50 protein-coding genes, 1 tRNA gene and 1 pseudogene (1 of these 52 running past the window's edge) are annotated in these 57,671 nt (G+C 51.5%); 26 read left to right on the forward strand and 26 right to left on the reverse strand.

Translation table 11 applies throughout. From position 1 onward, the window contains the following. Positions 1 to 8: 8 nt before the first annotated feature. The 3 genes from V0288_RS13770 to gltB all read right to left on the reverse strand — a co-directional run bounded on the left by V0288_RS13770 (position 9) and on the right by gltB (position 7,491). Positions 9 to 2,363, reverse strand: a complete 2,355-nt coding sequence (locus V0288_RS13770) for a UvrD-helicase domain-containing protein (protein WP_332865688.1) — start codon at positions 2,361 to 2,363, stop codon at positions 9 to 11. A 185-nt stretch (positions 2,364 to 2,548) separates the two neighbouring features. Beyond that, positions 2,549 to 2,788 (reverse strand): BrnA antitoxin family protein, encoded by a 240-nt coding sequence (locus V0288_RS13775; protein ID WP_332865689.1) that lies wholly within the window; start codon positions 2,786 to 2,788, stop codon positions 2,549 to 2,551. A 71-nt stretch (positions 2,789 to 2,859) separates the two neighbouring features. Next, positions 2,860 to 7,491, reverse strand: coding sequence for a glutamate synthase large subunit (gene gltB / locus V0288_RS13780; protein ID WP_422661977.1), 4,632 nt, complete (start codon positions 7,489 to 7,491; stop codon positions 2,860 to 2,862). 416 nt (positions 7,492 to 7,907) lie between these two features. On the opposite strand from gltB, the gene V0288_RS13785 reads away from it, so the two are divergent. Further along, positions 7,908 to 9,395 (forward strand): esterase-like activity of phytase family protein, encoded by a 1,488-nt coding sequence (locus tag V0288_RS13785; RefSeq protein ID WP_332865691.1) that lies wholly within the window; start codon positions 7,908 to 7,910, stop codon positions 9,393 to 9,395. Positions 9,396 to 9,608: 213 nt separating this feature from the next. Here V0288_RS13785 and V0288_RS13790 read toward each other — a convergent pair whose 3' ends face one another. Further along, entirely contained in the window at positions 9,609 to 9,848 is a 240-nt protein-coding gene (locus V0288_RS13790) for a NifB/NifX family molybdenum-iron cluster-binding protein (protein WP_332865692.1), read from the reverse strand. 566 nt (positions 9,849 to 10,414) lie between these two features. On the opposite strand from V0288_RS13790, the gene V0288_RS13795 reads away from it, so the two are divergent. The 3 genes from V0288_RS13795 (at position 10,415) to V0288_RS13805 (ending at position 14,451) form a co-directional block, all read left to right on the forward strand. Continuing rightward, complete coding sequence (locus tag V0288_RS13795; RefSeq protein WP_332865693.1) at positions 10,415 to 11,260, forward strand: hypothetical protein; 846 nt, start codon at positions 10,415 to 10,417, stop codon at positions 11,258 to 11,260. A 111-nt stretch (positions 11,261 to 11,371) separates the two neighbouring features. Next, positions 11,372 to 13,711 (forward strand): HD family phosphohydrolase, encoded by a 2,340-nt coding sequence (locus V0288_RS13800; protein ID WP_332865694.1) that lies wholly within the window; start codon positions 11,372 to 11,374, stop codon positions 13,709 to 13,711. Positions 13,712 to 13,716: 5 nt separating this feature from the next. Then, positions 13,717 to 14,451 carry a carbonic anhydrase gene (locus V0288_RS13805; protein WP_332865695.1) on the forward strand — a complete coding sequence of 245 codons (735 nt, stop codon included), beginning with the start codon at positions 13,717 to 13,719 and terminating at the stop codon, positions 14,449 to 14,451. A gap of 238 nt (positions 14,452 to 14,689) precedes the next feature. On the opposite strand, the gene ruvA is transcribed toward V0288_RS13805, so the two are convergent. The 3 genes from ruvA to folD form a co-directional block, all read right to left on the reverse strand. Next, positions 14,690 to 15,322 (reverse strand): Holliday junction branch migration protein RuvA, encoded by a 633-nt coding sequence (ruvA, locus tag V0288_RS13810; protein ID WP_332865696.1) that lies wholly within the window; start codon positions 15,320 to 15,322, stop codon positions 14,690 to 14,692. After that, positions 15,319 to 16,329, reverse strand: coding sequence for a hypothetical protein (locus V0288_RS13815; protein WP_332865697.1), 1,011 nt, complete (start codon positions 16,327 to 16,329; stop codon positions 15,319 to 15,321). Before V0288_RS13815 ends, ruvA begins: the two co-directional genes overlap by 4 nt. A 580-nt stretch (positions 16,330 to 16,909) precedes the next feature. Then, positions 16,910 to 17,767, reverse strand: a complete 858-nt coding sequence (gene folD / locus V0288_RS13820) for a bifunctional methylenetetrahydrofolate dehydrogenase/methenyltetrahydrofolate cyclohydrolase FolD (protein WP_332865698.1) — start codon at positions 17,765 to 17,767, stop codon at positions 16,910 to 16,912. Between the two features lie 89 nt (positions 17,768 to 17,856). Between folD and V0288_RS13825 the strand changes: the two genes are divergently transcribed. From V0288_RS13825 to V0288_RS13840, 4 genes are all read left to right on the forward strand, one after another. Beyond that, complete coding sequence (locus V0288_RS13825) at positions 17,857 to 18,669, forward strand: hypothetical protein (protein WP_332865699.1); 813 nt, start codon at positions 17,857 to 17,859, stop codon at positions 18,667 to 18,669. Between the two features lie 293 nt (positions 18,670 to 18,962). Then, on the forward strand, positions 18,963 to 19,394 hold the full coding sequence (locus V0288_RS13830; protein ID WP_332865700.1) for an NUDIX hydrolase: 432 nt from the start codon (positions 18,963 to 18,965) through the stop codon (positions 19,392 to 19,394). Positions 19,395 to 19,532: 138 nt separating this feature from the next. Further along, a complete protein-coding gene (ctpB, locus tag V0288_RS13835) occupies positions 19,533 to 20,855 on the forward strand; it encodes a carboxyl-terminal processing protease CtpB (protein WP_332865701.1) in 1,323 nt (440 codons plus the stop codon). A 167-nt stretch (positions 20,856 to 21,022) separates the two neighbouring features. Then, on the forward strand, positions 21,023 to 21,736 hold the full coding sequence (locus V0288_RS13840; protein ID WP_332865702.1) for a hypothetical protein: 714 nt from the start codon (positions 21,023 to 21,025) through the stop codon (positions 21,734 to 21,736). A 94-nt stretch (positions 21,737 to 21,830) separates the two neighbouring features. Here V0288_RS13840 and V0288_RS13845 read toward each other — a convergent pair whose 3' ends face one another. Together V0288_RS13845 and V0288_RS13850 are read right to left on the reverse strand one after the other, a co-directional pair. Then, positions 21,831 to 22,280, reverse strand: coding sequence for a VOC family protein (locus V0288_RS13845; protein WP_332865703.1), 450 nt, complete (start codon positions 22,278 to 22,280; stop codon positions 21,831 to 21,833). A gap of 6 nt (positions 22,281 to 22,286) precedes the next feature. Next, entirely contained in the window at positions 22,287 to 22,799 is a 513-nt protein-coding gene (locus V0288_RS13850; protein ID WP_332865704.1) for a TIGR02652 family protein, read from the reverse strand. A 109-nt stretch (positions 22,800 to 22,908) separates the two neighbouring features. On the opposite strand from V0288_RS13850, the gene V0288_RS13855 reads away from it, so the two are divergent. From V0288_RS13855 to V0288_RS13875, 5 genes and pseudogenes are all read left to right on the forward strand, one after another. Continuing rightward, positions 22,909 to 23,457, forward strand: a complete 549-nt coding sequence (locus V0288_RS13855; RefSeq protein ID WP_332865705.1) for a gamma carbonic anhydrase family protein — start codon at positions 22,909 to 22,911, stop codon at positions 23,455 to 23,457. Between the two features lie 257 nt (positions 23,458 to 23,714). Beyond that, positions 23,715 to 23,834: a photosystem II protein Y gene (locus V0288_RS13860; protein WP_332865706.1), complete on the forward strand. Its 120-nt coding sequence runs from the start codon at positions 23,715 to 23,717 to the stop codon at positions 23,832 to 23,834. 91 nt (positions 23,835 to 23,925) lie between these two features. Continuing rightward, entirely contained in the window at positions 23,926 to 25,263 is a 1,338-nt protein-coding gene (locus tag V0288_RS13865; protein WP_332865707.1) for an FAD-binding oxidoreductase, read from the forward strand. Further along, positions 25,263 to 25,922 (forward strand): TVP38/TMEM64 family protein, encoded by a 660-nt coding sequence (locus tag V0288_RS13870; RefSeq protein WP_332865708.1) that lies wholly within the window; start codon positions 25,263 to 25,265, stop codon positions 25,920 to 25,922. Before V0288_RS13865 ends, V0288_RS13870 begins: the two co-directional genes overlap by 1 nt. Before the next feature lie 188 nt (positions 25,923 to 26,110). Then, a pseudogene (locus V0288_RS13875) lies at positions 26,111 to 26,365 on the forward strand (Rpn family recombination-promoting nuclease/putative transposase); the annotation flags it as partial. Positions 26,366 to 26,497: 132 nt separating this feature from the next. Here V0288_RS13875 and V0288_RS13880 read toward each other — a convergent pair. After that, positions 26,498 to 27,274 (reverse strand): PEP-CTERM sorting domain-containing protein, encoded by a 777-nt coding sequence (locus V0288_RS13880; protein WP_332865710.1) that lies wholly within the window; start codon positions 27,272 to 27,274, stop codon positions 26,498 to 26,500. Between the two features lie 542 nt (positions 27,275 to 27,816). On the opposite strand from V0288_RS13880, the gene alaS reads away from it, so the two are divergent. The 5 genes from alaS to V0288_RS13905 all read left to right on the forward strand — a co-directional run bounded on the left by alaS (position 27,817) and on the right by V0288_RS13905 (position 33,445). Continuing rightward, entirely contained in the window at positions 27,817 to 30,450 is a 2,634-nt protein-coding gene (gene alaS / locus V0288_RS13885) for an alanine--tRNA ligase (protein WP_332865711.1), read from the forward strand. 115 nt (positions 30,451 to 30,565) lie between these two features. After that, on the forward strand, positions 30,566 to 32,041 hold the full coding sequence (locus V0288_RS13890; RefSeq protein WP_332865712.1) for an AAA family ATPase: 1,476 nt from the start codon (positions 30,566 to 30,568) through the stop codon (positions 32,039 to 32,041). Next, positions 32,038 to 32,808 carry a hypothetical protein gene (locus V0288_RS13895; RefSeq protein ID WP_332865713.1) on the forward strand — a complete coding sequence of 257 codons (771 nt, stop codon included), beginning with the start codon at positions 32,038 to 32,040 and terminating at the stop codon, positions 32,806 to 32,808. Before V0288_RS13890 ends, V0288_RS13895 begins: the two co-directional genes overlap by 4 nt. 3 nt (positions 32,809 to 32,811) lie before the next feature. Beyond that, positions 32,812 to 33,021 (forward strand): hypothetical protein, encoded by a 210-nt coding sequence (locus tag V0288_RS13900; protein WP_332865714.1) that lies wholly within the window; start codon positions 32,812 to 32,814, stop codon positions 33,019 to 33,021. After that, the gene (locus V0288_RS13905; protein ID WP_332865748.1) at positions 33,014 to 33,445 is read left to right on the forward strand and encodes a Uma2 family endonuclease; all 432 of its coding nucleotides are present in this window, start codon (positions 33,014 to 33,016) and stop codon (positions 33,443 to 33,445) included. The genes V0288_RS13900 and V0288_RS13905 overlap by 8 nt, the downstream gene beginning before the upstream one ends. Before the next feature lie 75 nt (positions 33,446 to 33,520). Here V0288_RS13905 and V0288_RS13910 read toward each other — a convergent pair whose 3' ends face one another. Then, complete coding sequence (locus V0288_RS13910; protein WP_332865715.1) at positions 33,521 to 33,685, reverse strand: hypothetical protein; 165 nt, start codon at positions 33,683 to 33,685, stop codon at positions 33,521 to 33,523. Positions 33,686 to 33,724: 39 nt separating this feature from the next. Continuing rightward, positions 33,725 to 35,458 (reverse strand): Rqc2 family fibronectin-binding protein, encoded by a 1,734-nt coding sequence (locus V0288_RS13915; RefSeq protein WP_332865716.1) that lies wholly within the window; start codon positions 35,456 to 35,458, stop codon positions 33,725 to 33,727. A 524-nt stretch (positions 35,459 to 35,982) separates the two neighbouring features. On the opposite strand from V0288_RS13915, the gene V0288_RS13920 reads away from it, so the two are divergent. The 3 genes from V0288_RS13920 to V0288_RS13930 all read left to right on the forward strand — a co-directional run bounded on the left by V0288_RS13920 (position 35,983) and on the right by V0288_RS13930 (position 37,588). After that, positions 35,983 to 36,201, forward strand: a complete 219-nt coding sequence (locus tag V0288_RS13920) for a hypothetical protein (protein WP_332865717.1) — start codon at positions 35,983 to 35,985, stop codon at positions 36,199 to 36,201. A gap of 89 nt (positions 36,202 to 36,290) precedes the next feature. Then, the gene (locus V0288_RS13925) at positions 36,291 to 36,953 is read left to right on the forward strand and encodes a hypothetical protein (RefSeq protein ID WP_332865718.1); all 663 of its coding nucleotides are present in this window, start codon (positions 36,291 to 36,293) and stop codon (positions 36,951 to 36,953) included. Between the two features lie 281 nt (positions 36,954 to 37,234). Further along, positions 37,235 to 37,588 carry a hypothetical protein gene (locus V0288_RS13930; RefSeq protein ID WP_332865719.1) on the forward strand — a complete coding sequence of 118 codons (354 nt, stop codon included), beginning with the start codon at positions 37,235 to 37,237 and terminating at the stop codon, positions 37,586 to 37,588. Between the two features lie 55 nt (positions 37,589 to 37,643). On the opposite strand, the gene V0288_RS13935 is transcribed toward V0288_RS13930, so the two are convergent. From V0288_RS13935 to ilvD, 8 genes are all read right to left on the reverse strand, one after another. After that, positions 37,644 to 38,015 carry an acyl carrier protein gene (locus tag V0288_RS13935; RefSeq protein ID WP_332865720.1) on the reverse strand — a complete coding sequence of 124 codons (372 nt, stop codon included), beginning with the start codon at positions 38,013 to 38,015 and terminating at the stop codon, positions 37,644 to 37,646. After that, positions 37,984 to 39,792, reverse strand: coding sequence for an acyl-CoA dehydrogenase family protein (locus V0288_RS13940; protein WP_332865721.1), 1,809 nt, complete (start codon positions 39,790 to 39,792; stop codon positions 37,984 to 37,986). Before V0288_RS13940 ends, V0288_RS13935 begins: the two co-directional genes overlap by 32 nt. A 167-nt stretch (positions 39,793 to 39,959) precedes the next feature. Beyond that, entirely contained in the window at positions 39,960 to 40,940 is a 981-nt protein-coding gene (locus V0288_RS13945; RefSeq protein ID WP_332865722.1) for a pentapeptide repeat-containing protein, read from the reverse strand. 530 nt (positions 40,941 to 41,470) lie between these two features. Further along, positions 41,471 to 41,989 (reverse strand): Tol biopolymer transporter periplasmic protein, encoded by a 519-nt coding sequence (locus V0288_RS13950; RefSeq protein ID WP_332865723.1) that lies wholly within the window; start codon positions 41,987 to 41,989, stop codon positions 41,471 to 41,473. Further along, positions 41,986 to 42,549: a TolB family protein gene (locus V0288_RS13955; RefSeq protein WP_332865724.1), complete on the reverse strand. Its 564-nt coding sequence runs from the start codon at positions 42,547 to 42,549 to the stop codon at positions 41,986 to 41,988. Before V0288_RS13955 ends, V0288_RS13950 begins: the two co-directional genes overlap by 4 nt. Continuing rightward, complete coding sequence (locus V0288_RS13960; protein WP_332865725.1) at positions 42,521 to 43,309, reverse strand: Ycf66 family protein; 789 nt, start codon at positions 43,307 to 43,309, stop codon at positions 42,521 to 42,523. The genes V0288_RS13955 and V0288_RS13960 overlap by 29 nt, the downstream gene beginning before the upstream one ends. Positions 43,310 to 43,470: 161 nt before the next feature. Beyond that, the gene (psbX, locus tag V0288_RS13965) at positions 43,471 to 43,590 is read right to left on the reverse strand and encodes a photosystem II reaction center X protein (RefSeq protein ID WP_332865726.1); all 120 of its coding nucleotides are present in this window, start codon (positions 43,588 to 43,590) and stop codon (positions 43,471 to 43,473) included. Between the two features lie 100 nt (positions 43,591 to 43,690). Further along, a complete protein-coding gene (ilvD, locus tag V0288_RS13970) occupies positions 43,691 to 45,376 on the reverse strand; it encodes a dihydroxy-acid dehydratase (RefSeq protein WP_332865727.1) in 1,686 nt (561 codons plus the stop codon). 533 nt (positions 45,377 to 45,909) lie between these two features. Between ilvD and V0288_RS13975 the strand changes: the two genes are divergently transcribed. Beyond that, positions 45,910 to 46,212, forward strand: coding sequence for a hypothetical protein (locus V0288_RS13975; RefSeq protein WP_332865728.1), 303 nt, complete (start codon positions 45,910 to 45,912; stop codon positions 46,210 to 46,212). Positions 46,213 to 46,252: 40 nt separating this feature from the next. After that, positions 46,253 to 50,083 carry a CHAT domain-containing protein gene (locus V0288_RS13980; RefSeq protein ID WP_332865729.1) on the forward strand — a complete coding sequence of 1,277 codons (3,831 nt, stop codon included), beginning with the start codon at positions 46,253 to 46,255 and terminating at the stop codon, positions 50,081 to 50,083. On the opposite strand, the gene V0288_RS13985 is transcribed toward V0288_RS13980, so the two are convergent. Next, the gene (locus tag V0288_RS13985) at positions 50,080 to 50,499 is read right to left on the reverse strand and encodes a hypothetical protein (protein ID WP_332865730.1); all 420 of its coding nucleotides are present in this window, start codon (positions 50,497 to 50,499) and stop codon (positions 50,080 to 50,082) included. The two genes, V0288_RS13980 and V0288_RS13985, sit on opposite strands and share 4 nt — an antisense overlap. A gap of 350 nt (positions 50,500 to 50,849) precedes the next feature. Between V0288_RS13985 and V0288_RS13990 the strand changes: the two genes are divergently transcribed. Further along, entirely contained in the window at positions 50,850 to 51,719 is an 870-nt protein-coding gene (locus V0288_RS13990) for an aldose epimerase family protein (protein ID WP_332865731.1), read from the forward strand. Positions 51,720 to 51,782: 63 nt separating this feature from the next. Further along, positions 51,783 to 51,854 (forward strand) — tRNA-Lys (locus V0288_RS13995). 190 nt (positions 51,855 to 52,044) lie between these two features. Here V0288_RS13995 and V0288_RS14000 read toward each other — a convergent pair. From V0288_RS14000 to glyA, 4 genes are all read right to left on the reverse strand, one after another. After that, positions 52,045 to 52,179 (reverse strand): hypothetical protein, encoded by a 135-nt coding sequence (locus V0288_RS14000; protein ID WP_332865732.1) that lies wholly within the window; start codon positions 52,177 to 52,179, stop codon positions 52,045 to 52,047. A gap of 210 nt (positions 52,180 to 52,389) precedes the next feature. After that, entirely contained in the window at positions 52,390 to 53,643 is a 1,254-nt protein-coding gene (locus V0288_RS14005; protein ID WP_332865733.1) for a competence/damage-inducible protein A, read from the reverse strand. Positions 53,644 to 53,835: 192 nt separating this feature from the next. Further along, the gene (locus V0288_RS14010) at positions 53,836 to 54,903 is read right to left on the reverse strand and encodes a glycosyltransferase family 4 protein (protein ID WP_332865734.1); all 1,068 of its coding nucleotides are present in this window, start codon (positions 54,901 to 54,903) and stop codon (positions 53,836 to 53,838) included. Positions 54,904 to 54,995: 92 nt separating this feature from the next. Further along, positions 54,996 to 56,279 (reverse strand): serine hydroxymethyltransferase, encoded by a 1,284-nt coding sequence (gene glyA, locus V0288_RS14015; RefSeq protein ID WP_332865735.1) that lies wholly within the window; start codon positions 56,277 to 56,279, stop codon positions 54,996 to 54,998. Positions 56,280 to 56,431: 152 nt separating this feature from the next. On the opposite strand from glyA, the gene V0288_RS14020 reads away from it, so the two are divergent. Next, positions 56,432 to 57,175 (forward strand): Uma2 family endonuclease, encoded by a 744-nt coding sequence (locus V0288_RS14020; RefSeq protein ID WP_332865736.1) that lies wholly within the window; start codon positions 56,432 to 56,434, stop codon positions 57,173 to 57,175. A gap of 32 nt (positions 57,176 to 57,207) precedes the next feature. Here V0288_RS14020 and V0288_RS14025 read toward each other — a convergent pair whose 3' ends face one another. Beyond that, positions 57,208 to 57,671: the 3' portion of a hypothetical protein gene (locus V0288_RS14025; RefSeq protein WP_332865737.1), read on the reverse strand. 973 nt of this gene lie beyond the right edge of the window; the window shows 464 of its 1,437 coding nt (coding positions 974-1,437); its start codon lies beyond the right edge, outside the window; it ends in the stop codon at positions 57,208 to 57,210.

Below are 57,671 nucleotides of genomic sequence, written 5' to 3' on the forward strand. Positions count from 1 at the left end.
CACTCAATTTAGCTATCCGCAGTATTATACCTCATCTTTACGAGAAAGGCTGTAATAACAATTTTATTGAGCAAGCGTAATATAACGGGCGTAATACAATCGCCATTATGGTCTTCTATTTCTCTTTGAATTGGCTCGAAGCTTTGTAAATCAACTAATTTAACGATACCCGATTGCCATTGATAAGGTCTCGCAGGTTTTCCTAAGCCTTGCATTAAGATATTACCGTTCGTAACTATGGAAGATGCAGAACGATAATTAGTAGATATGTTTAATCGTAGAGAGTTAGGAAAATATTGTTGAAAGTTTTGATAATATTGTAGATCTGAACCCGCAAAACCGTTGATCGATTGCCAATCATCACCGACACAGAAAAATAACGCTTTTTGATTATGTCTTCTAATAGCTTCTATTAAACGGTAGAAAAGTTCGGAAAAATCTTGATACTCATCGATTAAAATATATTTCAATCTATTCAGATCTCCCGATCCTGATTTCCGAGAAAAAATCGTGTTTCCTGACTCAACTAAACCTATAGCGGTTTGCATTAAACCATCAAAGTCTTCTTCTCCCATGACTTCTAATTTTGCTAAATAAGATTCGTAGAAGACTTTTCCTAATTCCAGAAATTCCGTTTCAAACTCATCTATAGATTCGTGATCCTGTATTTTAATCTGTAGTTCTTCAGGGGTTAGAAACCGCTTTCGGCAGAGTTGCACGAACTGTTTCATCGCTTTAGTAAAATTGTCGATCGCGCGTCTTTTAGCTTTTTCCCATATCTCATCTTCAGAAAGTTTATTACATTCTATTGCTAAATTTTCGAGTGAAGTTTTTATTAAATCCGAAAACTCTTGTTCACCAGAACTGATTTGTTGAGGATTAAACTCTAAAAACTTCCACTGTTTGCGTTTATCATCTCTTTGCCAAAATTGGCGCTTTCTCTCCGACATCTCATCATAATCGGGATCGCCCTCTAATCCAAAATATTCTAGAATAATTCCTTGTTTCCGATCATTGCCAGTAAAAATTGTAAAATCGGGTCGATAATTAATGCCATCCCAATTATAGTTACGTTCGTATTTATAGTCGAGATCGTGTTCAAATAGAAAATTTGCAATAACTTTTTCTCCGAAAGATTTATAATATCGACCGTCTAATCCCTCTCTAGGTAACGAGCGACGATACGCTAACATTTCTTCTTGACTTAAAAGATAGCCTTTTCTCTCCAGTCTTTCCCAGTCTCTCCGAAACTTTGCCATCATCAGATCGCGAATTCTGGGGTAATACGCTGAATCATCGTTTAAATAATCATTGATGACGGACTGTAAAGCTTTACTTTGGCTCTGCTCGCCCCCAGATTGATCGAAAACAATTTCTTGATCGGGATGAACTAAAGCATACGCTAAAGCATGAAAAGTCATGACATGGGGAAGACTATTTCGTAAGCTACGTGCGAGTCTCTCTTGTATTTCATTTGCGGCTTTTTTATTGAAAGCTAGGATCAATATCTCGCTCGGATCAATACGGCAGTGTTTTTGTAAAAATAACACCCGGTTTACTAAAGTGCTTGTTTTTCCACTTCCAGCCCTTGCGATTACTTGTATATCCTTGGTAACGCTACTGATCGCTATTAACTGTTCTCTATCTGGCTTTTGTAATAAATTTTCTGTTGACCAAGATGTAACGAAAAGTAGCTTCGCTCGCTCGTATTCTTCAAATGATACAAACGAATTGCATTCGGACTTGTAAAAATCCTCTGAATCCACGAAGCTTTTATTAAAATAATCTTGTAAGCGGTGAATAAGTTTTTCTTTGGTTTCTTTATGAAAAAACTTTTCCTCTCTTTTTTTTCTTATTCTTTCTTCTCTTTCTTTTCGTTCTAGCTCTTGATGGAGTCTATGTTCTCGTACCGCTTGTAGTCGCCTCTCTTCTTGCGCTTGTTGCTCCGCTTGAATTTTTTGTTTTCTTTCTTCTAATATCGAATTTTCTTTAATCAAGAATTCCTGTAGTTGCTGTCTGTCAATTTCTGGGATAATAGCAATAAAATTTTTGGAAAATTTTTCTAAGCTAAACCTTTCTCTTCTACTATCCTCAATAATTCCTGAAGGCGTGAAAATCCTATATGGAAGAGATATGACAAAGTTGGATTTTAAGTCGAAACCTATAACTTTTCCTCTCACTCCATCGTAACGTTCTACTTCTCTATCTACAAGAATTTTTAAGAGAGAACTTCCATCTATAGCAATATTTTGAGAATATTGCACAAGCTGTTCGACACTAGCGATCGAAAAATTATCATCGATTGTGAAATTATACATTGATAGCTTATCTTTTTTGAAACGATTGAGATGTATATCGACCATTTACCCTAGTGTTCCCGGCAATACTCCGAAACTAACACCAGTCATCACAATCTATCAGACTACTCAAAATCCCTCTTTCACCAATCTCTACCTTATATGGTGTGCCTCGATTAGCTTTTTTAACAGCGCTTCTCCCGCGGGGGTTTGTACCTGTTGCAGTTTGACGATTGACCACGATCGATCGCTTATCCTACAGTATCTCTTGTCTCTTCCCGCTCTTTCGCCTGTCGTAAAACTTCATTAATCAAAGATTGATACCCCTCTTCCCCCGCTTTCGATTTAAAATATTCAATCAGGCTTTCATCTAGCGAGATCGTGACGTTTTGCTTATTGGGTGCGGGATTCAAGCCTACTCGAAATTTAGCCCGATCGAAATCCGCTTGTGTCACTTCAGGATACTCATCATTAGAAAAAAAGTCACTCATCTCTATTCATCTCTCGCCCGAAAAAAAAACTAGGCTCTATCCTAATGATAGAGCCTAGAAAAGTTATCGAATTAAACCGAGGTTAGGGTTTTTTCCGATTCCGTTTTCGCTTCCGGGCTGTCGGCTTCCGAGGGCGGTACTACTTGCCAGAACTTGCCGAGATAGGTATCCCAATCCGCGAGGATCGCTTTTCCTTTCGGGCTGTCGGTCTTGCTGACGTGGGCTTCGATTAGCTCTTTCAACTGCGCTTCTCCCGCGGGGGTTTGTACCCGTTGTAGTTTGACGATTTCCGGGTTGACTTTTTCCGGGAAATTGCCCGCTTCATCGAGGAAATAGGCCAATCCCCCCGTCATCCCCGCGCCGACGTTGCGACCGACGGAACCGAGAACGACGATTACCCCACCGGTCATGTACTCGCAGGTGTGATCCCCCGCGCCCTCGATGACGGCTTTCGCGGTGGAGTTGCGGACGGCGAACCGTTCCCCGGCGCGGCCGTTGGCGTAGAGGACACCGCCGGTCGCCCCGTAGAGACAGGTATTACCGATAATGGCGTTGTTTTCGGGGGCGTAGGTGACGGATTTCGGGGGAACGATGACGATCTCGCCGCCGTACATTCCCTTACCGACGTAATCGTTCGCTTCTCCCTCTAGATGGAGTTTCATGCCGGGGAGATTGAACGCGCCGAAACTCTGGCCCGCCGCGCCCTCGAAATTCAGGGTAATTTCGCCTTCAAAGCCGTCATTACCGTATTTTTTGGCGATCGAACCCGCGATCCGCGCCCCGGTCGATCGATCCGTGTTGACGATCTTCACCGTTTTCGTCACCGTTCCCTGATTGGCGATGGCGTTGGCGATTTCGGTATCGGCTAACAGTTCATCATCGAGAACCGGCCCGTTACTATGTACGGCCTCGTGATGCAACCAGTCGCGATTTTGCCGAACATCGGGCAATTTCAGCAGACAATCGAGGTTTAACGCTTCCGTCTTGGTTAAGCGTACATCCTCGCGTTGTTTCAGCAGATCCGATCGCCCGATCACCTCGTTCAAACTCCGATACCCTAACCGCGCCAGAATCGATCGAGTTTCCTCGGCGACAAAGTAGAAGAAATTGACGACGTGTTCCGGAATCCCGCTAAAACGTTGCCGTAAGCGTTCCTGTTGCGTCGCGACACCGACCGGACAGTTATTCGTGTGGCAAACCCGCGCCATGATACAGCCTTCCGCGATCATGGCGATCGAGCCGAAACCGTACTCTTCCGCACCCATCAGCGCCGCCATCACGATATCCCAGCCGGTTTTCAATCCCCCGTCGGCGCGGAGAATCACCCGATCGCGCAGTTGATTTTCCAGTAGCGTCCGGTGAACTTCCGTGATGCCCAACTCCCACGGACTGCCCGCGTGTTTGATCGAACTCAACGGAGACGCGCCGGTTCCGCCATCGTGACCGGAAATCTGGATAATATCGGCGTTCGCTTTAGCCACACCCGCCGCGATCGTGCCGATGCCGATTTCCGCCACCAATTTCACCGATACTTTAGCGGACGGGTTAATCTGGTGCAGGTCGAAAATTAATTGCGCCAGATCCTCGATCGAGTAAATATCGTGGTGGGGAGGGGGAGAGATTAACGTGACTCCGGCTTTCGATCGCCGTAACATGGCGATATAGGAACTCACCTTTTTGCCCGGTAATTGACCGCCCTCGCCCGGTTTCGCTCCCTGCGCCATCTTGATCTCGATCTGTTGACCGCTCATCAAGTATTCCGGGGTAACACCGAAGCGTCCGGAAGCCACCTGTTTAATCGCCGAGTTCGCCGTATCCCCGTTCCGGAGACCGTTCAAATGGGGCATGGTGGCCGAGTGACCGGTTTCATCCACGTCCGAAAGCGTAGTATAACGAACGGGATCTTCGCCTCCCTCCCCGGAGTTAGATTTGCCGCCGATCCGGTTCATGGCGATCGCTAGAGTTTCGTGCGCTTCCCGGCCCAGCGCGCCGAGGGACATTCCCCCGGTACAGAAGCGTTGGACGATTTCCTCGATCGATTCCACTTCCGAAACGGGAATCGGCGATCGATCGGGATTAAACTCCAGTAAATCCCGTAAAGCCGTCACCGGACGTTCTTGCAAGATCCGGCGATAACTCTCGTAATGGTCGTAAGCCTCGGAATTCGTGCCGTTCCCGCCGATTTTGTACGCTTCTACCGCTTTATGGAGCGCTTTCGCCATCTCCGGGGAGTTCATGTGATATTCCCCACCGGGACGGTAGTTCACGAAACCGTAGTTTTCTAATTTTTTCCCCGTCAACGTCGGGAACGCTTTTCCGTGGAAGGTGATCACCTCGTGGGCAACGTCCGCGACCGTTAATCCCCCGACGCGGCTAACCGTACCGTTAAAGGCTAATCGGACGAGATCCGCGGAAAGACCGATCGCCTCGAAGATCTGCGCGCCGTGGTAGGAAGAAAGGAGGGAAATTCCCATTTTCGAGAGAATTTTCAACAATCCCGCCTCGACGGATTTCCGGTAGTTATCGAGCGCTTTTTCGAGGCTAACCGTCTCGATCTTGCCGTTTTCCATTAATTTCTGGGTACGCGGGTCGCTCAACCACTGTTTGATGGTTTCCAGCGCCAGATAGGGACAGACCGCGGACGCACCGTACCCGATCAGACAGGCGAAATGATGGGTACTCCAACACTGCGCGGTATCGACGACGATCGAGGCTTTCAGACGCAGATGGGAGCGAATCAGGTGATGGTGAACGGCTCCCACGGCGAGAAGCGGCGGAATATAGCTAGTTTCCTCGGTAATCGGCGAGAGGCGATCGCTTAAAATAATAATTTCCGCGCCGGCGCTGACCTGTTTAGCCGCTTCCTCACATAAAGCGGCGATCGCCGTTTCCAGCCCTCCCGGCCCGGTGGTAATGTCGTAAACAGTGGAGAGTTCCGCGACCCGATAATGGGCGGATTTCACCGCGTTTAATTCAAGATCGTTGAGAACCGGGGTATCGAGTTTCAAAAGATGCGCGTCATCTACCCCTAGATCGAGAATATTGCCCCGTCGTCCTAAATACATGGTCAGGGACATGACGAGACTTTCCCGGAGGGGATCGATCGGCGGGTTGGTGACTTGGGCGAAGCGTTGTTTAAAGTAGTCGTAGAGTAGCCGCGGTTTTTCCGACAACACCGCGAGGGGAATATCATCACCCATGCAGAAGGTCGGTTCTTTACCGGTCTCGGCCATCGGAACGACGATCATATCCACGTCTTCCGCGGTATAACCGAAAGCCGTCTGAATTTGCAGGATATTCTCGACTTTCGGGGTCGGATCGCTATCGATGACGGGTTCGATCGCCGTCCGTTGGGATTTCACCCATTCCCCGTAAGCTTTCTCTTTGGCGATGCGTTCTTTAATCTCCCAATTTTTCAAGATTTCCCGTTTTTCCAAATCTACCGCGAGCATCTGTCCGGGGCCGAGACGACCTTTCTCGACGATCGAACTTTCCTCTAGATTAACGACCCCGGCTTCCGAGGAAACGACGATATAGCCTTCATTCGTGATACTGTAACGCGCCGGCCGTAAACCGTTGCGGTCCAGACACGCGCCGACAATTCCCCCGTCGCTGAATACCAGTAACGCCGGGCCGTCCCACGGTTCCTGTAAACCGCTGTAATACTCGTAAAAATCGGTAATTTCGGGGTGATCCTGTAAATCCGGTTGATTTTTGTACGCTTCGGGAACGAGGATCATCGCCGCTTCGAGAGGACTGCGGCCGGTTCGTACCAGCAGTTCCATCGTACTGTCGAGGTTGTAGGAATCGCTATTGGCGGGATTGACGATCGGGGTCAGCGATTGTAGTTCCTCTTTCGTCCAGCCCCGCGTCTCTAGCGCCTCTTCCCGCGCCGCCATCCAGTTAATATTGCCGAGGAGGGTGTTGATCTCGCCGTTGTGACCCAGCAGGCGCATCGGTTGCGCGAGGGGCCATTTCGGCATGGTGTTGGTACTGAAACGACGGTGATACACGGCGAATCGGCTGGAATAGGCGGGATTTTGGAGGTCTAGATAGAATTCCCGCAGAACTTCGGCTCTAACCATGCCTTTATAGACGATGGTGCGGCAGGAGAAGGAACAGATATAGAAATCGTCGGCGAGTTGTTTCCCGACCTCGGAACGCGCGATGTAGAGGATTCGATCGAGATCCGCGCCGGTGAGCGAATCGGACGTGACCATTACCTGTTCGATATGCGGTTGATTTTCCCGCGCCTGAACGCCGAGAATGTCGGGACGGACGGGAACCTCGCGCCAGCCTAGTAATTTAAGATTTCTTTTCTTGACAACTTCCTCTACATACGCTTTCGCGTCGGCGCGACGGGCGGGATCTTGGGGGAGAAAGACCATTCCCACCCCGAGGCGATCGCTCTCCGGCATGGGAAGATTATTTTCGGCGAACCACGGGGCGAACAGGTTGCGGGGGATGGCGGTCATAATCCCGGAACCGTCCCCGGAATCGCGATCGGCGCTACAACCGCCGCGGTGTTCGAGACAGCCGAGGGCGATGAGCGCGCGCTCGATCAGCTGATGGTCGCCGGAACCTTGAACGTCGGCGATAAAACCGACCCCGCAAGCGTCCCGCTCTTCTACTAGCCAGGGTTGTCCGCGATAGGGGTCGAATTGATGGCGATCGTCGATTTTCATGTTAAATTGCCGCTCCATAGGGGTTAATCTAAGTCGAAATAAAATTAGGCGTTACCGGCGAACGCGGGGCTTGTGGGGGTAAATGCACACGATCGATAAAAAGTCAATAGTTGTCCGACAATTTTTTTATCTTCCCGCTCCGATTTTCTATTCTCTTGCCCTTGTCCCGTCGGGGGATAGTCACGAGTATCTGTCCCGAATCGATCGGCGGGAAATGGCGAGGGATCTACTATGATAAATCATCCGGTCAAGAGCGATCGAGATCGATCGGGGGGATAGCGCGAATCCGTTTCGGAATCGTTGACGGACGATCGCGATCGATCGCCAATTTATGAATTTATTCCGCGTCCGACTCTCTTAAACAACGTTTAAACGCCGTTTAACGTGAACGCTCGATACTGATGGCGTGAATCTCGATCGAGTGTTTCCCTGTCATGTTGAAAAAACGATTTTACGTCGGCGTGGGAGGTAGTTTACTCCTAGGCTCGGTATTAAGCTCTATTTCTCCCGCTTTCGCCACGAGTTTAGCCGGTAGTCTCGTCCTACCGGGCGATTCGACCGATTTAACCACCACTCCCGGCGCGAACGGCAATCGTCTGGGCTTTTTCTCCGATCTGTACTACGATCGCTATCAAAACGTCTACTACGGACTGAGCGATCGGGGACCCGGCGGCGGCGTTTACAATTACAGTACCCGAGTGCAGAAATTCACCCTGACCGTAGACCCGAACACGGGCGCGATTAGCAATTTCAACATTATTCAAACCATTCTCTTCACCCAAAACGGGAATCCTTTTAACGGTTTGAATCCTCTGGCCTTGAATGGCAATAGCGGCGTTCTCGGCCGCAGTTTCGACCCGGAAGGATTCGTGGTCGCTCCGAACGGAAATTTCTACGTTTCCGACGAGTACGGCCCTTCCGTGTACGAATTTAACCCGAACGGCGAGTTTATTCGCGCTTTCACCATCCCCGATAATATTCTTCCCAGAGCGGGCGCTAACCTGGATTACGTGGCTACCCGGACGAGTACGCCGGCGTTAACCACCGGTCGTCAGGATAATCGCGGTTTCGAGGGATTGGCGATGACTCCGGACGGCTCGAAACTGTTGGCGATGCTACAAGATCCTCTCGTGAACGAAGGTTCTTCTAATGACGGACGACGGAGCCGGAATCTCAGAATCGTCGAGTTCGATACGGCGACCGGGACGAGTACGAAACAATACATCTATCCGTTGGAAGACATCGCCGCGATTAACGCTCGTATTCCGGGGACGGCCAATGATTTCGGGGCGACCGCGCAGGGACGGAATATCGGGATTAGCGCGATTATCGCCCTGAATAATAACGAATTTCTGGTTTTAGAGCGGGATAATCGCGGTTTAGGTGTGGATACTCCTACCACGAGTACGATTCTTCCCATAGGTAGCAAACGCGTCTACAAGATCGACATTAGCGGGGCGACCGACGCGAGCGGGATTAGTTTAGCGAACACGAACACTTTTACCGGTACCCCTGTCAGTAAAACCCTGTTCCTCGATATTCAAGCGGCCTTAACGGGTCAGATTATCCCCGAAAAATTCGAGGGATTAACCGTCGGGCCGCGTCTCAACGATGGAACCTACGCGATCCTCGCGGGAAACGATAACGATTACAGCGTCACGCAAAACGGTTCCAACGTACAATTCAATGTCTGCACGACTCCCGACTATACGAGTACCGTACAGGTAGCCATTGACGCTTCCTGTCCGACGGGTTTCCAGTTAATCCCCGGTTTCCTGTACTCGTTCAAAACCGCGCCGGGGGAACTGGCGAATTTCGTTCCCGCGTCTACCGTCCCCGAACCGAATACCGTCGCCGCTTTATTACTTACGGGATCGGGCCTGTTCTTGGCGAAGATAAAACGGGAGCGGAAAGCGGAATAGATAACGGTTGGGAAAGCGAAAAATCCCGTCTTTCCCCCGATTTCCGTACTTTATAAAAAGATCCCCGGTTTTCTATCCCGGAGATCGCTGTCAGAGAGAAGCACACAAAACTTTTTCAGATTACATAGCTAGAGGCAAAGAAAAAAAAGAGCGATCCTGTCGGTTTTGTTGATATTCTCCTTGTATAAGCGGCAGGATCGCGATCTTACCGATTTACTCTCGCTTTGCTATCCACTGGTCGTGAAAACTTAAGAGGGCGGTGTCGAAATCTCCAGCTTCACCATTGTTTCCGTGGCAGTACCGTGGGATCGAACGTCGCTCGATCGAATGAACCCTTTGTCCGTCCACCTCGTAAATAAGGAACTCTGTCATCCGGCCGAAATGTCGATCGACGCTCGCGTTCCCGGTCGTCGCCACCGTTACCGTTGACCCGATCGCTACCGTTACACTCATCGTTTGTTTCCTCGCTCGCGATTGCCGGATAGGTCGCGCGTCGATCGCTGTTCTTTCTTTATACCGGGCGCGTTACGGGCGATTCTCCCGCTCGCGTCGATTAAGCTAGTTAGATTAATTAAGGATGTACTCACCGGCTACCTTGTCTTGGCCGGGGGGACTCCGGGAATTTTTACCTAGCGATCGAGGAACGGGGGAAGGTAAATTTCGGTACGGGTGCGAGGGTAGTTAGGGCCGGGAACGAGAAAAAATGTACTCAAAGCGTCACTCGCGGGCGCGGCGAATTCTCCCGAGAGAGCGATCGCTTTCTCGGGAAAGAAAATAGACCTGTTCGGAAAATCGATTTTGAGCGCGGGTCTACTGAAAAAAACTGTAAGATGATTTCCATAAACCTCTTGCACCATTCATTTTCGAGGGTCTAAAAACCTCGAAAACCAGAATTATACAAGATCAATAGGTTTTTTTTGCAATTTTCTAGAGCGTTCTGGATTCTTCCTCCTGAATCCTGAATACTGGCTCCTGATTCCCTAACCAAACGACAATTTTTGAATTCCGCGAGAGGTCTCATGCCTCTATTTCCCCTCGATCGCTTTCAGGGAGCTTTACTCGGTATTTATATCGGGGAGAGCCTAGGGAATCTGCCGGGAGCTTTCCCTCGAACCCGCTTTCTCTGTCTCGCCCTGGAGAATCCCGATCCCGATCGACTCCTCGCAACGCTCCCCGACGGGATATCCCCGGAAGAAGGGAGTTTGTTCGCCCTCCTGCCAGAAATTTTAGCGTTTTATGAATCTCCCGAGTGCTGGCGGGAGCGATCGGAGAAAATCGCCAGAATTTGGTCTCTCCCGTCGGGAGCGAGCGCCGATCTCGCGCTCTGGGGCCACGCGCTCTCGCGGGTGGCGGCCGGGAAAAACCCGATCGATCGACCGTTCCCGCGAGAGATCCTTCCCCCGGTGGAAACGCCCTTGTTCGGTCAGTTAGAACGGGTGCGGGACGCGATCGAGAGCGATCGACCCTTTCCAAGTACCGCGCGGCAACTGGCGAGATCGGGAGAGCCGATCGGCACGGCGATCGCCCTTTCCCTACACGCTTTCGGGCGAACCCCGTCGGATTTCCGCCTCGGCACCCGGATCGCCCGTTCTAGCCCGTATCAAGGGGCGTTAACCACCGTCCTCGCCGGTCTTTGGTCGGGTTTATATAATGGAATTACCGGCATCCCGCTCGCCTGGCGTTGGCGAAATCGAACCGACCCCTTGTGGCGGGAGATAGAGATCCGGGCCGGCGAACTATACGCGCGCTGGTCGGGAGTCGATCCGCGAAGTGCCGTCCCCCTCTCCCCGTCGAGCGCCATCGCCACCGCGGGAACGATACAACCGCGAAAGAATTTCCGACCGATCTCGCGGGAGGATTTTTAAGATTTCCCCCGCGCTCGCCGTTCCCCCGAACCTTTATGATGGGAGACGGGAAAGGCCGAATTTCCCGAACCGGAATGTACGCGTGGTTCGTAGACTATCGATCGAGTCATTATGGGTCTTTTTCTTTCCACTCCCGCTACATCCCCGTATCGTGACCGAAAGCCTCTTTCTGTCCCCCTCGCCCGAACGCGCCGGCCGATCATTTTCCTGTTTACCGTCGGTTGTCTGACCAGCGTGGTGGGGTATCGTTTTTACAACCAACCGAAACTAGCGATGGGAACGTTCTCTCCGACCACGATTATCGCCCCGAAAACGGCGAGTTTCGAGGATAGAGACACTACCGAAGCGAGACGGCAAAAAATTCGCGCGGGGCTGATTCCCGTCCTCAAACGGGACGCGGAAATGACCGCCTCGATCGAGCGGGATCTTTCCCTGACCCTCGATCGGCTCGATCTCTCCCGACAGATCGGGAAAAATTTCCCGACCGACGGGGCGCGTTCCCTGTCCCCGGCTACCCTACAGTATTTAACCACCACCTCGGAAGCGATCTGGTCTTCACTTAGCTCCCCCTCGATCGAGAGCGAGTCCGACCCCGAGATCCCGACGGCGATAGCGAGCGAAGTCGATCGGTACCGTCAGCGGCTCGGCCCGCAACGATGGCAGAAGCTGGTCGTTTCCCTCGATCGGGTTCGCCGGGAATTCCCGTCGAGCGTCCGGGAAGCCGCCGATTCTCCCGAACTAGAGCCGAGCGCTCTCGCGGTGAACGCCGCCGGACGCGGGAGCGCTCGGGACTGGAACGAGAGTAAACGGCAAATTCTCGGCATCGCCCGCGTGATTCTCGCCCAGGGCATCCCGCCCGGACTGGCCGAGAGTCATCTTCGCGAGGCGATCGACCTACAGATCCGGGAGCGGGTGCCGCTCTCGGGCCGGTTGTTGGCGCGGGAATTGCTGGAAAGCGCCCTAATCGGCAAATCGAACCTGGTCGAAGACGAAACCGCCACCCGCCAGCAGGCCGCCAAGGCGATCGAGGCGGTAGAAACCGTCCTGGCCAGTGTCGAGGAAGGTCAGGTGATCGTCCGGGCCGGCGAAAAGATCGATCGCGCCGATTTCGTGGTTCTCGACGGTTTCGGTCTAAGCGAGCGGGGCATGGATTGGACGGGATTGGCGGGAACGGCACTGCTCGTCACCGGGGCGATCGGTACTTTCTGTCTGGTCGCCCGTCGTCTACACCGTCCCCTGCGCCATCGGGATTTTCTCTTACTCGGTTTATTGACCTTAACCCCGCCGATTCTAGCGATCGCCAATTTTCCCTTCACCAATCTGGCCGCCGTCGGTTTACTGACGGGGAGTTTCTACGGGCCGACCCTCGCGGTGACACAGGTTCTGTTAACGTCCGGTCTCTCGATGTTCGGGATTAACCGCGTTTCGATCGATCTGGTGGCGGGAACCGTCGGCGGCCTGGTGGCGGCACTGGTGGCCGGAAGACTGCGATCGAGGGATGAATTCTCCCTGCTGGGCATCGGCATCGGTATCACCCAAAGTGGCGTTTATCTTCTCGGTTATCTACTCGTCAGCGCCACTACCGGAACGGTTTTGCTGACCATCCTACCCCACGCCGTCGTCTACGGACTCTCCGGATTGGCCTGGACGGTGGTAGCCCTGGGTATCTCTCCCCTCTTGGAGCGCTTTTTCGATGTCGTCACGCCGATCCGTCTCGTCGAACTCGCCAACCCGAACCGCGATCTGCTCAAACGTCTGGCTACCGAAGCGCCGGGAACGTTCCAACACACGCTTTTTGTCGCCTGTCTCGCGGAAGCGGCCGCCCGCGAACTGCACTGTAATGTCGAACTGATCCGCGCGGGAACCCTCTACCACGATATCGGCAAAATGCACGATGCCCTCGGTTTTATCGAGAATCAGATGGGCGGCCCCAATAAACACGATCGCATCGACGATCCCTATATCAGCGCCGAGATTATTAAAAAACACGTTACCGAGGGGCTGGTCATGGCCCGCAAATACGGACTCCCCCGCGCGGTTCGCGATTTTATTCCCGAACATCAAGGCACCTTACTGATTTCCTATTTTTACCATCAGGCGAAACAGAGAGCGGAAAGCCAGGGGAAAGAACCGGTTTCCGAGGCGGATTTCCGCTACGACGGGCCGATTCCCCAGTCGCGGGAGACGGGAATCGTCATGCTGGCCGATAGTACCGAGGCAGCCCTGCGATCGATGAAGGACGCGACCCCGGAACAGGCGATGGACACGATTAAAAAGATTTTTCAGGCGAGATGGCGGGATAATCAACTGGCAGACAGCGGCCTGCGCTTGGAAGAATTACCGATTATCGCCGAAATTTTCGTGCGCGTGTGGCAACAGTTCCACCACCGGCGCATCGCCTACCCGAAAGCCGTCCTCGAAGCGCGACCGACGGATAAAACCTCGGTGTGATCGGCATGGAAAGACGGCCATTGTTACGGTTTCTCGGCTCGAACGCTCTCGTCGCGGCGATCGCCCCGGCCGTGAACTGGGACTATCCGAGCGCGGCCGCTCCCGAAAATTGGGGGGAAATCTCGCCGGATTTCCAACGATGCGCCACGGGAAGCCGACAGTCACCGATCGATCTCGATTTCCCGACGGCTACAGAATCGAACCTTTTAACGATCGATTACCGGAGTACCCCGTTAACCCTTACCAATACCGGCCGCACGATCCGCGTCCGTCCGGGGGTAGAAAACTCGATCGCCTTCCGGGGGGAAACTTTCCGGTTACAACAATTTCACTTCCATCACCCGAGCGAACACCGGATCGCGGGCCGGCGATTCGAGATGGAAATTCATTTCCTTCACGTCAGCGATCGGGGAAATATAGCCGTTATCGCGGTTTTAGCCCGATCGGGAACGTCTAACCCGCGCTTACAACCGATTTTCAACAATATACCCCGCGAATCGGGAGCGAACAGAAAAATCGCCGATCTTATCGACATCGAGCGAATCTTGCCAGAGAAACGGGATTTTTACGAGTATCGCGGTTCCCTAACCACCCCTCCCTGTTCCGAGGGCGTTCTCTGGTTCGTTCTGGAAAACCCGATCGAGGTTTCCCCGTCGGAAATCCGACAGTTTACCGACATTATCCCCTTTAACGCCCGATCGATCCGGCCGGCGGGAGATCGCCCGATCCTTCACTCGTAGGGGGAGACGGGAGGCAGGAGACAGGAGACAGGAGGCAGGAGACAGGAGACAGGAGACAGGAGACAGGAGACAGGAGACAGGAGACAGGAGGCAGGAGACAGGAGGCAGGAGATAAGAGACAGGAGACAGAATAACGGAAAGATTCTTTAAAATATCGATAAAAAGCCGATTTACAACTTTAAAGCCTGAATCTCCGAGATTTTCAACTTGCAAAAAAGCCGAACGCGAACCCTCCCCCTCAACTCAACCAGGTAATCGCGCTTTTAATCCAGTCCGAACCGTTAGAACTCTCCCGTAGTCGCGGATCTTGAGCGATCGCCGCCACCGCCCGATCGATCTCGTCCGCGGAATATCCCAACGCCAAAAGCGTCATCTCCACATCTTCGAGAATTTCTCTCGCCGGCAGTGCCGCGCCCGACGGGGAAGAAATTCCCGCCACCTGTCGCCACTTAGCGAGTTTCGTTTTCAACTCCAGGGCGATCCGTTCCGCGGTTTTCGTTCCCACGCCGGGAGTTTTCGCTAACGTTTTACTATCGCCGGTCACGATCGCCCCCACCAGATCCTCACTGCCCAACGTATCGATTAACGCGATGCCCAGCCGGGCCCCGACCCCGTTGACCGCGATCAACTGTCGGAAAAGATCGCGTTCCACGACGCTCTCGAACCCGTAGAGATAGGGTTGTTCCTCCCGGATCTGGAGATGGGTGAAGATCTGGAGACTTTCCGGGAGAGTCGTCGCGATCGAGCGGGCCGAGCGGCCGGGGATCTGGATCTCGTAGCCGATCCCGTTCACTTCCAGAATTAACAACGGTCGATCGACCGGGATCTCGATCACCTCGATCGCCTTTCCCCGTAAATAATGGATGGTCATCCCTTCTCCAGCGCGTTTTGTCCGAAGGTAGCGCCGTACTTCTCCACGAGCGTTACCGCCTCTCGATCGAGTTTACCATCGCCATCGAGTACCGGCCGTCCGCCGATCTCGGCCAACACCCGGACGATCCCCGCCACTTCCTGTAATTTCGCCGTATCCCGATCGGCATCGAAAGAAAGCGAACCGACAAACACATCGCCCGATCGAACCAGGGTCGCCCCGGAAGCGTACATTCTCGATTCCAGTTCGTTCAATCCCTCGATCGCCTGCCGGTTCAGAACGCGAACCAGTTCCAGCAATTCCGAGAGATGCCGGCTCACTAGCCCGCAAAAATCTTCAAAAGCGGCGACTTTAATCATCTCTTCCTCGATTCTCGCCTCGTACTGACGGGCTTCCCGTAAAGACCGCTCTCCCGCCCCCCGGAGAAAGAAACCCCCGAGCGTTACCATCGGAACCAGCACGATTCCCGCGAGCGTGGCCGGGTTGGCGAACCAGAGATCCGCCCGGGAGGCGCCGCTACTCAGCCAGCCCAGTAGGGTAGAGCGATCGAGCGCGCCGACCCCGAAAAATCCGATCAGCCCGAAGGCGAGGCGATCGAGCGAGTGATTCGCCCGGAGGGCCTTGAGACTTCCGACCGCGAAATCGTCCGGTTCGAGGAGTATTGTCCCGTATTCCCGCAGTCGATCGTTGGAAAATCCCTCCAAATTTTCTAACATCGCCCGATCTTCCGCGGGGATCTGCTGGCCGAGTCGATCGAGCAGGGCCAGAAAGCGCGCGATCGTGCGGTTTTTCACGCGAACCTGGAGTTGACCGTATTTTCCCGCGAGTTCTAGGGCCGATCGGAACGGTCTCTCGGCGATCGCTACCGATTTTTCGTACCGCTCTCGGGCGTTTTCCCGAATTTGCCCGGCCGCGCGACGGCGGAAAATACCGACGATCCCCGCGCGAACCCCGAGACAGGCGACGATCGAGGCGAGACAACTCAAAGCGAACGAGATATCGAACATGAAGACCTCCTAGATAGCCACTAGGGAAATGGTTAGAGAACTGAACCCGAATTTTTGGAGATGAAATGACAGAAACGCGCTCTTGCTTCTAGCGGGTATACCCGGCTAGAAAGTAGTACATCCGCTCGACAGTTTCGAGAAAAGAATTGTAGCTCTATCCCGTCGCGGGCGAAAACCGACTCGGTATTCACGCGACTGTCGGAGAACCAGTAATTTTACTTATTAAGATGGGTAACTTTTGTATTAAGTTTCCTTTAGTATTATTTTTTTTCGATCGGTTCCTGTCAACTCACTTTCGGTAGATGCGAGGACGACCGTAAGTATCGGAAGTAACGAATCCGCGACATCGGGAGATAGATTCGCGAGATACGACCAAAAACGCCAACGAATTCGTTGGCGGCGGTTCTCTATGCCTTTTGAATCCTTTCGGCGGGCGCTATCTCCTGTCGATCCCGAATAGTCCCGAATTGTTCCGAAACGTACAGACTTGTTCGTAATGGAGAAAGGGGGACGGATAAGTCCTTCCCCCTTTCTTCCCCGATACCCGCTAGAACTCCAGAAAATCCGTCTAAAATCTGCCTTAGCGTTTTCTCTCGAAACTTTCCACGGTATTCTGTAATAACATCGCCACCGTCATCGGCCCGATACCGCCGGGGACGGGAGTTAAATAACTAGCCACCTCGAACACCGACGGGTAATGCACGTCTCCCACCAGACGCTCGCCGACCCGGTTAATCCCCACATCGACCACGACCGCGCCGGGTTTGACCATCTCGCCGGTGATCAATTCCGCTTTCCCGACCGCCGCCAGGAGAATATCGGCATTTTTCGTGACCGAAGCTAGATCTTTCGTTTTCGAGTGGGCGATCGTCACGGTCGCGTTTTCTTCCAGCAACATCAACGCTAACGGTTTTCCCACCAGAATACTGCGTCCGACCACTACCGCCTGTTTTCCCGCTACGGAAATCTCGTATTCTTTCAGTAATTCCATCACGCCCGCGGGGGTACAACTACGCAGACCCGGTTCACCGCGCACCAAACGCCCTAAATTGACCGGGTGTAGCCCGTCCGCGTCCTTATCGGGATCGATGAGATGCAGGAGACGAACCGCGTCCAGATGGGGGGGAAGGGGGAGTTGGATCAAGATCCCGTCCACGCGTTCATCGCGGTTGAGTCGATCGATCTCCGCCGCGATCTCCGCCTCGCCGGTGTCGCCGGGAAAATGCCGTCCGAAGGAAGCCATGCCGATCTTCTCGCAGGCTTTTTCTTTATTGCGAACGTAGACGGCGCTGGCGGGATCGTCGCCGACCATCAGTACCGCCAGTCCGGGAGGCCGTCCGATCGCCGGTTGTAGCGCTTTAATTCGATCGCTCAGGGCGGACTGGATCTTTTTCGCCTTGGCTTTCCCGTCGAGAATTTGGCAAGTAGTAGCGAACATTCTATGATAAAACCGAGAACAAAAGTCTTCTCGATCCATTCTATGGGGTAAAAGATCGACCCGTGTCACTCGTTAAGGTTAATACAAGAATGTCTCTCCGGACTCGTCTCGCGCTCGTCGGCGGTTCTTTTTTACTGGCGGGGTTATTCGGTTGTAGTACCCTCGCGGATCTGGGTATCGCCGTCCCCGTTATCGGCGATCCTCCCATGACGACGATCGATCGACTCCCGGAAAAACCCAAGGGCGCGCTGGTTTACCTACGGGGAGTGGTGGGAGATCAAGCCCCTTTTCTCAACGGGGGTGCCTATCTCTTAAAAGATGGATCGGGCGCGATCTGGATTCGGACGAATACCTTAAAAATGCCGAAAAAAGGCGAAGAAATCGTCGTGAAAGGTCAGATCGAGTTTGAAAACGTGCCGAAAGGAGTTCAAGCCGGTAACGAAGTTTACGTTCGGGAACTGGAACAGCTAGACGCGCGGGCGATCGCTCCCTCTCCGACTCCCACCTCCGAGATACAGTCACAACCGCAACCTTCTCCCGTCGCCACTAGGGAACCGGAACCGAAGCCCTCCCCCGTCGCGGTTAGGGAACCGGAACCGAAGCCCTCCCCCGTCGCGGTTAGGGAACCGGAACCGAAGCCCTCCCCCGTCGCCACTAGGGAACCGGAACCGAAACCTTCTCCCGTCGCCACTAGGGAACCGGAACCGAAACCTTCTCCCGTCACCACTAGGGAACCGGAACCGAAGCCTTCCCCCGTCGCCACTAGGGAACTCGATGAACCGAACGCGAGAGTTATTCGCCCGATCGTCGAGGTGATGCCTCCTAAACCACCCGCCGCGGCGAAACCGGTTATCGATCCCCTGGATTCCTTCTTCCTCCCGCACAAACAGGGGAGAAAATAGGCGGGGCGAGAAAATTTTTATTCCCCGAGAGGTTTCATAGACTTCTGGAAAACTTCATTTTCGAGAATCTAAATTGAAGGGAAGTGTTAATTGAAAAAGATAAATCGGTTATAAGTAGTCCTACAAAATAAATTCCTAGTCGGGACAGGCAATAGGCAATAGGGTTGTCAAAATGTGTAATTAATTGTGTCGAGGTACTTAAGTGGAATTTTCGGGCTAATGATTCGGTATTTTCCCTCCCGGCTCCTGACTCCTGAACCATAGGACAAATTTTGAATTCTATAAGAGGTCTGATGAGTTCACCGACCCGAATCGTCGCCCTAGCGATCTTGGAACGAAACGGACGTTTTTTAATGCAGTTGCGCGATGATATCCCCTCGATCCACTATCCCGGTGTTTGGGGATTGTTCGGGGGACATTTAGAACCCGGAGAAAGTCCGGAAGAAGCGCTGAAACGGGAGTTATGGGAAGAAATTCACTACCGGCCCGCGACCGTCCGGAAATTCCGTTGTTATGACGGGGAAAATGTAAACCGGCATATTTTTCACGTTCCGCTGACGGTAGAGACGAGCGAACTAATCCAGAGCGAGGGACAGGATCTAGCCCTGCTCGGCCCGATCGATATCCGCGCCGGATTCTATTATTCGGAACGGATCGGGGAAACCCGCGTCCTGGGAAAAATTCACCGACAGGTTTTACTCGATTTTATGGAAGTGACGGTATAGTGGAGAATAAGGCCGGCGTGGAACTCCCGAACTCCGGTAAATGTCATAGAGGATATCTTTCTCGCGTCCTCCTCTCGCGAAAATTTAGTCTCTTCCCACTGGCTTCGCTCGAATATCTATGTTTTGTGGCTTTTCTCTATGAATCAGTCGCGTCCATCCTCGGTTTCCCGTCAGAAACTTTTCTTCGGAGGGGCGATCGTCACCCTCGCCGTTCACTCCGCCCTCGTTTTCACCCCCCGCGCCACGGCCGAAACCCCCCTGGCGAATAATCCGAAAGCGGTGATCGATGAAGTCTGGCAGATCGTCAATAACGAGTTCGTCGATCGAAGTTTTCACCAGATCGATTGGCAGAAAAAGCGTCAGGAATTATTAAGTCGCGAGTATAGTAACCCCGCGCAGGCGTACAACGCGATTCGAGAAGCGCTCGAAGAATTAGGAGATCCCTACACGCGTTTCCTCGCCCCCAATGACTTCGCGATTCTCACCAGTCAAACCTCGGGAGAATTATCGGGGGTCGGCCTGCGGTTGACGCTGGATAAACGAACCAGCGATATTATCGTTGTCGATACGGTGAAAAATTCCCCGGCGCGACAGGCGGGAGTGAAAGCGGGCGATCGACTGGTCCGGATCAACGGCAAACCGGCGGCGTTGATGACGATCGATCGGGTGATGGAAGAAATCAAGGGAGAGGTAGGAACCAACCTCAGCGTTCAATTATACCGTAGGGAAAAGGGCGTTTTTGAAGTCACCCTCACCCGCGCCCAGATCGAGATCCCCTCGGTTAGCTACGCGCTCAAGGAGGAAGATCGGGTAAAAATCGGCTATATCAAGCTCGATGAGTTCAGTTCCCACGCGGCGGAACAGATGAAACAGGCGATCGAGGAATTGAGCCAACAGCAGGTACAGGGTTACGTTCTCGATCTACGCGGCAATCCCGGCGGTCTTCTGTTCGCGAGTGTCGATATCGCCCGGATGTGGATGAAAAAGGGCAAGATCGTCAGCACGATCGATCGACGCGGCGGCGATCGATTGTTTACCGCCAATAACACCGCGATCACCGATCTACCGCTCGTGGTTTTGGTGAATAAACATTCCGCCAGCGCCAGCGAGATCCTCGCGGGGGCGCTCAAAGAAAACGGTCGCGCCACTCTAGTGGGTACCTCGACTTACGGGAAAAGTACGGTGCAATCGGTTCACTCGCTCTCGGACGGTTCGGGATTGGCGGTGACGATCGCCCGTTATTACCCCCCCAACGGCGAGAATATTTATAAGAAAGGGATCGCGCCGGACGTGTCGGTCGATCTCACCGCGGAACAACAGTTATTACTGCGGAACGATCCCTCGTTGATGGGAACGAAGGACGATCCCCAGTACCAACAGGCGATATCTTTACTGCGATCGCCGAGCGCGAAACGTCCCGCCGTGATCTCGAACCCGTTAAGTAGTCGGGCGGAACCCTAGATCCGATCGGGAAATCGATATCTACCCGATCGGCTCGCCGGACTCGATCGGGTTTCCCTTTCTCCCGCGTTTTCCCGAACCGGACAAATGTGCCAGTGACCCGCGAGCGAAACCCGCCAAATCCCGCCGTGTTACAATCGATACGCAGGAATTTCGAGGGTCGCGCCATGTCATCCGCCTATCGAGAGAGTCGAGTTATTCCCCTAGACAAGATTTTTTTCGTTCTCGCGTGCCTGTATCTCGGTTTCGTGGTCGCTTGGTTGGTGAATCGCCATCGATCGCCCGCGTCAGCGCCCGCCACCGCCGCGATCCCCTCGGCCGATCGACAATTTATCGCCTATCTACAATCCTCTCTCGATCTGATCGATCGACAGGCGAAAAATCCTCCCGCGCCCTCTCCCACCGTTACCGCAACGCCCTCTCCCACCGTTTCCCTCCCCCCACCCCCCATCACCCCCGCGAGTAATCCACAACCGAGGGTGATCGAGAGAGTGTACGTTCCCGTTTACTCCCAACCCTCCCCCGCTCCCGCCGCGTCCGTTCCCACCGCTCCCGTTCCCACCGCTCCCGTCAAAATCGCCACCGCTCCCCTTCCCCCGCCTCCCGCTCCCACGATCGCCGTCCCCACCCCTGCCACGGTAACGTCTCCCCCCGCTCTCGCCCCTCTAGTGCCTACCAACGACTCGGTGAAATATACCCTCGTGGGAGTCATGGAACTCGGCGATCGGGCCACCGTTCTTTTCGATAATCAAGGAATTACCACCCGAGTCTCTACCGGGGAATTTATCAACGGTTGGACGTTGGTAGAGGTGCGGGGTCAACAGATCATTCTCACCCGCGGCGGCACAACCAAGGTTTTAGATGTCGGGCAATCGTTTTAAAGTGTAGGGTGTAGGGGAAAGGGGAAGGGATGAAAAGTAATCTTTTTTTTACCGAAAAACTCCCCATCTCCCCACCCCTCTTACCTTCGACTTTCTAATCTCGATCGAATCGGGGAAGACGACGGAGGAATTCTAACGGTAATCCGTCCGTATCGGCTATAAAGGCTACCTCGTAGACATTTTCGCCGATCATCTGTTGCTGGGGTTCTAAAAGGACGGAGAGAGGACGATACAAATTCGGATCTCGATCGACCGCCTCGTTATATTTCTCCCGCAGTTCCGCCAACCAGGTCGAGAGATCGGCGTGAGTTTCCGTTATGTCGAAAGAGAGATGGTAATAGCCCACGTAATGTTCATCATGAAAGGCATCGGGCGCGGGTTTCGGTTCGGGGATCTCGATCAGTTCGATCCGTCCGGCCGCTCCCTCCATCCAACAGGCCAGCGTGTAGCCCGTGGTGAAGCGTTCCCGTACCGTGAAGCCGAGAATCTCGTAAAAAGCGATCGCCCGATGGATATTCGCGGTGCGGATAGACGCGTGGTGCATGGGTGTTTAATCGAAGAGACGGAAATAGGGATAACGCTTGGGAACCCCCGGTTCTTTTTCCAGATCGAAGTTAATCACTTCCCAACAGGGTTCTTCCGATGTGTCCGGGCTGAATTCTACCGGTAGACCGTAGAGACGGGGAACCAGTCCGTCATTCGCGCCGCGCCAGGGGGTATTACGCTCTAGATAGGAACTGACTAACTCTCGATAGCGGTTGGCGATAATCACCTTCGTCGCGCGAAAACCTTGGGTGTAGAGACGATCGAGCGCCTCGTGAATCTCGAACCGAATCCCGTCCGGGTGGGTGTGCTGTCGATACCATTCCCCGTTCCACAGTCGCCAATGTCTACCGGATTGCAGATGAACTAACTCTTCCGTTTTGGGATCGGCCTCGAAAGCACCATGACGGGGACAGAGATAGGTATCGGTCAGCGTCAGCGCGGGGATAGATTGCCGACAGTGGGGGCAGTGAATTTCCGGACCGAAAACAGGATATTGTAAACTTGTCGCGTTCATCATGGATTAATTACCCGATTTTAAAAGTGCTTTTTACGTGCCGGTCGTCCTAGCTATATTATATCGATTGGATTTTGACGGCTTTTTATCTAGACTGTAGTGCAGATCGCTCATGCAACCAGAGAATTTAAGATCTATTTCCTCTTTTTGGCCGACTCCTGACATCGATCGAGCGGCCTTCGTCGCCCCCAACGCCACCGTGATGGGTCACGTTTCCCTCGGCGAGGGGTCGAGTGTCTGGTATAACGCGGTCGTGCGCGCGGACGTGGAACGTATCGAGATCGGCGCTTTTACCAATATTCAGGACGGGGCGATCCTTCACGGCGATCCGGGCAAAGTTACGGTACTCGAAGATCACGTCACCATCGGCCATCGGGCCGTGATCCACGCCGCCCACATCGAACGCGGCTGTTTAATCGGCATCGGCGCGGTGATTCTCGACGGGGTACGCGTCGGCGCGGGCAGTATTGTCGGCGCGGGCAGTATCGTCACCAAGGACATCCCCCCGCGCTCTTTGGTGGTGGGGATTCCGGCCAAACGCGCGCGGGAGGTTAGCGAAACGGAAGCCGAGGATCTGATCGAACACGCCAAACGTTACACGAAACTCGCCCTCGTCCACGCCGGAAAGGGGACGGATACAGGATTCGGTCCGGGAGAGTAGGGAGATGAGGGGGGTGAGGGAGATGGGGGAGATGGGGGAGATGGGGGAGTTTTTGGGGAAAAGGGGAAGGGGAAAAGGGAAAAAATTACTTTTAGTCCCTTCACCTTTACTCTTTACCCTCTTCTCCTGACTCCTGCCTCCTGACTCCTGCCTCCTGACTCCCGAATTCCTCTCGAAATCTTGCCGGAAGTCTGTTATAAATATTTAATGAGAACCAAGTAAACATTTTTATCGATCGACGAGAGGATAGTAAAGCTATGGATTGGAGAGTTGTAGTCGTGCTGGCCCCCCTGCTCATCGCCGCCAGTTGGGCCGTGTTCAATATCGGAGCCGCCGCCCTCAGACAAGTTCAACAGTTCCTCGCCAGAGAAAGTTAAGAAAAATTCATATTTCTTGAGAGAACCGATCCGTCTAGCGATCGGTTTTTCATTTTTCGGACTCTATAATACAAGCTAAAAACCGACCATTATGGCCATTCCCGCCGCGCTCGAAAATCTTACCCGCGACCTCTCCGGTTTAGAAATCATTACCGATCCCGTTCAAGTTGCCAAACTCTCCCACGATTACTACCATTTCAGCCCCATTTTGGAGAGACAGTTAACAGAAAAACGCGGCGATCTAGTCATCCGTCCCGAATTCGAGGCGGAAATCATCGAGATCGCCCGCGCTTGCGTGAAATATCGCGTTCCCTTAACCGTTCGCGGCGCGGGGACGGGAAATTACGGGCAGTGTATCCCTCTAGAGGGGGGCGTGATTCTCGACGTTACCAAACTGAACCGAATTCACTGGATTCAGCCGGGAAGCGCGCGGGTCGATGCCGGGGTGAAAATGGCGGCTTTCGATAAACAGGCGCGGGAAATCGGGTGGGAATTGCGGATGGCTCCCTCTACCTACCGCACGGCGACGATCGGCGGTTTTATCGGGGGCGGTAGCGTGGGTATGGGTTCGATTACCTACGGACAGCTACGCGATCGCGGCAACGTGAAAGCGTTACGGGTGGTGACGCTCGAAGACGAACCCCGGATTATCGAGCTAAAGGGGGACGAGGTACAGAAAGTCAACCACGCTTACGGAACTAACGGTATTATCACCGAATTGGAAATCCCGCTCGCGCCGGCTTATCCTTGGGCGGAAATTATCGTCGTTTTCGAGGATTTTCTCACCGCGGCACGATTCGGTCAGGAGTTGAGCGATAGTCCGGGGATCGGGAAAAAAATGGTCAGCGTTCACGAGTGGCCGATCCCGTCCTATTTCATCCCGCTACAGGAGTATTTACCGACGGGAAAAAGCGCGGTGCTGGTACTGGTGTCGGAGTTCGATCGAATCGCGTTAGACGATTTGGTTCGAGAGTGGGGAGGCGAGATCGCCTACGCTAAAACCGCGGCGGAAGCCGGGAAAGGAACGAGTTTATTAGAATTTACCTGGAATCACACCACCCTGCACGCGCGCGCGGTGAACCCGAAAATCACCTACCTACAAACCTTTTATTTCACGCTCGATCGGGTCGAACAACTCTACCACCATTTCCGGGGGGAAATTTCCCTCCACTTGGAATTTTTGCGGGTCGGCGGTACAGTAATACCGGCGGGCTTACAGTTATTCGAGTTCACCACCGAGGAACGATTGAACGAGATTATCCGCTATCACGAGGAACGGGGCGCGGGTATCGCCAATCCCCACACCTATATTCTCGAAGACGGGGGGCGGAAAACGATCGATCCCGTGCAATTCGCCTTTAAAAAAGAGGTCGATCCCTACGGATTGATGAACCCCGGTAAAACACGCGCTTGGTGGGAGTTAGCTTAGTGTCGAGAACAAAAAGCGGTCTGATTATTTTAACCGTCGTCTGTATCGTCGCCACGGCGATCGGGATGTATTTTCTCGGGGGCATCGATCCCGAACAATTACAGGCGTGGTTACGACGGATGGGCATCTGGGCGCCCCTTCTCTATATTCTCCTCTACACGATCGGCACGATTTTAATCCTTCCCTCGACTCCCTTGAATCTCAGTGGGGGCGCGTTATTCGGCGTTTGGATGGGGACGGTGTGGACGACGATCGCCGCGCTGGTGGCCGCCGTGGTCGCGTTCGCCTTCACCCGAACGATCGGCCGGGAATACACCGCGCGCAAATTCCGGGGAAAATGGGAGGCGATCGACGCGGAGATGCAACAGGGCGGACTTTTCTATATGTTCGCGATCCGTCTCCTGCCGATTATTCCCTACGGACTGGTTAACTTCGCCGCGGGGCTAACCTCGGTGCGTTTTCGCGATTACCTCCTCGGTACTTTCTTGGGAACCGTACCGGGGGTCTTACCCTTCGTGCTGATGGGTTCCGGGTTAAAATCCCTCGGAAAGGGTGATATTTTTCCTTTAATGGTCGCTTTTACCCTGATCGCCGCGTTGGTCGGCGTGGGAACCTGGTACCGTCGCCGTCGCCAGTTCCCGAACCTGAAGGATAAATAATCCCGGAGCTTTTCGTATTGGTTGAAGAAGCGAGTACGGAGGGAGTCGAACCCCCGAGAGAACTAGACCTATGAAGCGATAAGCGATCAAGCCTCTCTCTTATCAACCATTTCAAGAGATCGAGAGAAAAATGAGAGACGACGAGATAGTGGGTTCTGGCAATTTTGACGGGTATAACGACGTACTTCTGGCGGATTCGTGTAGAGATCAAAAATATCCTAGAAGAAGAGGATAGAGAGGTGTTTATAACCTTATCGCGAACCTACCTGGAATGGAAAGAAGCCACGAAACGGGAAGGGCTAGAGCGAGGGCGGCAAGAAGGGAAATTAGAGGCGAAACTGGAATCGATTCCCCGTTTGCTGGCGTTAGGCTTAAACGTCGAACAGATCGCGGAGGCTTTGGCTCTTGACCTGGAACAAGTTCGACAGGTCGCCCGAGAGTAATTGAAAAGAACCGACCGACGAAAGTAAAACCCGCGAGTCATGTTCGCGAAAAAAAGCGATCGCTCTTGGAGTATCGTCCGGGCGATCGCCTTTTTCTAGAGTGTTGAAATTGGATTTTTAACGGCTCGATCGCTATTTTCTGAATCGTTTTACCGATGAAATCACACCCAGAGTCCCCAAGCCTAATAAGCCCAGTACAGACGAAGGTTCGGGAACGGTAGAAGTAGCGGGAGTAAAATTAATACTGACGTTATCGACCCCTTGATTGAAGAAACCTTGGTTATCCACTTCCGCGAATCGGAGGATAAAACTGCCTCCCCCTCCTACCAAGCTGGTAATATCGAAATTATAAGCCGTATAAGGGTTCGGATTAGAAGCTCGCGGATCGTTCCCCAAGTAGAAGTTCCCCAGCACATCCGCCGGCGCGGTCGAGAACGGGTTCGATCCCGCCCGAAGAATATCTACCCGCGCGTGTTGATTCGGGAAAGCATTAAAATCCAAACCCGCCGGATTCACGATCGGCCCGACACCACTCCAATCGTTGACAAACTGACGAAAGGAAAGCACGACCGATGACGCGGCCCCCGGAACCGTGAAAGTCTGGGTTAACGAGTAGGCTCCCGGCCCAGTCTGGTCGGATACCGCATAAAAAGAGCCACCGGCCGGCCCGACCGTAAGAAAGCCACTCAACGGGGTAGTATTACCACTGGCGGCGAAGAAACCCTGCGGAGAATTGCTACCGGGTTGTCTCGATACAGTCCATCCCGTGAAATTTCCGGTTTCAAAGCCGCCATTGGTAATTAATTCAACGGCTTGAGCGGCGGTCACCGTGCCGCAAGTACCCACGGCTACTAGGGTCAATCGGGTGGCGGTCAGAGATAACCTATTCATCGCGGTTAACGTTTTCATGGTTTTTATCCCTTGCAGGTAATATACATTCGATCCCCGAGCATCCGAATCGAAAAAAGCCGCACCTCAACGATATTGAAGACAAAATTTAGTAGCACTATCGTTTTTCGAGAAAATCAGGATAAACCGGGTAAGGTATCCTCGGTTAGGTAATCGTAAAAGCCTTATACACGAAAGCTCTCGGTCATCGAATCACAGTATTCAATTGAACAAAAAACGAAAAGACCGATTCAATTTCGTTCAACATTATCGAATTTAAAAAGATGCGATTATTTTCTTTTGCTTGGATGCAAATCCGAGGTGTTCAAACTCATCCTAATTCTCGCAGACCTAACGATCAAGTTCTCGAAAAAAAAAAGAATAGTAGATAATCTTTGTAAAAAAAACGTCAATTCTCGTTACAATCAATTAAGATTCTGTTAAGAATCCCTCGATCGATCCTCTATCTCTCGAATCCGGAATCGATCGCCGCTCGCTCTCGCCCGCAAAAATGTCACAATAGGTAAAACAGGCAGTGTTTGAAAAGAACCGACATTATTTTTATGAGTAACCTTGTCCCGTCCCTCGGCGGAAGCGAGATCCGCGACCGTTTTTTAAACTTTTTCGCCGAAAGAAACCATAAAATCCTCCCTAGTGCCTCTTTAGTCCCCGAAGATCCCACGGTATTGCTGACGATCGCCGGGATGCTCCCTTTCAAACCGATCTTCCTGGGACAGAAAAAAGCGGAAGTTCCCCGCGCCACCACCTCCCAGAAATGTATCCGCACCAACGACATCGAGAATGTCGGCCGGACGGCGCGACACCATACCTTTTTCGAGATGTTGGGGAATTTCAGTTTCGGTGATTATTTTAAAGAACAGGCGATCGCTTGGGCGTGGGAACTCTCTACCGAAGTCTTCCAATTACCGCCAAATCGCCTGATCGTCAGCGTTTTCGAGGAAGATGACGAGGCTTTCGCTATCTGGCGCGATAAAATCGGCATTCCCGCCCACCGTATCCAGCGCATGGGCGCGGACGATAATTTCTGGGTATCCGGCCCCACCGGACCCTGCGGCCCCTGTTCGGAAATTTACTACGATTTCCATCCCGAACTCGGCGACGCGAAAATCGATCTCGAAGACGATAGCCGGTTTATCGAGTTCTATAACCTCGTTTTCATGCAGTACAACCGCGACGCGGACGGCAATCTTACCCCGTTAGCCAACAAAAACATCGATACGGGCATGGGATTGGAGAGAATGGCGCAAATCCTGCAAAAAGTCCCCAATAATTACGAGACCGATCTGATTTTCCCGATCGTTACCAAAGCGGCGGAAATCGCGGGAATTACTTACAAAAAAGCCGACGAGAAAACAAAAGTTTCCTTAAAAGTGATCGGCGATCACGTTCGCTCCGTCGTTCACATGATCGCGGACGGTATCGCGGCCTCCAATACCGATCGGGGGTACGTTTTACGCCGTCTCATCCGTCGCGTGGTGCGTCACGGCCGCTTGGTGGGCATCGAGGGCGCGTTTATCGAGAAGGTCGCGGAAGTGGCGATCGAACTCTCGGAAAAAGTATATCCCAATGTGAGAGCGAGAGAAACGGTAATTAAAGGAGAATTGCAACGGGAAGAAGCCCGATTCCTCGAAACCCTCGAACGTGGCGAAAAACTCCTCGAATCGATCCTGCAAAAAGAGAAAAAACAGATTTCCGGGGTCGATGCCTTCACCCTCTACGATACCTACGGATTCCCCCTCGAACTCACTCAGGAAATCGCCGAGGAACAGGGTTTAAGCGTCGATACGGTCGGTTTCGAGGCGGAAATGAAAAAACAGCAGGAGCGATCGAAAGCCGCCCACGAGACCATAGATTTGACCGTACAGGGGAGCCTCGATACGCTCGCGGAACATATTCACCCGACGGAATTTCTCGGTTACAGCGAAACTCAAGCGCCCGCGACGGTGACGATCGTGTTAGTCAACGGGAAAACGGTAGACAGCGCGACCGCAGGGACGGAAGTACAGATCGCGCTCGATAAAACCCCGTTTTACGCGGAATCTGGCGGACAGATCGGCGATAAAGGCTATTTAACGGGGGAAGATCTGGTCATCCGCGTCGAGGACGTGAAGAAGGAATCCGGGATTTTTATCCATTTCGGACGGATCGAACGCGGGACGGTGACGGTAGGGGATACGGTGACGGCACAGATCGATCGAGCCTGTCGTCGTCGCGCGCAGGCTAATCATACCGCCACGCACCTACTTCAAGCCGCTTTGAAAAAAATCGTCGATGAGGGGATCGCGCAGGCCGGATCTCTGGTGGCGTTCGATCGCCTGCGGTTCGATTTTACCTGTCCCCGCGCCATCACGCCGGAGGAACTGCAACAGATCGAGGATACGATCAACACCTGGATCGCCGAAGCGCACGATACCTTTATTTCCGTGATGGCACTGGATGAGGCGAAAAATAAGGGAGCGATCGCCATGTTCGGCGAGAAATACGGCGCGGAAGTGCGGGTGATCGATATTCCGAGCGTTTCGATGGAATTGTGCGGCGGTACTCACGTTCGCAACACCGCGGAAATCGGGCTATTTAAAATCATTTCCGAGACGGGGATCGCGTCGGGTATCCGCCGTATTGAAGCGGTCGCCGGCCCTGCGGTGTTGGAATACCTCAACGAACGCGAGAAAGTGGTGCGGGATCTGTGCGATCGCTTTAAAGTGAAACCGGAGGAAATTCCCGATCGAGTCACCGCGCTACAGTCGGAATTAAAGGACACCCGCAAACAGTTAGACGCGGTAAAACAGGAACTAGCGATCGCTCTTTCCGACGGTTTGTTAACGAAAGCGGAGTCTGTAGGCGATTTCCAACTCCTAGTGACCGAAATGGGCAATGTTGACCCGAACGCTCTGATGAGTGCGGCGGAACGACTGCAACAGAAACTCGGCGAGGGCGCGGTGATTCTAGCCTCGGTTCCGGAGGAGAATAAAGTCAGTCTGGTAGCCGCTTTCAGTCCGAAGGTGGTGAAGGAAAAAGGGTTACAGGCCGGGAAATTTATCGGCTCGATCGCCAAACTCTGCGGCGGCGGCGGCGGTGGCCGTCCCAATCTCGCGCAAGCCGGCGGCCGCGACGCGAGTAAGTTGGCCGAAGCTTTAGCCAGCGCGAAAACCCAATTATCCGACCTGTTGAAGTAATTCCGTAGGGTGGGCGAAAGCTCACCCTCCGATACAGGAATCAGCTAGGATTAAGGTAAGATAATCAGTCTAGAATTGTTCGCGATTATTCTATCCGCGGGATGGGAGAGACGACATGGAATTACTCATCGAGAATTTAGGGCCGATTAAAAATAATACTCAAACAATAGATTTAACCAAAAAGTTTTATGTTTTTGTCGGCTATAACAATAGCGGCAAAACCTATGTTTCTCAGCTTCTATGGACGATATTTAATCAAGATAACATTAGAAAATTTTCTAGAAAAGCAAATATTAAAAACCTGAAAATTGATTCGTCAATAGAACTTACTCAAGAATTAATAAATGAAATACTTGATGAGTTTGCAAATTTTATTAAAGAAGAAACCGTAAATACATATAATCTTAACAAAACTCTTCAAGAAAAAATTTCAATCCAAGCAACCTTTAAAGCTAATGTAGAAGAACTTAGAAGCAAGACATTCAAAACCGTTTTTTCAATTGTTACCGAGCAAGACAACCACCTAGAAGTCCTGAATATTAACAAGCCTCGAAAAACTTTAACGATTCAAGTAAAAGAGCAAAGCTATTCAGATTCGGATAATTTATCCGATCGAACTTTGAAGATTCTTAAAAGAGAGAAGAGATCTAAGAAAGTTGGGATTATTACCTCCATAATTAAATTATTGTTACTACATTCACAGGATGCTTTTTTTCTACCTGCAAATCGAAGTTTTTTCCCTACTTTTTATCAATATATTTATGAAATAGAAAGAAACAAAAGAATCGAGGCAGATAAGCGCATTCGAGAATTTTTGGAAAATATGGATGATGATGGTATTGGGAAGGATCTAGAAAATCTATCTAATAAATTAAAGCGATTCCAAGAACAACTACCTAGAAGTTCTTATACAGAACCGATGAATAAAGTTTTTGAAGAACTTTTTTCTCTAAACACCGAGAGAAAAATTAATTCAAATTATAATTTAATTATCAATAAAATCTCTCAATTAATGGGAGGAGAAATAACAATTGAAAGCGTTGAATCGATAGCCCCTATTCAATTCTCATTTAAATTCGATCAATTAAATAGCTTGCCCATGTATCTATCGTCTTCTTCCGTGAATCAATTAACTCTTTTATACCTTTATTTAAAATATTGGGCGCAAGAAAAAGATAATTTTCTAATGATAGATGAACCTGAAGTAAATTTACATTCTGAAAATCAGATACGGTTGATGGAGATACTAATCCAATTTGTCACGGAACATGATAACCGAGTTTTGATTACAACCCATAGCCCGATTTTAACCGATATCTTAAATGATTACGTGTGTCTTCATACTTTAAAGGAAAATGGGAAAGATGTAAAAAGTATTATTGAAGAACATCAACTGAAAAATTTAAATCCCGAGATTTCGATTGCTCAGGAAGACTTAGGAGTTTACTTCTTCACGGGGGACAAGATTATCGATTATAGAACGAGTCAATACGGAGCCTATGTTCGCAACTTTCGAGAAGTCATCAACTCCCTACAAAAGTCGGGTGAAGTTTTAACCGATTACATCTATTCATTAGAGAATGAGGAATGAGCAAGGGTAATTTAAAAAAGAAAATCTCTTCCCTCCGACAGCAATTTCATCATGCTCTAGACGAGGAAGGTTTCGTGCAGGAAATCCCGATCACTGAAAGTTCTACTATTGAAATTATAGAGTCTAGCGATGACAGTAAACTCAAAAAAGTTACCCTCGAAGATTTGGCATTCTCTCCAGAAGTTGATAAAATTTGGACGATCGATCTAGAAAGTAAAAAGTATCCGGGTTTATCTACAGGAGATGCCACCCCCGAAAAAGCGATCCTTATCTTGCAGAAAAAAATGGATGGGGATATAATCCTCAATTACCATCTCGTGATCTGCCTTGTCGAGTTAAAAAGTTCCCTTCAATCGGGACAGTTAAGTAAAGATAAAACTTTAAAGCAAATTTACAAAAAATTTCAATGCGCTATGAATAGGATGTATATGCTTTTAACCCTAAACAATCACGCTAATCCTCAAAAAAACTATCAAGACAAAGAGATTCATATTAGATTTAGAGGCCTTATATTTTACAATAATAACGATATCAAAAAAAATGATATTACAGATTTAAATTCTAGAGCTTATCATGATAATGAAGAAGGGAGCCTGTATGAAATTCTAACCGATCCCGATCGCCGTAAAATTTTAAGCCTTAGCACACTAATTCTCGATCGAGACGGCATTGAAATAAAATTTATTCAAAATCCCGATCGAACTCAAGATCAGATGACTATTCCATTAAAAGATTTACTCGATCGCCAACCTTCTAGAAAACTCTAAACCATGTTCGCCCTCGTTTCCCCCGAAAAGATTCAATTACCTGCCGGCGCGGTCGTGCGTTTACCGGCAACGTGGCAGGAGTACGAAACACTCTGCCAACAGCGCGGTGATGGTTCGATTCCCCGGATCAAATATCGGGATGGAGAGGTGTTACTGATGTCTCCCTTGCCCCGTACATGGGAGAAATGCCCATTTAATCGCCGATATTGTTAAAGTCCTACTCGATCGAGACGGACGGGAATACGACGCGTTTACACCGGTAACGATGACTTTACCCGAAGAGAGCGGTATCGAGCCGGATTATTGCTTCTATATCGACAATTGGCCGGCGGTTTCCGGGAAAAAACGCATCGATTGGCAACAAGATCCACCACCCGATCTCGTGATCGAGATCGATGTGACTAGCTATTCCGATGTACGGGATTATCTGCCCTATCGCGTCCCGGAAGTGTGGCTGTTTAAAAATCAAAAATTGCTTCTATACGGATTACAGGAAACGGATTATCAATTACAAAGCCGTAGTCTCTATTTTCCCGATATCGATTTGGAAACCTCGATCGCCTGTTGCGTAGAGATCGCCTATAGTCGTAACACCGCGGCCGCTATCCGCGATCTCCGTCAACGGTTAAGCCTGTAATCGATCCCGACAAGTTCTCTTCGCTCCTACCGGTTTTTTCTAAAAAAATTCCCTATAATAAAACACCAGTGGTATTTATTCAACCGCGACGATAGCCATTTCGCTTTTTCCCAAGACCACGCGCGGGCAACCACTGGTTCCCTGTAGATTGTTGTTGTAATTCAGAGGAAATCTAGCCCGCGCGTTCCCATCCGCGTGAACTACATCTATCTGTATACTGATAATTGTAGCCGATAGCACAACACTTTTGTAAAAAAAAATTAATCTTTTTTGTACGACCTATTTTTTACGGTAATCCTCGACCCGCCCCGGCTTGCCCCAGATAACGGTTTCCTGCTTGTAAACGACCATTCCCGGCTTCGCGCCCCTCGGTTTGTAGACGTGTTTCGGACGGGTGTAGACGACGGGAACCTGTTCGCTACCGGCGGCGCGACTGTAGTAAGCGGCGTGATCGGCGGCGAACTGTAAATCGACCTCTTCGGCGGAACTCCCCGGCGGTAATCTCAACAAAACGTGACTCCCCGCGATTTCCTGACTGTGGAACCAGAGATCGTAATCGGTGGCGCTACGGAAGGTGAGGCGATCGTTCTGTCGGTTGTTGCGACCGATCCAGATCTCGAACCCGGAGGGGGTTATATAGCGAATCGGTTCGGATTCTTTTATTATAGCACGATTTTTAGCATTATTTTCTTCTAAATATTTTTCCTGAATTAATTCTTCCTGAATCTCTTCTAGGGTTTGTAAATCTTCGGGATCGGTGTAGGTGGGCAGGGACGCTAAACTCGATCGCACCTGTTCGAGATAGTCGATTTCCCCCGTCACCTCCGCGAGAAGGGGTTCCACGGCTAACCGCGCCCGTTTGCGTTTCTGGTGCTGTTTGTAGAAAAATTGGGCGTTCTGTACCGGCGTTCTCTCCGGATCGAGGTCGATCGCTACCGGTTTCCCCGTCTCGAAGTCCGGCAGATCGATCGATTTCATTCCCTGTCGGATCTCGTGCAGGTTCGCCATCAATAAATCAGCCCGATACCGGTAGATTTCCGCTTCTTCCGATTCCTGTAGCCGTTTTTCAAAACCCTCCGCTTTAACTTGTAGTTTAGCGAGCAGATTATGGATTTTCTGGCTTAATTTCTGGTGTAGTTGTTGGAACGTCTCCTTTCGCAGTCGATCGCTGTAATACCGATTCAACAATACCTGCGCGTTATCCGCCGGTTCCACCGCGCCCCAACCGAGAACCGTGTAACCCCCGTCCGCCGTCCATCCGGGCGAAAAAGAACCGGTTTCGAGGATCGTTAACCATTCCCGCCAAGTTTGAAATAAATTTTTCCAATCGGTTTCGGTTAGCTGTTCCGTGGTCGTTTCCGCGGGAATTCCGGCTTTTACGAGGATCGATCGGGCCAGTTGCGGACTCACTCCCCGATAGGTGCTAATCAAGGCTTTCTCGACATTTTTCGGGATCAGACTCACCCGTTCGCGCCAACGCTCGATCGATTCCGTTAGCGCGGGACTCGTCCCCGATAAAACGGGAGGCAGTTCGTACATTTGTCCGGTTTGGACGGTGCGAACGCTGGATTGAGCGGAATTCACCTGATGGGCGACGGTAACGATGCCTCGATCGCCGTTGGTTAAAATCACGTTACTATACTTGCCCATCACCTCGACGAAAAGATGCCACGTCGCGGGATCGTCGGGACGTTTGGCGAATTGGAGATCGATCACCCTCTCCCACGGCGCGACGAATTCCAAGCCGATCAGCGCGTAACCGTTGAGTTGATGGCGCAATTGATCGCTAAAGGTAAAAGTATCGGGAATTTTCGGCGGCGCGTCCCCGATGTGGAACCGGGCGGCGCGGGGATGCCAGGATAGATGTAACCAACCCTTGCGATCGAGCGTCCGTAGATAGAGGGCGACGGTATAGCGATCGAGTTGATACACCTGTTCGACGCGCGCGGGAAGCCAACTCGCTTTCAGTTCGGCACAAACCGCCGCTAGGGTGGTAAAGTCTACGGATTGCATGATCGATCGGCGGAAAACGGCGATCTCGATTCTACCGTTTTCCGGAATTCAAAATTTCCCGCGGGGAAAGGAGTCAGCGGGGTTAGGGGTTAAGGATTAGGGGGTAGGAGAAAAAAATCAACGATAAAATCATGAGTCCTCGCGAAAATAGTTTTCCTGAAAAATCTTTCTTTAGATAGAAGAATTTTCCAGATATTTATAAAAATTCTCGAGATTTAATTTGTATAAATAATTGTGAAACTATCGTTATTCGAGGAAGTGATTATTCGACAATAAAGATAGTTATAGATCGAACCAGAGAAAGATTCCCCCCTATATCGCCCGCGGCGGATCGAGCGACCCGAACGCGACATAAAGCGAACGAGATCGCGTTTTTCCCGAGGGTGCCTACCGTCGGAAGATCCCGCCACGCGGTTTTTCCGCGCGCTGAAACCGAGCTTTTTACGGGCGATAAACGAGCATTTTACCGGTTTTAAGCCGATCGATCGCTTTAATAACCGCTCCCCTTTCAATCCGGAGATAAAATGATGAATCCCACCACGGAAATGAAACGCTTCTGTATGTACGACTATTTTCTCGACGGTCACTTTATCAAAACCGAACAGGTCGATCATTGTTACTTACCGGCCACGGGAGAAAGTAGAGAGATCACCCTGAAAGATGGTCGGAAGATCGCCGCGACGGTCGCCGAAACCGAGCAGGTTAGCGAGTCCGAATATCGGGTTCTCCTCGTTTCCGCGTGAGGTCTCTATCTCTTCTGTTCTAGCTATCGGCAGAGTCGATCGAGCGCTTTTTTCGCTAGAGTAGGACTAAAAAACCGAGAAAAAAGCGCATGAGTGAAGAAAGACACCCCGAATCCGATTTTACCCGTACCCTCGAAGACATCCGGCAGAATCTCGATAATCTCACCCCGATGACGCGGGAGGCGATCGAGCGGGTGACGGAAACGATCGGCCGTTGGGTGACACCGATCGCCGAGAGTCCCCTCGTCGAACACGCCACCAAAGTCCCCGGACTGAAATGGGTGATGGCCGGGATCGGTCAGGTCAACGCGGACAAGGTAACGGAAGAGATCGAGACACTGCGCCGATCCCATCCGGGGGAAACGAACCGACAACTGGCCGATCGGGTGATTACCGATACCGCGTGGCAGGGCGGAAAAGTGGGGTTAATCGTCAATTTCATCCCCCCTCTCGCCCTTAGCCTACTCGCGCTCGACGTGGCCGCCGTGAGCGCCCTACAAGCGGAGATGATCTATCGCGTCGCCGCGATCTACGGCTACTCCCTCCACGAGCCGGCGCGACGGGGGGAGGTTTTCGCGATCTGGGGACTGTTCACCGGGGGATCGGGATTGATCAAAACCAGTTTAAGCGGGTTCGAGGCTATTCCCGGAATCGGCATGGTTTTGGGGGCGACCAGTAACGCGACTCTACTGTACGGGTTGGGCCGGATCGCCCGCGAGTTTTACGAGTCGAAGCCCCGATCGCTCCCGTAGGAACCGGTGATTCGGAATCGAACCCCTCGCGCGATCGGGGGAGATCGAGGTCTGTTCGAGTTCGGTTTTGATTCTTTCGAGAGAAATCGGTTCGGGGTCGAGCGGGCGGGAAAATATTCCGATCGTTAGATTTCGATTCTTTCGCGAGAGAGAGGTTCGGGGTCGAGCGGGCGGGGAAGATGCTCCGATGGTCAGATTTTTATTCCCACGAGAGAGAGAGGTTCGGGAGCGATCGAGCGCGCTAGATTATCCCTACATCTAGTCATCGTGACTCTCGAATTATGCTCGGAAAATTCTCGTGGAGCGCTCTATTCAGTTTAATTTTATTATTCAGTTTGTCGATCGGAAACGCCCTCGCATCGGCGGCCGCGACCGATTCCGGCACTCCGAACCTACCGCTCGATCGAGTTCGGGAAGCCGGCGATACAATCATTCGGAAGGAAGATAAAAATCGCGCGAACGAGATCTATTTTAAAGGAAGTAAGGAGGGCGCGCGAATCATCGACCGGGCGCGAGAAAATGCCAGAGCGAAACTAAAAATCCTAGCGGATAAAGCCGAAAAAAAACCGAACGCTTCACTATCGGACTCGGAAAAATCGTTCCTAACCAAGTTCGACACGGCCGACGATCGCTAAAAAAAATCGGGGGGATCGAAACCCACCCCGTACTCTTCGATAGAAAAAAACTCGTTTACCGACGACCGAATAAACTCCAGCCTTTGCCACCACTAGCGGCGGGTTCGGCTTTTTCGGCGACCGGCGCGGGTTCCGCGGGAGTCGTCTCCCCGGCGAGATGATCGAGATCGTAATTCTCTACGAGAAAAAGAGCCGCTTTCTCGATCGTCGCGTGATCCCAGAAGAGGGTGGAAGGTAACTCTTGACCGACCCAATCTTCGAGATCGCCCACCATCGTTACCGCGTCGATCGAGTCCAAACCGTACCGGGTTAACGGTTCGGTGACGTTAATCGTCTTCGCGTCGAGGGATAGTTGATCGGCCAACTGCTTGACCAACCAGTTTTCGACGACTTGGTTAAGCTTGGAGTTGGAGTTCTGAACCTGCATGAATATTATCCTCTGTTGTTTTGGAAGGAGCTAATTGAAAAGGAACGATCGAAAAATGTCGGTTTTCTCGATACAGTTTCAGGAGTTCGAGGGCTACCTTTTCGACGTATTCCTCGGAGATCGTGTACGGCATGGGTCGCAGGGTACGCAGGAGTCGGTGTAGAGCCAACACCAACCACTCGCCCCTCGCGAAAAAGTCTCCCAGGATGGAACGATTATAAAGCCAAGTGTGCAGACAAGCGGCCGCCGCGTGTAACGTGCAATATCTCTTGGCGATCTCGAACAGTTCGGGAGACTGGTCATGACCGTACTCGAATTTCGAGAGACCGATCTGTTCATCGTGAGCGTTTAGCTCTTCGAGAACCAGGTTCCCTAAATTCAGCAGGTGTTCGATCACCCCCGCGTCCACTTCCCCGCTCAGTTTCACACTCTCCAGCCCGTCCAGGGCGATTTCTAACCCCTGGAGGGTGTCGTCACAGCCGCGGCCGAACAGTTCCAACTTCGTCGGTTCAAAGGTGGGAACGGGTTTTTCGAGCGAGAAAATCGCCTCTAGACGGTTTTTCAGTTCCGACATCGTGCCGGAATTCCGTTTCGATCGATATTTCGTCAACTGGCGCATCTGTAAGATCAGAGCGTGGAGATTGACGATCGAACTGCCGTCGAACATACTGATAATCGAGTTATCCCGCAGAAGTTTCTGGAAAATGCCGAAATCGTGTTCCTCCCGCATATAGAAACGGGAACCCAGCACCACGTACACGTCATTCACCATCTTTTCCAGTCGGTCGGGGACGAAATACTTCACCACCGAGGCCCAGACGCTAAACTGTTCCGGGATCAGATGGAATCCCCGCGCCGCGGGAATCGTCTCGCAATCGCAGATCAGGATGTCGAGAAACGCGTCGGTCAGGGTACGACGCGGTTGGGGCAGATCGCTAACGGTTTTGTTATACAGAACGCGCGTGGTGGCGAAACTCAGGGTCGTCCGCAGGGCCGTGTCCGCCGCCCCGTGCGCGAAAGCGGCGCAGAGCATCCGGGTGATCTGGAAACCTTTCAGGGCGAGTTCCAAACCGTCCCCTTCCTCGCGTAAACGGTGGGAATCGGGAACGAAACAATCTTTAAAGCCGATACCGCTCATATCCGACGCGCGAACGCCGTGGGTGAGAATTTTCGGCAGATTGTAGTAGTTAGCCGGATCGATTTCCCGTTTATCGACCATGAACAGGGTCAGGCATTTCGGCCCGCCGTTCGGGTCGGTCTTTGCCAAAATATAGGAAACGTTGGAAATCGTCGCCCGGTTGATCGGCCATTTCTCCCCGTTGAGGAGATAACCGCCTTCCACTTTCGTCGCCGTCAGATCTCCATTGACCAGATCGCTACCGTGTTCCTTTTCCGAATAACCCAGACACATCGCGCCGTAATCGTCCATGATCAGGCGGGCGAGTTTCTGTTTCTGTTCGGGGGTTCCGGCCATCCAGGTGAGGAACGACCAGAAGAGGGTGGTGAAGGCGATGCCGATCGTCTGATCCCGGCGGGCCAGTACCCGCACGAAAGCGACGAACTCCTCGAAAGAGGTAAATTCACCGCCGCAAGCGGTGGGGATGTAGTAATGTTGGAGTTTCCAGTCGTAGAGCCAACGGATCTCGTCGTGGGGAAATTCTTCGCTCTCGTCGATCTCGATCACCCGTTTGTAGGATAGGGGATTTTCCGGGACGAGAGGATCGCCTAAATCTTTTTCGAGCGCTTCAGCAACCCAATATTGCTTGAGCTTGTGCATAACTCCTCTAGGGATAGGTAAATCGTTTTTTCGCCACGCCTTCCGCTATCCGGGACCGATCGCCGAAGGCTCGACGCTCACCAAAATTGATAGCTTATTGTAGCCGCTTTACTTTAGGTCGGCAAGAATTTCCGCGAGATCGGCCCCGATCGTTGCTTTCCCCGTTCTTACGGCGAGTGGGTGGGGGGTTCTTTCGTGCCGCTATCCGAACGGGACGGGGAAACGCCGGCGACCGGGAAAGCGAGACGTTGGGGATCGATCAGTTTCGGGAAGTTCCCGATGATCGATCGACAGGAGTGCAGAAAAGTTTCGATCCATTGCCTAGCCAGTCGCGTCTGTTCATCCGTGAGTCGGGCCGGAGAACTTCCCGTCCAGCTAAACTGTGCCGAACGGTTCAGGGCCAGATCCTGTAACGCTTCTCCCGCGGGACGGCTCGATTCCCAGTAGCGGAAAGTCATCGTCGCGCCCAGATAGCGGGCGCTAATCTGACCGAGGTGATTGAAAGTATCGAGAAGTTTCTCGACGGAAGGGTTCGGAAAAGTTTCGGGTTCCGCGGACGCGGTTCGGCTTACCTCCGGGACGGGAGCGGCCGGTGCCGCCGGGTTCGGGATCGCTCGGGCATTACCCGTTGTTTTCGATCGGGATTCGGTTTCTCCCGACGCGGACGCGTTTTGTAAACCCATTTTTCGCGGGTCGAAATGGGGATCGAAACGGGTGGCCCGATCGTAACAAGCTTCGGTTAAATCCGCTCCCGTTAACTGTATCCCGTTGAGGTAAGCGCCGCTTACATTCGCCCGGGCTAAATTACTTTTGGTTAAATAAGCTCCCGTTAAATAGGCTCCCGATAGATTGGCGGAACGTAAATTCGTTTTAATTAAATAGGCTTTGATCAGGGAAGCTCCTTGAAGGTTCGCCCCTTCCAAATTCGCCGAGGTGAGATCGGCTTCATTGAGAAAAGCGCCCGCTAGGTTCGCCCCGCTTAAATTCACTTCCCGTAAGTTCGCTTTGCTGAGATCTGCACCGCTCAGATCGGCGTTACCGAGATTCACCCCCCGCAGATCGGCCCCTCTTAATTGAACGCTCGAAAACTGTCTTTCCCCGCTTTGATATCTTTGTTGGAGATCGACAGCCACACTGCTAGAAACCATAAAATAAACCTCTCGCGGAATTGCAAATTTCTCGTGTAGATAAAGAGCTAAGAGCCACGGGCCGGGAGCCGGGAGAGAGAATCAAGCATACGTTAGAAAAAAAGCTATAAAAAATTGAAATATTTTCATAAATCGTAACTTTTACGGGTTGAGAAGGTCGAAAAATGAAGTCCACGAGAACTCTAATCTCTATAATCCCGCTTTTCGGGCCGCCGGACGATCGATCGCCCGATACGCTATCTATCTTTTCGGGTAACGTCAAACCGCCCGAAAAAAACGGAAATCCCTAAAAATCAGGATTTCGAGAGGGTTTGCCCGTTCGATCGACACGAGAAAAAAGTTATTCCCGTGGGGAGTCGAAAAGAAAGGCGAGGGATCGGCCAAGCTCCTCGCGGTATCGACGCGAACTTTCGAGAGCTTGGAGCGAGGGAATTTTGCGATAGATGGGCGATTTTTTCCAAAATAGCGAACCCGATCGGGCCGCTCGATCTCACTCTATGCGACCGACCCCGATCCGTCGGTGATCCGGATCACCGATCGACCCCGACTAATTCTTGTCCCGATCGATCGGTGACGACGATATCCCACCGACCGTTTTTCGCCACCTCGAAGGCGATCGTCGAACCGTCGGCGCTCAGGGTGGGATTGCGGACTTCCGCCTGTAAATCGTCCGCGATCGCCCGTTTCTGTTGCGTTTCCCGGTCGTAGAGATAGATTCCCGTTTTTCCCTGACGGCTCGCCGCGAAAACGATATACCGGCCATCCTCGCTAATCGACGGCCGCGAGGCGATGGTATCGAGGGAATTGAGGCCGGGTAGGGGCAGTAAGCGTCGATCGATCGGGTCGAAAAGATAGATATCCGGCGAACCGTCGCGATCGGAGACGAAAACCAGATAGCGATCGGCGATCCGCGGGGTTATGTCGGAATAGGGACTATTTAAACTTCTGCCCCCCCGATCGAACGGGAAGGACAACAAGCGCGGGTAGCCAACACAGCCACCCGACAGACCGCAAACGAGAAGGGTTCCGAGGAGAAAAAAACGTTTCACGGGTTGGGGGGACTTTCTATCGGGGTTCCATCGGCGATATCTAACTCGATACTCGCGCCTCGATCGAGGATCTCGATATTCCATTGTCCGTCACGGGCGGACTCGAAGACAATATAGCGACCGTCGGGACTGATACTCGGATTCCGTAAGGTTCCGCGATAATTATTGGTGATGAGTTCCGAACGACGGGCGAGCCGATCGTAAAGGGCGATCACCGGCCGACCGTCGATCGCGACCCGATAAACTAAATAGCGTCCGGTACGGCTTAAACCGGGGCTATCGGTCATCTCCCCCCCCGCGTACAGTCCGGGTAAGTCCACGTAATGCCGTTCCCGGAGATCGTAGAGAAGGATCTGATTCGGGCCGCGACGGTTAGAAACGAACGCGATCAAGCGCCCGTCACCGCTGAGGGAGGGTTGTTCGTCGCTGTAACGGCTATTGAGCGTTCCCGACAATCGATCGGGATTATTGAAAGTACAGCCCGTCAGGATTAACAGGAGCGCGGGCAGGAATCGCGCGACGGGCGATCGATTAATAATCGAACCTAGACGGGTTATCATTGTTCGGCTCGCGTTCGGGTCGATCGCGATCTTCGTACCCCTCGGATTCTCGCTCGTCGATCGGCTGATAATCCACGTATTCCCCTTTAAACGGCGGATCGTCCTCTAGCATCGGCCGGGGGCGGCGTTTCGGGGCCGGACGGTTCGCGCTCTCGTCACTCGGGGGACGACGACGGGGACGGGGGGTAGAAGGTTCGCTCCAATCGTCGTAACCGGCTCGATCGCTCGCGCCCGAAGCGGGACGGGGACGGCGTTGGGCCGGTTTGCGGGGGGTAGAATCGCGCTCGCGACCCCGGCGGGAAGTCCGCGGTTCCTCGTCCGAGTAAGCGGAAGAGCGATTGGAACGGGGATCTTCGTAACCGCGTAGACGGGGGTTATCCTCGTAACGCTCCTCCCGATCGTACTCGTAGGGTTCGAGTTGTTCCAATTCCGCGCGGTATTCCCGACTGACGGGACGATCATCGACAAAATTCGTATTCCGGCGCGCCTGTTCGGTGGTCATTCCCCGTAAGCGCACCGTCTCGAAGGCGAAAAAGACCGCCGCCCCGGTCAGGAGAAATTGACCGAACTGGAGGATGGGATCGAGTCGCCAGCCTTGAAACAGAAGGATTAAGCCGCAGAGTAAACCGACCGCGGCGAAGAAAATATCGTGATCTCGCGACAGTTCCGGGCGTACCGTTCGCATGAAGTACAGGCCCGCCCCGGCGACGGCGAGAAAAATTCCCAGGATGCTGGCCGAGTTCAGCCCGAAGTTGACCATCTTTATCTCCGTTCTCGGTACTTGGACGCGGTAGGGGATCGTTGTCGGATTTTCCCTATTCTACTGTAACCCGTTTCCCGGTTCCTGTCGGTGTCGGGCGATCGACCGAAAAACCCACCCTAGCCTAGAAACTAGCTTTCTAGCGGGTGGGTTCGGGTGAACTAAATCCGTCTGATCTTGTCTTTCTGGCTGATAAAAATCAAACCGACGGTGATGGGGATAACGACGATTACCGCGCCCAGCACCAGACTCCACAGGAAATTCGCGAGAGAAGGGGTCATGATCTTCGAGTCCTCTTTTAAGGTTTTATAATGACTTGGCTCCCTATTTTATCAGGGGAGAGAAACCGGTGAACAGGAATTCGCCGTCCACCGGTTAACCCTAGAACAAGTCCATATCCGTCACCGCGCCGAGGCTACTAGAAGAAACTAACTTGGCGTATTTCCCGAGAATCCCTTTCGTGTAACGGGGTTTGCTCGGTTGCCATTCCGCTCGACGGCGGGATAATTCCTCTTCGGGGACGTTTAGCTGTAGTAAACGTTGATGCGCGTCGATCGTGATACTATCTCCCTCCCGGACGAGAGCGATCGTACCGCCGACCGCCGCCTCCGGAGCGACGTGACCGACCACCATCCCGAAGGTTCCCCCGGAGAAACGCCCGTCGGTAATTAACCCCACGGAATCGCCCAAACCCGCGCCGATAATCGCCGAGGTGGGGGCTAACATTTCCCGCATTCCGGGGCCGCCTTTCGGGCCCTCGTAACGGATCACGATCACGTCTCCCGCCCGGATCTGTCCGGCTAAAATCGCGTCGAGACAGGTTTCCTCGGACTCGAACACCCGCGCGGGGCCGGTGATAATCGGGTTTTTCACGCCGCTAATTTTCGCGACGGCTCCCTCGGTGGCGAGATTGCCTTTTAAAATGGCGAGGTGTCCCTGTTTATAGACGGGATTGCTGAACGGGCGGATCACGTCCTGACCGGCGGGAGGTTCATCCGGCACGTCGGCGAGAACTTCGGCGATCGTCTGGCCGGTGATCGTCAGCGCGTCGCCGTGAAGTAAGCCGTTGACGAGGAGAATTTTCATCACCTGCGGGATGCCGCCGGCTTTGTGAAGATCGACGATGACGTAGCGGCCGGAGGGCTTGAGGTCGCAGATGACCGGAACCCGCTGGCGGATGGTTTCAAAGTCATCGATCGAAAGTTCCACGCCGATCGTTCGCGCGATCGCCAACAGGTGTAAAACGGCGTTGGTCGAGCCACCGACCGCCATAATCACGGAAATCGCGTTCTCGAACGCTTTTCGGGTGAGTAATTGACTCGGGAGAATCTGCTTTTTAATCGCCTCCACGAGAACCCGCGCCGATTTTTCCGCGCTTTCGGCTTTTTCCGCGTCCTCGGCGGCCATCGTGGAGGATTTCGGTAAACTCATCCCCATCGCCTCGAACGCGGAGGACATGGTATTCGCGGTGAACATCCCCCCGCAAGAACCCGCACCCGGACAGGCGTGGCGCTCGATGCCCGTTAATTCCTTCTCGTCGATCTTGCCCGCGCTGTACTGACCGACCGCCTCGAAGGAACTAACGACGGTGAGATCCCGGCCCTCGTATTTACCGGGTTTAATCGTTCCCCCGTAGACGAAAATCGCGGGAATATTCATCCGGGCGAACGCGATCATCGCGCCGGGCATATTTTTATCGCAACCGCCGATCGCGAGAACCCCGTCCATACTCTGACCGTTACAGGCCGTCTCGATCGAATCCGCGATCACTTCCCGCGACACGAGGGAGTATTTCATCCCCTCGGTTCCCATCGAGATCCCGTCGCTGATGGTGATCGTGCCGAACATCTGGGGCATTCCCCCGGCCTGTTTCACCCCGACTTCCGCCCGCAGGGCGAGATCGTTAATTCCCATGTTACAAGGGGTGATCGTGCTGTACCCGTTGGCGATCCCGACGATGGGTTTGGTGAAGTCATCATCCCCGAAGCCGACCGCTCGCAACATGGCGCGGTTCGGACTACGTTGCGTTCCCTGGGTGACGACCCGACTTCTATAGTTGTCTGCCATATCCTTTCTACTTTCTCCAATGGCGGCTGTCCGGCCCGATCGAGTCGATCGAACCGCTATTCTCTATTGTCGGGGTTCCGGGCGATCGGGGCGGGTTTACTTAAAAAGCTTTAAGAAAGCGATCGCTCCGGCGCGACCTCTACTAGAACTCTCGCGGACAATGATTTCGCCCACGGGAAAAATCCAAGTATAAATACTTAACGATTTCGTCGGGAGTTTAGTTTGAACCATCTCCTTCAAAATGGGGATAGTTTTTTTAGTCGATCGACAATTCGACATCTTTTGTTAAATGTTAAGAACGGGAAGGGAGTTTGTAGGGTGGATTAGGCGCTGGGATAATTTTCGAGACCAACCGATAAAGTTTCATTCCGCGCCGTAATCCACCACTGTGAGGTATTATACTACTTGGATCGGGGTTTTATAGAAATAATGTAGCTGTAGCGCGATCATACGAGATACGGGAAGGAGTTATCAGTTTCTGAATATCGATTATAATGATTGATAGAGCTTTTTTGTTATGAGGAAAAATACAAATGTCAGTAATCATTGAACACAACCTAGGGGAAATTTTAGCCGAAATCAATCGCAAACTAGAGAATTTACAAAAAGATGTTACAGACATCAAAATTGAGTTAAAGGAGGCTAAGGGGGAAAGACAAGTATTAAAGGTGGAGATTAATTCCCTACGAGGAGAGATCAATGGGGTTAAGGAAGATGTTAAGATGATTAAGGGTTCACAACAGGCTCAGGTTTGGACATTGATCGGTATTTTAATTACGGCGGCAGGAGGGTTTTTGGTGGCGGTAGGTCGATTTGTTATTTCGGGTAATCCTTAATCGTATTCTTCATTGAATCACACAAATCATCAATAAAATCATGAACGAACAACGCATTCAAGCTTATATTAATTTAATCGAACAGTTGCTCGCTTGTGCCGATGGTGAGGAACTCAATAATATTCTGCAAGCGAATCAGGAGTTGATTAATCCCGAATTTTTACAGGAGATGGAAAACTATGCAACATGGTTAGAACAGCAAGGAAATAATAATGATGCGGCTAGGTTACGGAATATAGCGCAACAGTTGGGGCAATATCTCAACCATCAAGCGGTAAATCTTGAGCAATATCAGGGGTTTTTATCAGAAATATTACGAGCAGAAATAGAAAGCGATAGCGATCCTACCGTGGTTTATCCTATCCTACAACGCCGTCAACATCTGTTAGATGATACTTTTGCCCAACTGTTGCAACAATGGGCTAGAAATGTGTTTTCTGGATGGAATGCTGAAGAAGTGGCAGTTATTGCCAGGGTGATTCAAAATTTGTGTAATCAGATTGCACAATTTACCTTGGGAAGTCGGGCTAATAATCTGGAAATTGCTATTACAGGCTATCATACTCTGCTAGAAGTGTACACCCGTGAAGCTTTTCCTTATGAATGGGCAACGACACAAAATAATCTGGGAAATGCTTATAATGAGCGCATAAGAGGAAAAAGAACAGATAATTTAGAATTAGCGATTGCTGCTTTTCAACTATCTTTAGGCGTTTTTACTCGTGATGCCTTTCCTGAACAATGGGCAACGACACAAAATAATCTGGGGAATGCTTATTTATATCGCATCGAAGGGGAGGGAGCAGAAAATTTAGAGTTAGCAATGGCTGCTTTTCAACAGTCTCTTGACGTTTATAATTGTCAAATCTTTCCTGAACAATGGGCGAGATCACAAAATGGTTTGGGAATAGCATATCTATATCGCATAAAAGGGGAAATATCTGACAATTTAGAATTAGCTATCGTCGCGTTTCAGCAGTCTTTATCGGTTTTTACTCGTGAAGTTTTTCCTGAACAATGGGCAATGTCGCAAAATAATTTAGGGACTGTCTATAATGCACGCATAAAAGGAAATAAGGCAGATAATCTTGAATTAGCTCTTACTGCTTATCAACAGTCTTTAGCAGTTTATAGCCGTGAGACTTTTCCTGAAAAATGGGCAAGCACACAGAATAATATGGGTGAAGCTTATAGAAATCGTATTAGAGGGGAAAAAGCGGACAATATCGAGTTAGCAATTGCTGCTTTTCAACAATCTTTAGAGGTTTATAGCCGTGAGACTTTTCCTGAAAAATGGGCAAGATTACAAAATAATTTGGGAAGAGCCTATAGATATCGTCTAAACGGGAAAATATCTGATAATTTAGAATTAGCTGTTTCTGCTTGTCAAAAAGCTCTAGAAATATACATTTATGAGGCTTTTCCTTCCGATTGGGCAACCGCACAAAATAATCTGGGCGAAGCTTATAGAAATCGTATCAAAGGAGAAAAAGCAGATAATCTAGAATTAGCCATTACTGCTTTTCAACAGTCTTTAAAAGTTTATAACCGTGAGACTTTTCCTGAAGATTGGCAAGCCACACAAAATAATTTAGGAAATGCTTATCTATATCGTATAAGAGGGGAAAGAGCAGACAATCTAGAATTAGCTATTGCTGCTTTTCAACAGTCTTTAGAAGTTTTTCCCCGTGAGGCATTTCCTGAAAAATGGGCAACCACGCAAAATAATCTGGGGATTGCTTATCTATATCGCATTAAAGGGGAGAAAGCAGAAAACTTAGAATTAGCTATTGCTGCTTTTCAACAATCATTAGAAGTTTTTACCCATGAGACTTTTCCTGAAAAGTGGGCAACTACACAAAATAATCTGGGTGAAGTTTACCGAAACCATATCAAAGGAGAGAAAGCAGAAAACCGAGAGTTAGCTATCATTGCTTATCAACAGTCTTTAAAAGTAGTTACTCGTGAGACCTTTCCTGAACAATGGGCAATGACACAAAATAATCTGGGCGCTGCTTATAGTGATCGCATTCTTGGGGAAAGGGCAGATAATCTAGAGTTAGCGATCGTAGCTTTAAACCTGTCATTAGAAGTATATACCCCGACGGCTTTTCCTATAGAGTGTTTAACAACAGGACGAAACTTAGGGAATGCCGCTAACCTGATCGAAGACCGGGAAACGGCCATCAAAGGCTACAACTTAGCGATCGAAGCGGTAGAAAATACCCGACTCGAAGCCTTAAACCCCCAACGACAACAAGAAATCCTCTCCGAGGCAATGGATGTTTATCATGGCATCGTTCAATCCTATCTCAAGCTCGATCGAAAAGATCGCGCTTTAGAATACGTTGAACGTAGCAAAACCCGCTATCTAGTCCAGTTGCTTACCGATCGAGACATCTATCCTAAAGGTAATATACCCCCAACGATTATTACCGAATTAGATCGCCTCCGTCGTGCCATTATCGGGGAAGAACAACGGTTAGCCATCCAAGAACAAACCCGCACTTTAACCCTAGATCAACAACAACAACCCATCTTAAATGACTATACTTACCTCAATCAATTAAAACAAGAGTTAAATCAATTCATTGACCGTGAAATAACTCCCGTAGATCCCACTTTTAGCTTAACTCAAAAGGTTCAATCCATCACCTTACGCGAGATTCAATCCTTGATCGATCGACAAACCGCCATTTTAGAATGGTATATTGCGGGGGATAGCATAATCGCGTTTATAGTAACTTCCCAAGGATTGAAGGTTTGGCAATCTTCAGCGGACGATCGAGAAAACTTGATTACTTTTATTAAAGAGTATCGTGATACTTACGAAAAGAATAAAACAAAGTGGATAAATGATCTTAACAATCGTTTAAATGAACTATCAGAAATTCTCCACATCGATGAGCTTTTAGAACTGATCCCTGATTCCTGCGATCGCCTAATCCTAATCCCCCATTGGTTCTTACATATTATTCCCCTTCATTGTTTACCCCTACAAAATGGACAATTTCTCTATCAACGCTTTTCTAAAGGTGTAGGCTACGTTCCCAGTTGCCAACTTTTAAAACTGGTACAATCATCACGGCGAGAAAAGTTCGAGCGTCTTTTCGCCATTAAAAACCCCACCAGACAAGACCTGAAACCCCTCTTAGGAGCCAATCTAGAAATAGAGAGAATTAGTCAAAAATTTGCTCGTGAAAACACCATTATTATCGGTGAATCAGAAGCCTCGAAACAAACCCTAGAAAACCGTCGTCAAGAATTACAAGCGTCCCATTGTATTCACTTTTCCTGTCATGGAAAATTTGATGATAAATCCCCTAGAGACTCGGCTTTACTGTTAGCAGATCCGGAAGGGAACTTAGGAAAATCAGCTAACCTAACCCTAGCGGAAGTCTTTGAAAAACTTGACTTAAGAGAATGCCGTTTAGTCACCTTTTCCGCTTGTGAAAGTGGTATAATCGAAAGTAAAACAGATAATATTAGTGATGAATATGTGGGTTTACCGAGTGGTTTTCTATTCGCGGGGAGTTCGAGTGTAGTTAGCACCCTTTGGACAGTAGATCCCCTAGCTACAACCTTATTTATGGCTAAATTTTATCACGATCTTAATCGGATTTCTATCCGAGATCAAGGCAGTATTGCCATTGTTTTAAATAACACACAAACTTGGTTAAGAACCTTGAACAGCAAAAAATTAGCCAGAATTAAAGATAATCAAAAATTCCAGCAAATCCTCGATCGAGTCTTCGAGAGTAAACGCGATCGCAATAAATTTAAAGACCTACTAGAAGCGGCAGTTAAACGCGAACCCTATCCCTTTGCCAATCCCTATTATTGGACAGCATTTATCGCGACAGGGGTTTAGTCGTCTGTGGATTGGTCGGTGGATTGACAGAACTTATCCATCCCTTCCTCTTGAATATAAAGTGCGAGCGGAGCCGATAAAATCCCCGCGACCCCTGGTGGACACATAAAAGACGTTGCGATAAACTCTGTTAATGGCGGAATCAGAGCCGGTAAATACTTTTCTCTCAATCTTTCATATTTCGGTTGGCAGATATAAGCGCGACATTTTTGTAGGGTAACAGCGAACCAACGTAAATCAGCGTTATCTTCCACTCCTTCAATACCGTTACGAGTCGCGATAGATTCAGCCGCATCCGCCAAATTTCCATCCCATTCTTCGATCACATCAAGCGCCACTAAAGCGTCAGGATTATCCGCTAACTCGGCGCGGTATCGATCGATTTGTTCCCGTGTCAACCGTGTTGCCTCTAACATAATACCCTACTCAACATTAAAACCGAACTTTTTTCCGATTATATCATTGAATTACCTCTAAATCTGGCAAAATACCCCCGATCGACCTCCCGCATCCAATCAACCCTCAAAAAATCCCCCGAGATACCCTGAGACGGAGAGGATAAAACCCACATCTCGAATAGCCCGTTTTAGGGAGAACGCTCGCTCGAACGAACGATTCTCTTGAGTGTAAATATTTATTCACGCGCTTTCGATCCCGCTTCTTTTTGTGTTAATAGACGAAGGGCGGAATGTGGGTTAAAAAGCTTTAATCCTCGATCGCCCCCCAGGTCTACACTAGAAAAGTAAATCCCCGATTCTATACACCCGTGTTTACCGTCACCCGACAACAAAAGCAATTTCTCACCTATCTGCTCACCGATGAAGACGCTAATTCCTCGGTGGAAGTGGTTCCCGAAAGAGGGGGCATTCTCACCCGCTGGCAGATCCGCGGGCAAAATATTCTCTACCTCGACGCGGAACGATTCGCCGATCCGAGTTTAAGTGTCCGCGGGGGCATCCCGATTCTTTTCCCCATCTGCGGGAATTTGCCCGATAACGCCTTTGTCCACGCGGGTAAGACCTATCCCCTCAAACAACACGGTTTCGCCCGCGATCTGCCCTGGAAAGTGGTCGGGCAGGATACGGACGGGAGCGCGAGCCTATCGATCGAATTAACAAGCGACGACAGCACCCGTCAAGGGTATCCCTTCGATTTCCAGTTGGTCTTTACCTACCAACTTCAGGGAAACACGCTGAAAATCCACCAGCGTTTCGTCAATCTCTCCGACAAGAGGATGCCTTTCTCGATCGGTTTCCATCCCTATTTTCAGGTAGCGGACAAAACCGCGCTCGATTTCGATATTCCCGCTACCGCTTACATCGACCAACGGACGAAGGAAATTCATCCCTACACCGGCGGTTTTGACTTCTCGATCGATGAGATCGACCACGCGTACACGGAAATCAGCCGTCATACCGCTGGTTTTAGCGATCGCTCCGCCGGACGGCAGATCAACCTCGGTTACGACGATCTGTTTACCACGCTGGTTTTTTGGACGGTAAAAGGCAAAGATTACGTCTGTCTAGAACCCTGGAGCGGCCCCCGCAACGCGCTCAACACCGGCGAACAGGTCAAGTATCTAGAACCGCGCGGCACTCGGGAGGCGATTTTCGAGATCCGCGTCAGCGAGTTGTAAGTTTTTTCTTGACCGTCCCGAAAAAAGGTGTTATGATTAGAAATCGTGTGATGGATGCGATACGGGTCGCTAGCTCAGCGGTAGAGCACTCGGCTTTTAACCGATTGGTCTTGGGTTCGAATCCCAGGCGACCCATTTTTCGGGAAATCTAAAATCTCGCGTTCGGGAAGTCCGCCCGGCGGTACTTTCGGGATGCGAGGAACGAGAGAGGTCGCCGTTCGTCTCCAGTGGAGAGAGAAACCGCGACCTTTAAAAATTCAGTATTTTATATAGCCCGAAAAAATATCGAGCGTTTTCGGTCGAAATCGCTAAGTTCGTTTTTTTGCTATCGACGACGGCGATCGTTGACGGGGATGGGAATCAATTCCGGTTCGGGTTCGGATTCGGGGCCGAAAACGTTATCGATTAATTTACGCGCCCATTCTCGCAACTTTTCCAGCACTTTTTCTAAATAATCCATCGATCGAATGGCTCCTCTGAGATACTAGCGATGGTTTTCTGCCTGTCAACGCCCGAAACAACCGAGGAAGATTTAGTCCGTGAGTTTTCGCGGGAATGGTTTCTAGAGTTCGGTTGTGAATTTGACAAACAAAGGACTGTATATCTTTAGTTCTATATAAAGCTTAACATAGGTTTTCGATCCGGGTAGAGCTTCTCGCGGGTTCTTTTTTTAAAACATTGTTAACAATTGTCGTCGGATTCGATCGAGGGCGGTAAACGCGCTGAGTTGTCGGATTATCGAGCGATCCCGCCGCTCGCCGAAACGATTTTCCCACACTTCCACCCCTCCCGCGGGATCGGCTAGACCGATATACACGAGGCCCACCGGTTTCGTCTCGCTTCCGCCACCGGGGCCGGCGATCCCGGTGATACTCACCCCCCAATCGGTTCCGAGACGCTGTTTCACGCCGATCGCCATCTGTCGGGCCACGGTTTCACTGACCGCACCGAAAGTTTGCAAATCCGCCTCGCTCACGTCTAATAAAGCGATTTTCACCCGATTATCGTAGGATATCACCCCACCGAAAAAATACTCGGAACTTCCCGCGATTTCCGTGATTATCTCGCCCAATCCGCCCCCGGTGCAGGATTCCGCCACGCTTACCGTCTGTCCCCGCTCGCGGAGGAGTTGACCGACGATCGACGCGAGGGTGTCGTCGTCGGCTCCGAAGTAATCCAGTCCGGCGATCGATTGAATTTCGGCGGCCACGGGGTCTATTAGGGCGAGGGCTTCCGTTTCCGAGGCCGCGCGCGCCGATACCCGCAGACGCACCTCTCCCATTCCCGCGTAGGGGGCGACGGTGGGGTTCGAGAGTTCTAATAAATGGGATACTTTTTCCGCGAGGGCCGATTCACCGATGCCGCGGAATTTGAGCGATCGACTATAGATGCGTTCCTTTCCCCAGCCCTGACTTTCTAGGTAGGGGACGGCAGTTTCTTCCCACATCCGTTTCATTTCCGAGGGAACACCGGGGAAGGTGAGTAGGGTGAGATTCGATCGGGGTTTCCAGATCAATCCGGGCGCGGTTCCGGAGGGATTGGGGAGAAATTCGGCTCCCACGGGGATTAAAGCCTGTTTTCGATTGCTGGGAGTCATTACCCGGCCGACACCGGCGAATTTAGCCTCGATCTCGGCCAGAATTTCCGGATCTTCGCGGAGGGGAGTTTGGAAGAAATCGGCGATCGCTTCCGTGGTGAGATCGTCGGGAGTCGGTCCCAGTCCCCCGGTGAAGATGAGGATCGAGGCCCGATCGATGGCGACGGCGATCGCTTTTTGCAGTCGATCGATATTATCGCCGACCACCGTTTGATAGTAATGGGGAATTCCCAACCGCGCCAATTCTAACGCTAGAAATCGCGCGTTCGTGTTGAGGATATCCCCTAAGAGTAATTCCGTTCCCACGCAGATAATTTCGGCGGACATATTTTCGAGGAGTCAGTATTTAGGAGTCAGTATTCAGGAGGGAGATGGGGGATGGGAAATCAAGATAGAGAGGAGACAGTTTCGGGAAAAAATGGCGAGTTTCGAGAAATTTACTTTTCTACTCCCTACTCCCTTCCCTCCTATCTCCTGTCTCCTGACTCCCCACTCCCCACTCCCCACACTCCACGCGCTCTATTCCTCGTCTAAACGACGACTGCGCCAGACTTGCCAGCCGATATAAACGAGGAGGAGGGTCGCGCCGAACGCGAAACCCCAACCGCTGGGGACGTTGGAAAAGCCGAGGGCTAAACTGCCCACCCAGAGAGTGAGAGCGTAGATAAAGAGAACCGTGAGACGGTGGGAAATTCCGGCTTTGAGTAAACGGTGGTGTAAATGGCGTTTATCGGCGACAAAGGGCGATTTACCCCGTTTCAGGCGGGAGATAATTACCGTGGACATATCTAACAGGGGGACGGCGAGGATCAGATAGGGGAGTAAAACCGCCGTGACCGCGACCGTCGTGACCGCGGTGGTTTTGACCAGTCCGATCACCGCGACCCCGGCGAGGGTGAAGCCCATAAAATACGCGCCGCCGTCCCCCATGAAAATCTGCGCGGGATTGAAATTGTAACGTAGGAATCCTAACGCGCCCCCGGCGAGCGCGGCGGCGATTATCGCGGCGGCCGGCTGTCCCATCACGAGAGTGACGATGAGAATGACGACCGCGGAGATTCCCGAAACTCCGGCCGCTAGACCGTCCAGCCCGTCGATCCAGTTAATCGCGTTCGCCATGCCTACCAACCAGATTAGAGTGATCGGTAAGCTGACCCAACTGATATGGATCAAATCCCCGAAAGGAACGGAGAGGAAATCGATCCGAACCCCGGATTGCCAGGCGAGGAAAGCGATGCCGAATTGTAGGATTAAACGATTGATCGCGGAGAGATTAAAGAGATCGTCCGCGAGACCGATCAGGAAGAAGCCGAGGCCGCCGAGCGTCACGCCCCACACTTCCCACTCTCGATCGCCATGTAAACCTTTGAACCCCCCGAACCACCAGACGATCAACAGGGCGGTTAACGTGCCGATGAAAATCGAAACCCCTCCCAATCGCACCATCGGTTTTTCATGGACTTTCCGCTCGTTGGGTCGATCGACATAGCCACTTTTGAGGCCGACCGTTTTGACGAGGGGGGTACTCCACAGAACGACGGTGTGGGCGATCAGAAAGGCGATCAGGTAGTATAAATCTCCAGACATTAGGCAACGGGGTCGAGGGTGTTCATAATTCGTAATCCCTCACCCATCATACTGATGAATTACGAATTATGAACCGCGACAATTATCGATTTTTAGGCCAGGGCCGGGACGGGAATTTTTAGATGGGGATAGAGAGGGAAGCTCTCACAGAGTTTAGCGACCCGTTGACGGCAATTTTGTTTCACCGCGTCATCGTTCGGGGTGAGAAGGAGATCGGCGATAATATTGCCGATTTCGACGAATTCCGCCTCTCCTAACCCTCGGGTGGTCATGGCGGGAGATCCCAAGCGTAGACCGCTGGTGACGAAGGGGGATTCCGGATCGAAGGGAACGGTGTTTTTGTTGGCGGTAATATTGACGGTACTGACGAGTCGATCGGCCTCTTTGCCGGTCATGCCGATCGAGCGGAGATCCAGTAACATCAGATGGTTATCGGTTCCCCCGGTGACGATCTTGATGCCGCGTTCGGCTAACTGTCCGGCGAGGGCGCGGGCGTTGGCGATTACCTGTCCGGAGTAGGTTTTAAATTCCGGCTTTAACGCTTCCCCGAAGGCGACGGCTTTGGCGGCGATGACGTGTTCGAGGGGGCCGCCCTGGGTGCCGGGGAAAACGGATTTATCGAATTTTTTCCCGAGTTCCTCGTCGTTGGTCATGATTAAACCACCTCTGGGGCCGCGGAGGGTTTTGTGGGTGGTGGTGGTGACGACGTGGCAATGGGGCAGGGGGTTGGGATGGTGTCCGGTGGCGACTAACCCGGCGATGTGGGCGATGTCGGCCATGAGGTACGCGCCAACCTCGTCGGCGATCGCGCGGAATTTCGCGAAATCGATCGTTCTAGAGTAGGCGGAGTAACCGCAGATAATTAGTTTCGGTCTTTCTTTAAGGGCGATGTCGCGGATGAGATCGTAGTCTAGGCGCTCGGTTTCGGGACTAACGCCGTATTGCGCGACGCGGAACCATTTTCCGGAGACGTTAACGGGGGAACCGTGGGTGAGGTGGCCGCCGTGGGAGAGATCCATCCCGAGGATCGTGTCGCCGGGTTGCAGGAGGGTGAGGAAAACGGCGAAATTGGCCTGCGCGCCGGAGTGGGGTTGCACGTTGGCACAGGCCGCGCCGAAGAGTTGTTTGACTCGATCGATGGCTAACTGTTCGGCCTCGTCAATATATTCACAACCGCCGTAATAGCGTTTTTTCGGCAATCCTTCGGCGTACTTGTTGGTTAGTACCGATCCTTGCGCGGCCATGACGGCGGCGGAGGTAAAGTTTTCACTCGCGATTAATTCTAGGTGATCGCGTTGCCGTTGTAGTTCTTTTTCGATAATCCCGGCGATCGCCGGATCGGTCAAGGCTAAAAGGTCTAGATTAGTATCAGTCACGTTTCCTCGATCCTAATTCAGTAACAATTCACGTTCGATTACTCTGTTATCTTATCTATTCTCGCACGGGATGAAGGCGAGCGGATGACCGTTGGAGTCGATCGAGAATTGCTGGCGCTACAATCGAGAACGGAGATCCGGGGGTATTGACGATGACGATCGCCAAGGACGAGTTAACCGAGAACGCTTTAGGCGCTCCCGACATCGAGGAAGAGATCGTTTTCCCGACCGGCGAATTCTGGAGTGATGAACCCCCCGTGGAAAGCAATTTACACCTCCGGCAGATTTTAATCCTGATCCAGTGTTTGGAATGGGTGTGGGGCGATCGGGACGACTTTTTCGCCACGGGCAACCTGACGATTTACTATAGTCCGAACCAGAAGAAATCGGAATTTTTCCGCGGGCCGGATTTTTTCGTGGTGAAAGGAACGACGCGGAACCAAAATCGCCGCAGTTGGGTGGTGTGGCAGGAAGACGGCAAATATCCCAACGTGATTATCGAAATTCTTTCGGAAAGTACGGCGGAAGTAGACCGAACCGAGAAAAAACGCATCTATCAGGATACTTTCCGAACTCCCGATTATTTCTGGTTCGACCCGGATAGTTTGGAATTTCAGGGTTTCACGCTGGTTAGCGGGAGTTACGAAGCGATCGAGCCGAACGAGCGAGGATGGCTGTGGAGCGAGCAGTTAGGGCTATATCTAGGCGTACACGAGGGGAAATTGCGCTATTTCACCCCGGAAGGCGAATTAGTCCCGACCCCGGAAGAGGCGGCTAATCGGGAGAAGGCCGAGAAAGAATACGAGCGTCAACAGAAAGAGTTAGCCCTACAGCGAGTGGAAGAGTTAAAAGCGAGACTACGGGAACTCGGTATCGAACCGGGAGACATCTCCTAGAGCGGCGATCGGGGAAAACGGTAAAAGTGAATTCAAGTGGTCGATCGATAGATATCCGCGTTATCCGTCGGGCTATTTCCCGCGGAATCGGCGAAATTATCCTGAAAATCGGGTTCATCTCCGAGAAACAAAAGTCGCGCGTTCGTACCGGCCACGAAGATCGCGCCTCCTTTCCCCTGTCCCGGATTTTTGCCCCGGCCGGCGAGGGCGGAATTGCCGATAAAACGAGTGCGGTAGACGATTAAACCGCCCGATCGAACGAAAATCGCGCCGCCGAATCCCGCGCCCGATCCGCCGAATCCCGCGCTGGCGTTTCCACCCCCGAAACCGCCTTTTCCCGCGCGTCCGATTTTACCGCCCTGTCCGCCATAGCCACCCGATCCGCCGCCCCCGCCGAAGCCGCCATTTCCCCCGTCTCCCCCGTCGCCGCCTCTGGCGATCGCCACGCCATTTCCCCCGTTGCCACCGTTGCCCGCGTTGCCGAAACCGCCGAAAC

Source organism: Pannus brasiliensis CCIBt3594, from assembly GCF_036688125.1.
In the GTDB taxonomy this organism is placed as follows: domain Bacteria; phylum Cyanobacteriota; class Cyanobacteriia; order Cyanobacteriales; family Microcystaceae; genus Pannus; species Pannus brasiliensis.

Excerpts from the sequence above, each read along its gene's own strand:
- ilvD (WP_332865727.1), bottom strand. The coding sequence starts at position 45,376 with ATGGCAGACAACTATAGAAGTCGGGTCGTCACCCAGGGAACGCAACGT.
- V0288_RS13925 (WP_332865718.1), top strand. The coding sequence starts at position 36,291 with ATGAGTGAAGAAAGACACCCCGAATCCGATTTTACCCGTACCCTCGAA.
- V0288_RS13935 (WP_332865720.1), bottom strand. The coding sequence starts at position 38,015 with ATGCAGGTTCAGAACTCCAACTCCAAGCTTAACCAAGTCGTCGAAAAC.
- V0288_RS13960 (WP_332865725.1), bottom strand. The coding sequence starts at position 43,309 with ATGGTCAACTTCGGGCTGAACTCGGCCAGCATCCTGGGAATTTTTCTC.
- V0288_RS13795 (WP_332865693.1), top strand. The coding sequence starts at position 10,415 with ATGCCTCTATTTCCCCTCGATCGCTTTCAGGGAGCTTTACTCGGTATT.
- V0288_RS13895 (WP_332865713.1), top strand. The coding sequence starts at position 32,038 with ATGAGCAAGGGTAATTTAAAAAAGAAAATCTCTTCCCTCCGACAGCAA.
- psbX (WP_332865726.1), bottom strand. The coding sequence starts at position 43,590 with ATGACCCCTTCTCTCGCGAATTTCCTGTGGAGTCTGGTGCTGGGCGCG.
- V0288_RS13985 (WP_332865730.1), bottom strand. The coding sequence starts at position 50,499 with ATGTTAGAGGCAACACGGTTGACACGGGAACAAATCGATCGATACCGC.
- ruvA (WP_332865696.1), bottom strand. The coding sequence starts at position 15,322 with ATGACCATCCATTATTTACGGGGAAAGGCGATCGAGGTGATCGAGATC.
- V0288_RS13945 (WP_332865722.1), bottom strand. The coding sequence starts at position 40,940 with ATGGTTTCTAGCAGTGTGGCTGTCGATCTCCAACAAAGATATCAAAGC.
- V0288_RS13900 (WP_332865714.1), top strand. The coding sequence starts at position 32,812 with ATGTTCGCCCTCGTTTCCCCCGAAAAGATTCAATTACCTGCCGGCGCG.
- V0288_RS13785 (WP_332865691.1), top strand. The coding sequence starts at position 7,908 with ATGTTGAAAAAACGATTTTACGTCGGCGTGGGAGGTAGTTTACTCCTA.
- V0288_RS13815 (WP_332865697.1), bottom strand. The coding sequence starts at position 16,329 with ATGTTCGATATCTCGTTCGCTTTGAGTTGTCTCGCCTCGATCGTCGCC.
- folD (WP_332865698.1), bottom strand. The coding sequence starts at position 17,767 with ATGTTCGCTACTACTTGCCAAATTCTCGACGGGAAAGCCAAGGCGAAA.
- V0288_RS13860 (WP_332865706.1), top strand. The coding sequence starts at position 23,715 with ATGGATTGGAGAGTTGTAGTCGTGCTGGCCCCCCTGCTCATCGCCGCC.
- V0288_RS14000 (WP_332865732.1), bottom strand. The coding sequence starts at position 52,179 with ATGGATTATTTAGAAAAAGTGCTGGAAAAGTTGCGAGAATGGGCGCGT.
- ctpB (WP_332865701.1), top strand. The coding sequence starts at position 19,533 with ATGAATCAGTCGCGTCCATCCTCGGTTTCCCGTCAGAAACTTTTCTTC.
- V0288_RS13850 (WP_332865704.1), bottom strand. The coding sequence starts at position 22,799 with ATGATGAACGCGACAAGTTTACAATATCCTGTTTTCGGTCCGGAAATT.
- V0288_RS13865 (WP_332865707.1), top strand. The coding sequence starts at position 23,926 with ATGGCCATTCCCGCCGCGCTCGAAAATCTTACCCGCGACCTCTCCGGT.
- V0288_RS13855 (WP_332865705.1), top strand. The coding sequence starts at position 22,909 with ATGCAACCAGAGAATTTAAGATCTATTTCCTCTTTTTGGCCGACTCCT.
- V0288_RS13845 (WP_332865703.1), bottom strand. The coding sequence starts at position 22,280 with ATGCACCACGCGTCTATCCGCACCGCGAATATCCATCGGGCGATCGCT.
- V0288_RS13890 (WP_332865712.1), top strand. The coding sequence starts at position 30,566 with ATGGAATTACTCATCGAGAATTTAGGGCCGATTAAAAATAATACTCAA.
- V0288_RS13955 (WP_332865724.1), bottom strand. The coding sequence starts at position 42,549 with ATGATAACCCGTCTAGGTTCGATTATTAATCGATCGCCCGTCGCGCGA.
- V0288_RS13975 (WP_332865728.1), top strand. The coding sequence starts at position 45,910 with ATGTCAGTAATCATTGAACACAACCTAGGGGAAATTTTAGCCGAAATC.
- V0288_RS13775 (WP_332865689.1), bottom strand. The coding sequence starts at position 2,788 with ATGAGTGACTTTTTTTCTAATGATGAGTATCCTGAAGTGACACAAGCG.
- V0288_RS13805 (WP_332865695.1), top strand. The coding sequence starts at position 13,717 with ATGGAAAGACGGCCATTGTTACGGTTTCTCGGCTCGAACGCTCTCGTC.
- V0288_RS13980 (WP_332865729.1), top strand. The coding sequence starts at position 46,253 with ATGAACGAACAACGCATTCAAGCTTATATTAATTTAATCGAACAGTTG.
- V0288_RS14010 (WP_332865734.1), bottom strand. The coding sequence starts at position 54,903 with ATGTCTGGAGATTTATACTACCTGATCGCCTTTCTGATCGCCCACACC.
- V0288_RS13790 (WP_332865692.1), bottom strand. The coding sequence starts at position 9,848 with ATGAGTGTAACGGTAGCGATCGGGTCAACGGTAACGGTGGCGACGACC.
- V0288_RS13920 (WP_332865717.1), top strand. The coding sequence starts at position 35,983 with ATGATGAATCCCACCACGGAAATGAAACGCTTCTGTATGTACGACTAT.
- V0288_RS13915 (WP_332865716.1), bottom strand. The coding sequence starts at position 35,458 with ATGCAATCCGTAGACTTTACCACCCTAGCGGCGGTTTGTGCCGAACTG.
- V0288_RS13840 (WP_332865702.1), top strand. The coding sequence starts at position 21,023 with ATGTCATCCGCCTATCGAGAGAGTCGAGTTATTCCCCTAGACAAGATT.
- V0288_RS13800 (WP_332865694.1), top strand. The coding sequence starts at position 11,372 with ATGGGTCTTTTTCTTTCCACTCCCGCTACATCCCCGTATCGTGACCGA.
- V0288_RS13880 (WP_332865710.1), bottom strand. The coding sequence starts at position 27,274 with ATGAAAACGTTAACCGCGATGAATAGGTTATCTCTGACCGCCACCCGA.
- V0288_RS14005 (WP_332865733.1), bottom strand. The coding sequence starts at position 53,643 with ATGTCCGCCGAAATTATCTGCGTGGGAACGGAATTACTCTTAGGGGAT.
- V0288_RS13770 (WP_332865688.1), bottom strand. The coding sequence starts at position 2,363 with ATGGTCGATATACATCTCAATCGTTTCAAAAAAGATAAGCTATCAATG.
- V0288_RS13830 (WP_332865700.1), top strand. The coding sequence starts at position 18,963 with ATGAGTTCACCGACCCGAATCGTCGCCCTAGCGATCTTGGAACGAAAC.
- V0288_RS14020 (WP_332865736.1), top strand. The coding sequence starts at position 56,432 with ATGACGATCGCCAAGGACGAGTTAACCGAGAACGCTTTAGGCGCTCCC.
- V0288_RS13940 (WP_332865721.1), bottom strand. The coding sequence starts at position 39,792 with ATGCACAAGCTCAAGCAATATTGGGTTGCTGAAGCGCTCGAAAAAGAT.
- V0288_RS13930 (WP_332865719.1), top strand. The coding sequence starts at position 37,235 with ATGCTCGGAAAATTCTCGTGGAGCGCTCTATTCAGTTTAATTTTATTA.
- gltB (WP_422661977.1), bottom strand. The coding sequence starts at position 7,491 with ATGGAGCGGCAATTTAACATGAAAATCGACGATCGCCATCAATTCGAC.
- V0288_RS13825 (WP_332865699.1), top strand. The coding sequence starts at position 17,857 with ATGTCTCTCCGGACTCGTCTCGCGCTCGTCGGCGGTTCTTTTTTACTG.
- alaS (WP_332865711.1), top strand. The coding sequence starts at position 27,817 with ATGAGTAACCTTGTCCCGTCCCTCGGCGGAAGCGAGATCCGCGACCGT.